The sequence below is a fragment of the Streptomyces sp. NPDC030995 genome (assembly GCF_055571215.1).
Window position 1 is genome coordinate 1 of the sequence record NZ_JBVIFS010000038.1, and the last position, 55,194, is coordinate 55,194.

Here is a 55,194-nt window from a genome sequence, read left to right on the forward strand (position 1 = left end):
CCCAGGATGTAGGAGACGGCGCCGACGTGCGGGGCCGAGCCGTTGAGCGGGGCCAGGCCGTGGCGTCCGGCTTCGGGGACCACCTGTTCCCAGCGGACCCCGGCTTCCAGCCACGCGGTCCTGGCCTCGGGATCGATGCGTACCCCGGACATCCGCCGGGTGGAGATCAGCACCCCGCCGTCCATCGCGACCGACAGACCGTGTCCGGTGGCCTGCACGGCCACCGGCAGACCCCTGGCCCCCGCGAACTCCACCGCCGCGGCCACGTCCCGCGCCGAGACCGCACCCACGATCACATCGGGCCGGTGCACCACCGCACGCTGGAAACCCGTCCGTTCCTCGTCGAAACCCTCCTGCCCGGGCAGGAACACCTCACCCTCGACCCGCGACACCAGCGAAGAGAACTCACTCATAAGGCAACCTCTAGACTCGGCGCTCATGGAACTGCGCCAGTTGGAATATTTCGTCGCCGTTGCCGAGGAGGCGAGCTTCACCAGGGGCGCCGCGCGCGTACACGTGGCACAGCCGGGTGTGAGTGCTCAAATCCGCCGGCTGGAGCGCGAATTGGGACAGGAACTGCTCGACCGCAGTGGCCGTCAGGTGCAGTTGACCGACGTGGGCGTCGCCGTACTGCCGTACGCCCGGGCCGCGCTGGCCGCCGTGGCCGGCGCCCGCGTCGCCGTGGACGAGCTCACCGGCCTCCTGCGGGGCCAGGTCTCCATCGGGACGGTCGCTTCGTCCTCCCACCTGTCGTTGCCGAAACTGCTGGCCGAGTTCCACGCGTTGCATCCGTCCATCGACATGGCCCTGTCGGAGGGGAATTCGGACCACCTCGCCGAGGGCGTCCGCACGGGGCGGATCGACGTCGCGGTGATCGGCATGGCCACCGAGCCGCCGCCCGGCCTGGCCGTCCAGGTCATCGCCGACGAACTGCTCGTCGGCGCGGTCAGCGCCGGCCATCCCCTGGCCCACCGCGAGCGGGTGTCCGTCGAGGAGATACGCGATCACACGCTGATCTGCCTGCCGCCGGGCACCGGGCTGCGGACGTCCGTCGAGGCGGCCTGGTCCGCCGTGGCCGCCACGCCGCGCATAGCCTTCGAGGCCAGCGATCCGTTGGTGCTCGCGCAGTTGGCCGCCCGGGGGCTGGGGCTCGCCGTCCTTCCCCAGCCCTTCGCCCGCGCACACGCCCGGCAGCTGCGCATCGTACGGATCGACAGTGAGCACCTGCGCGGGCGGCTGGCGCTGGCGTGGCGCGCGGAGGGCCCGGTCAGCCCGGCGGCCCGCGCCTTCCTCACGCACGCCCGCCGGGAGCTCGCGCAGTCGCCCGGAAGCTGAGACGCCGGTCAGCGGGCCGCCACGGCGTCCAGGTCGAAGCTGGTCCGCCGGAACGGGTGTCCGGGCAGCGGGACCCGTCGGCGGCCGCCCGGATGCAGGGCCGCCCAGTCCAGCTCCGTACCCGCCAGCCAGAGCCGGCCCAGGGCCGTCAGCAGAATGCTCAGCTCCGGGGTCTCGTCGGCCGGGTGCGGCAGTGTCTGGAGCATGAGGCGGTCCGGGCCGGCGAGTGCGGGATGGCGGCGGGCCAGTGACGTCAGCGTCAGGCCCGGACCGACTTCGAGCAGGATGCCTTCGGGGTCCTGCGCGAGCGTGGAGAGCGCGTCGTCGAACCGTACGGCGTGGCGCAGGTGCCGGCGCCAGTAGCCGGGGGTGGCGATGTCGTCGGGGTCGGCCCAGCCTCCGGTGGTGTCCGAGACGACGGGCACCACGGGCCTGGCCGGGCGCAGGGTGGCCACGTACGCCTCGAACTCGTCGAGGATCGGCTCGACGAGGGCCGAGTGGCCCGCTGTGGCGATCTTCAGCAGCTTGACCTCGACGTCCGGGCGCGGGAATTCCCTCACGAAGCGCTGCACCAGCCCGGTCGGCCCCGATACCGCGACCTGTCCGGGCCCGTTGACGGCGCCGATGCCCAGCCCGTCCGGGAGCAGCGGGAGCACCTCCGACTCGGGCAGCCCGACGGCGGCCATGGATCCCGACGGCAGGCTCTGGAGCAGTCTGCCCCGCGCCACGACCAGGGCGAGCGCGTCGGGAAGGGAGAAGACCCCGGCCAGGCACGCGGCGGCGTACGCCCCGAGACTGTGCCCGACGACCGCGGCCGGGCGCACTCCCCAGCGGCCCAGGGCCTGGGCCAGCGCGTACTCGACCATGAAGACGGCCGGCTGGCCGACCTCGATGGTCGACAGGGCGCGGCGCGCCTGCTCCTCCTCGGCCGCGTCGCGCGGGTCGACGAGGGAGCGCAGGTCGAATCCGAGCGCGGGCCGGGCCAGTTCGGCGCAGGCGTCGATGTCGGCCCGGAACCCGGGGTCGGAGCGGTAGAGCATGCGGGTCATGCCCACGTGCTGGCCGCCCTGGCCGGGGAAGGTGAAGACGACGGGGCGCGCGGTCCGCGGGGCCGTGCCGGACGGGGTCAGCCGGCGCTTGCCGCTGTTCAGCGCAGCCGCGGCCGCGGCCGTACCGGGAGCGACGACGAACCTGCGCGCGGGCCGTGCGGTGCGCCCGGTCTGCAGCGTCCAGGCCACGTCCGCCACCGGTTCCTGCGGATGCCCGGCCAGGTGCTCTCCGAGCCGTGCGGTCAGTTCGTCGAGGGTGCTCCCGTCGCGCGCCGACAGGGGCAGCAGCTGCCAGCCTCCGTCCTCTTCGGGCCCGGCTTCCGGGTGGTCCGGGCGCGGCGGCCGTGCCACGACGACGTGCGCGTGGAGGCCGTACGGGCCTTCGGCCGGGACACCGGTCAGGGCCGGGCCGCCGGGCGCGTGCTGCGAGACGGCGAGCACGGCGTCGAGGAAGGCCGCGATCCCGGGCATGGTGTCGGTGACCGCTGTCCCGGGCGCCTTCGAGCGGCCGGCCCGGAGCGGGACCACCGCCTCGGCCGCGAGTCCGGCGGCCGCGCGGGCCTGCCGCGCGACGCCACCGGCGTCGTCACCGTTGGCCACGGCCGTGCCGCGGACCACGGCGTGGATGCGGTCGCCCGCCTCGCGGGCCGCCCGCAGCGGTTTGAGGACGACGATCCCGCAGCCGCCCACCGACCCCACCGACCCGTCGCTGTCCGGGCCCGCGGGGCGGACGGTGACCGCACCCGCCAGCGCGAGGTCGCAGTCGCCGGCGAGGAGCCCCTGCACCGCGGTGTGGACGGCCAGGAGCATGGTGGCGTCCCCGCCCTGCACCGTCACCGCGGGCCCGGCCAGTCCCAGCTTGTACGCGGGGCGGGCGGCGAGGAAGTCCACGCCCGTGGCGATCCTGATCTGCCAGTCGTCCGCGAAGGGCAGCCGGTGCAGCTCGCGCCGCAGCCGTGCGGCGTAGGGCGTGCTGCCGCAACCGGCGTAGACGCCGATGACCCCTTCCTCGCGGGCGGGATCGCAGGCGGCGTCTTCCAGCGCGTGCTGGGCGCACTCGAGCAGGACGCGCTGCTGCGGATCGGTGATGAGGGCCTCGCCGGGCGAAAGGCCGAAGAACGTGTGGTCAAAGGCGTCGGCGTCCTCCAACAGGGGTCCGGGGTCGGCTCCGTGCGCCCACCGGTCCCGGTAGGCGGCGATGCCGTCCGCACCGGGGAACCGGGCCGCCATGCCGATGACGGCGACGGCGGATCCGTCGTATGCCTGGTCGTATGCCTGGTCGTGTGCCTGGTCGTGTGCCGGGTCGTGTGCCGGGTCGTCGGCCGGGTCGATCGTGCTCATGTCGTCCTCCTCCTTCGTTCGCTCACGCCACCGGTACGGGCGGTCGTGCGACACGGCCTGCCCCTCCGCCGAGCACCAGGTCGAGCGTGTTCGCCACCAGTTCGTGGGGCGTGCCCGGTCGTACGGCGCTGACGTCGTCGAGCCGCCGCAGGGACGCGGTGTCGAGGGTCACGTCCAGCGCGGACAGGTAGCCCTCCAGCTGCGCGGCGCTGCGCGGGCCGATGACGGGCACCACGGCGGTGGCCGCCGTCGCGGCCCGGGCGCGCAGCCAGGCCACGGCCACCTGGACGGGCGTGTGCCCGCCCTCCCGCGCGACGGCGAGCACGGTGTCGAGTACGTCGGTGCGTTGCGCGCTGTCCTCCGTACGGATGCCGCGGCCGTCCCAGTCGCTGAGCCTGCCGCCCCGGCTCTCGCGGTACTTGCCGGTCAGCAGCCCGCCTCCGAGCGGGGCCCAGAGCGCGGTGCCGAGGCCGAGCGCCTCGGCCATGGGCAGCAGTTCCCGGTCGGCACTGCGCTCGGCGAGGCTGTACTCGAACTGGACGCCCACCAGCGGTGTCCAGCCGCGCAGTTCGGCCAGCGTCACGGCGCGCGAGACCTGCCAGGCGGGGAAGTTGGACAGCCCGATGTAGCCGATCTTGCCGGTGCGGACCAACTGGTCGAGGGTGGTCAGGATCTCCTCGACCGGGGTGACGGTGTCGGGCAGATGGGCCCAGTAGAGGTCGATGTGGTCGGTGTCCAGGCGCTTCAGGCTCGCGTCCACCGACCGGATGATGTTCTTCCGGCTGTTGCCGGTGGTGGAGACGTGGGGGCGTGCGTTGCCCAGGGAGAACTTGGTGGCCAGTACGAAGCGGTCCCGATCGCTGCCGATGAGCTCGCCGAGGAACTGTTCCGACTGGCCCAGCTGGTAGCTGTCGGCGGTGTCGATGAACGTTCCGCCGGCCTCGGCGAAGCGCTCGAACATCTTCCGGGCCTCTTCCCGGCTGGCCCCGCCGCCCCAGGCGGCGCCGAAGTTGGCGGTTCCCAGGGCGAGCTCCGAGACCCGCAGGCCGTTGTTGCGTCCGAAGGTCGTATAGCGCATGGTGCGGCTCCTCTGTCGCTTCAGTGCTCGGCGCGGAGCGCTTGGTGGACGTGGCGCAGCAGCTCTCGCCGCTGCTCGGGGTCGCGGAAGTAGAAGTGGCCGCCGCGCAGGGTGTGGTGGGCGAAGGGGCCCGCGGTGTGGGCGCCCCAGCCGGTCAGGTCGCCGTCCTCCTGGTCTCCCACGAACGCGGTGACCGGGATGGCAAGCGGGGGCCCGGGGACGAACGCGTAGGTCTCGGCGATCTCCATGTCGGCCCGGAAGTAGCCGAGGACGATGTCGCGCAGCTCTTCGTCCTCGTGGACGGCGGCGGGCAGCGCGCCCCAGCGCCGCTCGATCTCGGTGAGCAGATCGGCTTGGGGCAGGCGGTGCACCGGCTGCCGGGTGGTGACCGGCGGGGGCTGGACGGAGGAGACGAAGAGGCGCTGCGGTCCCGGCCGGCCGGCAGCGCGCAGCCTACGGGCGACCTCGTGGGCGACCAGCCCGCCGAGGCTGTGTCCGAAGAACGCGAACGGTGCGGGCCCGAAGCCGACCTGCTCCATGAGGGCATCGACCAGGTCCGGCATGCGGGTGAAGGGCGGTTCCTTCTCGCGCGGCGCCCGGCCGGGCAGCTTCAGGGCCAGGACCCGTACCCCCGGCAGGTCGTCGGTCCAGCGCAGGAACTCGCCCGCGGAGCCGCCGGCGTGCGCGAAGCAGTACAACTGGACGGTGGCGTCGGGCTTGCGGTCCCGGCACGCGAGCCAGCGGGTCGCGGTGGGCCCGGCGGACCGGGCCGCCGCTGCGGTGGGGTGCGCCGGGCTCATGCCTGCCTCTCGTGGGTCCGTACGTCGTCGCCGGCCAGCCTCTCGTCGAGGAACTCGGCGAACTCGACTGCGGTGGGGGCCGCGAAGAGCGACTTCGCGGTGATCTCGACGGGCAGGCCCTCGCGGATCTCGGCCAGTACCCGGGCGGCGATCAGCGAGTCGCCGCCGAGGTCGAAGAAGCTGTCCTCGGGGTCGACCTCCGGCATGCCCAGGACCTGGCGGAACAGCTCCAGGACGAGGGCGAGGGTGCCCCCCTCGGTGCTGTCGTGGCCGGCTTCCCGGCGGGCTGTGGCGTCGGCGGGCCCGGCGGCCGGTCGGTCCCGTCCCGGGTGCGGGCCGGTGGAGGCGGCGTCGGCTTCCGGCCGGTCCTGCGGGGGCAGCAGCAGGTAGGGACGACGTTCGAACGGATAGCCGGGCAGCGGGACTTTGGCGCGGCGGACACCGTCGTGCGCGGCGCGCCAGTCGACGGGGACCCCGGCGGCCCAGAGCCTGCCGAGCACATCGAGTACCGAGGCCAGCGCGTCGCTCTCGCTCTTCGGCTCGCCCAGCGGCCGGAGCAGGACCGGGTCGGCCCCGCCGGAGGGGGCCGGCACGGTGGTGAGATCGGCGGCCGGCAGATCGGACGGCACCTCACCCGTCCACTCGCGCGCCCACCAGGCGGCGTCGGGGGCCGGGCCGGACCCGTCGTACCACCGCCCGTCCCAGCTGGAGAACAGCGGGATGCGGGGCGGCAGGGGGCCGGTCGTGCGGACGGGGGAAAGGAGCGCGTCCCGGCGCGCGGAACCCGTGGCGCGAGCGCGGGCGATCACCAGGCGCAGGGCGCCGGGCAGGTCGAGGACCTCCGCCACGGCGGCGGCGACGAGGGCCCCTTCCCCGGTCCCGGCGACGCCGGCCGGCCGCACCCCCCACCGGATCCACAGCCGGGCGAGGGCGTACTCCCGGGCGAACGCGCAGACGTCGTCGACGGCCGGGTCCGGGGAGCCGCCGCGGTCGTCCGGGCCGTTCCCGGGCAGGGCGGCGCGCACGGCCGCCGACAGGTCGGGGTCGAGGGCGTCGAGGGCGTCGAGGCAGGCGGCGAAGGCCCGCTCGTACTCCGGCTCGGCGAGCGGGTACCGGCCGGGGCCGGGGCGTCCATCGGTGCCGGGGAGCACCAGGACCACGGGGCGGTTGCCGGGCCCCCCGCCCCCGGTGTGCCCGGTACGGGCCGCCCCTTCGGCCAGGGTGACGAGTGCGGCGGCCGCCTCTTCGGCGCCCTCCGCGACGACGTAGCCGCGGCAGGGATGCTCACGGCGGCCGGTCTGGAGGGTCCAGGCGACGTCGGCCAGGACCGGCTCGGGCTCGGTCCTCAGGTGAGCGGCGAGCCGGGCGGCGGCGGCGCCCAGGGCGGCCGGGGTCCGGGCGGAGAGGACGAGCAGCTGCGTGCTCCTGGCCGGGCCCGTGGGCGGTGGCGCGGGAGCCTCCTCCAGGACGACGTGGGAGTTGGCCCCGCCGACGCCGATCGCGCTCACTCCGGCCCGGCGGACGCCGCCGCGGGGCTGCCAGGGCTCGTAGCGGGTGGCCACCCGGAACGGTCCGGACGCGAAGTCGATCTGCGGGTTGGGTTCCTGGAAGTGGAGGGTGGGCGGTATCGCGGCGTGCTCCAGCGCCAGGATCGTCTTGATGAGCCCGGCGGCTCCCGCGGCGGCGTCGGTGTGGCCGATGTTGCTCTTGACCGATCCGATGGCGCAGTAGCCCCGCTCGTCCGTGTCCTCCCGGAACGCCCGGGTCAGTCCGGTGACTTCGATGGGGTCGCCGATCGGGGTCGCCGTGCCGTGGGCCTCCACGTAGGTGATGGTCCCGGCGTCCACTTCGGCGGTGAGCCGGGCCGCGCGGACCGCGGCCGACTGCCCCTCGACGCTGGGCGCGGTGAAGCCGACCCGCGCGGAACCGTCGTTGGTGACGGCGGAGCCGCGGACCACGGCGAGGATCCTGTCGCCGTCGGCGAGCGCGTGGCGCAGGCGTTTGAGGACCACGATGCCCACGCCGTTGCTCGCCACGGTCCCGTCTCCGCGGGCATCGAAGGTACGGGTGACACCGTCGGCGGAGAGGATGCCGTCCTCGCTGTATCCGGACGGCTTCGGCGGGACGTGCACGGCGACGCCCCCGGCGAGGGCGAGGTCGCAGTCGCCGCCCAGCAGCCCCTGGACGGCGAGGTGGACGGCCACGAGGGCGGTGGCGCAGGCGGACTGCACGGTGGTCGCGGGTCCGCGCAGGCCCAGCCGCTCGGCGGTGCGCGAGGCCAGGAACTCCGGTGCCGCGCCGAGCAGCAGGTCGTCGTCGGTCAGGTGGGGGAAGCGCTCCCGGTGGGCCAGCACGGTCTGGAGGTGGGCGGTCTCGGTCGATCCGCCGTACACGCCCACGGGCCCCGCGCAGCGGTCGGGATCCTGCCCGGCGTGTTCGAGGGCAGCGACGGCGCATTCGAGGAAGACCCGGGCTTGCGGGTCGAGGAGGAGGGCCTCCTCCTCGGAGTAGCCGAAGTAACCCGCATCGAACCATTCGGCGTGCTCCAGCAGGCCGCGGGCAGGGACGAACAGCGGGCCGCCCTCCGCGCCGCCCTCACCGGTGCCGGCGCCGGTGCCGCTGCCGGTGCGGAGCGGCCGGGCCTCGTCCCGCGTGATGGTGTCGAGTCCCCCGGCGAGGTTCTGCCAGAACTCGTCGGTGTCCCGGGCGCCGGGAAAGCGGCCTGCCATGCCGATGACGGCCACGTGGCCGTCGTCGTCCGGGGACCGGTCGGCGTCAGTCACCGGTGCCTCCCCGCAGGGCGGCGCGCCGGCTGCCGAGCCGGGCGCGGTCGAGGGCCCGGGGCCGGGCCGCCGAGGGCCGGCCGCCGTCGTCGAGGTACCGGGCGAGCGCGCCGACGGTGGGGTGGGCGAACAGCTCGACCAGCGGCACGTCCCTGCCCAGCCGCCGGGCGATGCCCTCGCGGACCATGGCCAGCAGGAGGGAATGTCCGCCGAGATCGAAGAAGTTGTCCTGCGGACCCACCTGCGGCAGTTCGAGGACCTCGCTCCAGATTTCGGCGACGACCTGCTCGGTCCGCTGCTGCGGTGGGGGGGACTGGGATGTCACGGTGCCACTCCAATGCGTCATTCGCGGGAAATCACGGGGCGGTCGGCCATTCGATGGTCCAAGTGCCGGACCCGGATGTCCAATAGCTGCATTCCCTCGGGGTCAGAACAATTCGTTATGGGAATTGCGGGCGGGCATGCGTGAAGGCGCCGGCGGACCGTGGGGAAACGGGTCGCCGGCGCCGTGCGGGTGAACGCCTTTCAGCCGCGCAGCACCGTCTTGCTGCGCATCAGGAAATCGGCCAGATAACCGTCGTGGGGCATACCCGTGTCGGTCCAATGGGTGGGGTGGTCGCCGATGTGGAGGTTGCTGATGGTCGGCTCGTGCAGGAGGGCGTCGATGAGCCGTTCGTCTGCCGTGAAGGCGCCGAGGACCAGGGTGTCGCGCAGCGGCGCGGTCCACGCCTCGCGGTTCCAGGGGCACACCCAGACGCAGGGGAAGGGCACTTCGGTGCCGGCGGCGGGGTCGTCCGGCCGGCCGAGCTCGAAGACGGCCGGGCGCAGTACGGCACTGCCGTCGCCGAGCTCGTCGGCGATGCCGTCCCCGCCGAGCCAGGGCCTGGCGCCCGCGGCCCGGCCGAGGACGTACTTCTCCAGGATCCTGGCGGATGCGGCGCTCTGCACGGGCAGCACGGCGTTCTCGTCCTGCGGCGGCAGGCTCGGCAGCGCGCCCAGGCGCTCGGCGAGGGCCTCGGCCACCGGCGCCGGGTCTCCCTCGACGAACACCGCGGTCGCGTTCACGCAGCCGGTGCCGCCGTGGTGCGCGATCGAGTCGACCACGGTGTCGAGGTGGCGGCGCCAGTCGTGGTCCGCGGTCAGCAGGACCTTGCTGCGTCCGGGGGTCAGCGGCAGCACGCTCCGGTCGTCCGCGAACTCCCGGATGACCTCGTCACTGCCGTACGCGAGGTCGGCGTCGCGCAGCATGGCCCCGGCCGCCTCGTGCTCGGCGGGCAGCAGGACCACGTGGTCGTCGGGGAAGCCGGCGGCGCGCAGGGCCATGACGAGCCGGTGCGGGGTGAGGGGTTCGCGCCGGGAGGGGCGTACCGCCACCCGGTAGCCCAGGGCCAGCGCTTCGGGCCACATGCTGTGCGTGCCGGGGTGGTTGCCGGCGGCGTGGACGGCGAGGACCTCGCCGCGCCGGGCCCACACCGGCCGTCCGGTACGGGTGAGCGGGTCGCGCCAGTCGTCGACGGCGCCGGCGGGGCGGGCGAAGCGCAGTCCTCGGTAGAGGTCGGCGGTGCGGCGGGCCAGTGTCCGGGTGGCCGTACGGACCACGGGGAGCGGGATGCCGGCGATGCGGCTGACGGCGTGCTCGTAGGCCGCCGGGGTGAGTCCGCCGAGCTCCGCCGTGGCGAACAGCTCGCCGGCGCGGGCGATCGCCGCCACCCGAGCGTCCGGCGGCAGCGGGCTGGCGGCGCGCAGGCCGCTCATGGCCCGGCTGACGAACAGCCGTGGCGCGAGACCGAGTTCGACGGCCGGGGCGCCGGTCAGATCGGGTACGGACTGGCGGTTGCGTGCCCGGTACGCCCCGGTGGGCCCGAGCACGTCCAGTACGAGCGGACCGCCGGCCGTGGCCGCACTGCCGTCCGCCTCGGCCGCGGTGGGCGCGGTGGGTGCGGTGGGCGCGGCAGGGGCCGCGGTGGGCCGCGTCATCAGTAGACCCCCTCGATGACGGCCTCGTCGTCGAAGCGGGCCACCGGCGCGATGTCCTGGACCGAGTCGCCGGCCTGCCCCGCCGGCGCCTCGACGCGGGTCGCGAGATCGCGTTCGAGGTTGTTGGGCAGCAGCAGCCCCTTGCTGACGTGGTTCATCACGACCTGCCCGCGGGCGCCGTGCGGCACCGGGTCCCCCGTGGCCGGGTCGACGACCCGGAAGGTCACGTACGGCGAGAGGGTGTCGAAGACGCATGCGTCCGCGTCGTCCGCGTCGAACCGCTGCCCGGCGATGCCCAGGATCATGGTGCTGCCGTAGTGGCCGTAGAGCCTCACCCCGGGGAAGACCTCGGTGCGGTACAGGTGGCGGGTGTCGGCGTCCATCTGGGTGCCGCCCCAGCGGATCGCCTTCACCTTCTCGTTGACCAGGTCGACGAGTTCGTCGCGGTGCGCGAGCCGCTCCAGCAGGGGCGGGGTGATGGTCATGACCCCGATGTCCTGGGTCCGCAGGATGAACGCGGCCTGGTCGATGACGTGTTCGGCGTAGTCGTCGGCCAGGTCGTGGCGCCCGGAGGCGATCAGCTTCTTCACCCAGCGCGGGTCGAGGTCGACGTGGAAGCCCAGGCTGCCGTGCTTGGTGGCCGATTCCTCGAAGATCCGCCCGACGATGTGGGGTCCGGAGGGGGTGACCCCGAGCCACTGGGCCCCGCGCGGGAAGCCGTGCAGGTCCAGGTTGGCGGTGCTCCAGGCGAGCATGCGGTCCATCCAGTCGCGCAGGCAGAGCACGCGCTTGGGCGCACCGGTCGTGCCACCGCTCTCGAAGGTGCCCACGATGTCCGCCGTACCGCCGTAGCCCCGGGGCAGGAGGTCGGTCACCGGGACGTCGCGCAGCTCGCTCACCACGTTGGGGAACAGCCGGAGGTCGGCGTGGCCCTTGACGTCGCGGCGCGGGTCGAAGGCGAGCGAGGCGGCCCGGCGCAGCCAGTAGGGCGACCCGGTCCGCGGGTTGAAGTGCCACTCCATGGCGGCGCGGATGAACTCGTCGGGATCCGGGGCCACATCGAACGGCAGGTCCAGCACGGATCGTTCTACCGGTGACACTGTGCCTCCTGGGGCAGCTGAAGCGAGGAAACGGTGACCGCGCCCGGCGGGCTCACCGCAGGGTGTGGAAGGCCCGCCGGTACCAGAGCAGCGGACTGTCGGCATGGCCGGTCCGGACCCCGGCGAGCGCCCCGAGCAGCAGGTCGTGGTCGCCGGCGGGCACGACCTCGTGGCGCAGACAGCGGTAGGCGGCTCGCGCGTCGGGCAACACGGGCAGGTCGTCCGTCCCCGGCCAGGGCGTGAACTCCTCCCCGGCGAAGCGGTCGACGCCGTGGGCGGCGAACTTCGCGGCCAGGTCGCGGTGTTGCTCGCCGAGTACGTTGACGACGAACTCCGGTGCGTTCACGAGCGCGTCGTGGCAGCTCGAGGTCCGGCCGACGCCGACCATCAGCAGCGGCGGGCCGAGCGAGACGGGGGTGACGGAGCTGGCGGTGAACCCCCAGGGGCGGCCGAGACCGTCGACGGTGGTGACCACCGTGAGGGCGGCCGGCAGCAGCGCCATGGCGTCACGGAACTGCCCCGCCTCGGTCAGGGTGGTGGCCGGGACCGGTGTCCTCACAGTGCACGCTCCATCGGGGAGGCCGTCGCGGCGGTCCGGCCGAAACGGTGGGGGGAAAGGAAGCCGAGGGGAACCTCGGGGGTGCGGCCGGTGGCCAGGTCGGCCAGGGCCTCACCGATGCCGGTGGCGTGTTTGAAGCCGTGGGCGTTGCACCCGCCGGCGACCACGATCCGTCCGTCGTCGTCCAGCGGACCGAGCACGAACTGGCCGTCGGGCGTGCGGGTGAACAGCGATACGGCCACCTGGGCCGGCAGGCCCTCCAGGCCGGCAAGCCGGCCCGGGAGCATCCGGGCCACATCGGTCCAGTCCTCGGGGCGGACCGACCGCTCGCCGTCGTCCTCGGGGTCGAGGGTGCGGGCCCCGGGTCCGTACCCCTCCAAGCCCAGCTTGACCTCGTACCCGCCCTCCCGGCCGTTGCCCCACAGGACGGGACCGGCCTCGGTCTCCCGCATGAAGACGGGGAAGCGCTCGATGTCGAAGCTCCCGTCCGCGGCCACCGGCCGGAACCAGGTCAGCGGCATCCTCAGGGTCCGCAGCGGCAGTCCCGCCACCAGGGCGGGCAGCCACGACCCGGCCGTGATCACCACGCGGCGCACCCGGGTCTCGCCCTCGGCGCTCCGCAGCACGACGCCGCCGGGCACCTCTTCGACCGCGCGGACGCGGGTGTCGGTGTACACGCGGGCGCCGGCCGCACGGGCGAGCCCGGTCGCGGCCCGTACGGAGTCCTCCGCCCGCAGCAGACCGGCGGACGGCTCCCAGACGGCGAGGTGTTGCTCCGGTACGCCGGTGTGGCGCGGGAACCGCTCGCGCAGTTCGGCCGCGCCCATCGTGCGCACCTCTATGCCGTGCGTACGGGCCGCGCGCAGCGTCCCGCCGACGATGACGCCGTCCTCGGGCCCGATCAGCAGGCCTCCGCGGGGGAAGAACAGCCGCCGGCCGGCCTCCTCCTCCAGCCTGTGCCACAGCTCGCCGGACCGCCTCGCGAGCGGCACCAGCCCCGGGTGCTCCAGACACGTGGTGCGGAACATCCGCGAGCCGCCGTACGACGAGCTCAGCGCGTGCCCGGGCCGGCGGCTCTCGAAGCCGATCGCGTCGACGCCGCGGGATGCCAGCTGCCACAGCGTCGCGGACCCCCACGCCCCCAGCCCGATCACGGCCACGTCCGCGTCCCACCGACTCATCTGCTCCTCTTCCCGTTGCTCCGTCTGCGACCGGACCGGCCGGAACGACCGCGACCACCAGACCACGCGGTCGCGGTCCGGCGCCTGAGTGGTCGGTACTCATTTCCGGTACTCGGACACCCCCGGCCCGGGGCGGCCCGGCCGGTGTTCCGCCCCCGGGTGCGCGACGCGGTTGAGTACCGCTCACTCAGGACCCGGTCGCCCCACCCGTGGTCCTCTGGGACCACGAGAGGTACGAAGGGGGAACGGATGCTCATCAGGATCCTTGGCGTGCCCGAGGTGCACGACGAGCGGCAGGGGCGCCGGGTGCGCCTGGCCAGCCCGATGCAAGGAGCCCTGCTCGGTGCGCTGCTGGCGCGGCCGGGCGTCGTGGTGCAGGCCGGGCGGCTGACCCGCGAGCTGTGGGGCGACCGCCCGCCCGCCAAGGCGGCCAACGCCCTGCAGGCGCACGTCTCCCGGCTGCGGGGGCGGCTGGCGCTGGTGGAGCCCGAGCGCGCCAACGCTCCGCGCCTGATCCGGCACAGCACGGGGTACGAGCTCGCCGCCGGGGAGCTCGATACCGACGCCGGCCGGTTCCGGCTGGCCGTGGCCAGGGCCCGGGGGACGGCCGAGCAGGAACCGCAGGCCGCGTACGAGGCCTTGCGGCAGGCCCTCGCGCTGTGGCGGGGCGAGGTGCTCGAGGGCATCGCCATGGGTCCCATCTGCGCCGGACTCGCGGCCGAGTACGAGCGGATCCGGCAGGATGCGCTGGAGACGCTCTTCGACACCGCCCTGCGCACGGGGCGCCATGAGGAGGTGCTCGGCGAGCTGCGGGCGGCGGTGGCGAAGCACCCGGGACGGACCCGGTTCCAGGAGCAGTTGGCGCTCGCGCTGGGCCGCGGCCGGCCGGCCCCGGTGGGGGTACGGGGCCGCCGGCCGGGCCCGGACTCCGGGCGGCCCGACGAGATCGAGCGGCTGCACGGGCTCGTCCGGTTGCTCGCCTCCGAGCAGCGCTCCCTGCGCACCCGGCTGGAGCGGCTGACGGCGCTGGTCAGCTGTCCGGAGTAGACGGCCGGACGATCATGTAGCCATGGCCCGGTGCGACGCGGAAGGTCGAGTCCGGCTGCACGAGATGGGTGCTGATCGGGGTGTCCGTGTGGTAACAGACCATGGATGAGGGCACGTTGAAGACGGTGGGCGCATCGACGAAGAGCGGTGCCTCGGCCTGGACGTAGCCCATGCCGGCCTCCAGGTGCGCCGCGGTGACGGGAGCCCCTCGGCCCGTGCGGTGCTCCAGCACCTGGCGCACCATCTCCTCGCAGGTGGCGGCGAAACCGGGATCCTCGCGCATGGCGCGGTCCGTGCGCCGCCGCACTTCCCGGTACTCCGGGGTGTGGAGCAGTTCGCTGAGCGCGCGCACCCGGATCCGCAGTCCGTCCGGGTAGGTCCGCTCCACCGCGCGGCGGATCCGCCGGCGGACGTCCTTGACGGTGCTGCGGGCCGAGCGCGCCGCGTATTCGGGGGCGCGGCCGTCGGCGACGAGCATGGTGTCGATGTGCGTGTCGACGTACACCACGTCGACGGCGGAGAATGTACGGCGGGTCCATTCCAGCAGCCCGGTCAGGCGCTCCTGGTCGAAATAGCTGTTGCCCGCGCTCACTCCGACGAGAGCGTGCTCGCCGCGTTCGAGAATGCGCCGGCACGATTCACTGAGCGGCTCGCTGTACATTCCGTGGCGTAATTCGGCGAGCTGATTGCCTCGCATGTACGGTCTCTCCCTTACCTTTTGTCGGACGCGGGCTCTCGCAAGGCATCGATCATCTGACCGCAGAGGCCGTCCAGGATTTCCGCCATGTCGACGTCACCCCCCATGGGGGCGAACATGATCTCGTCGAGGCGCCGCCGGACGGCGTGCAGCCCGGGGTTGTGCCCACCGGTCCGCTCCAGGAGGTCCAGGACCCGGCGGGCCGCGTCGGTGCAGCGGTACGCGCCGTAGTCCGCGGGCTCCTCCAGCAGTCCGCGCCCGCTGCTCAGCAGGTACGCGGCCAGCAGGGCGAGTTCCTCATGCAGCCGGGCCTGCGGCAGGACCCTGTCCCCAGATTTCATGGCTGATCACCTCGTTCTTGTCGCGCCGGTCGGACGGTACGGGGGGCTCGGCCGGGTGTCCCAGGGGGACCACCAGCAGCGGCTCGATGTGGTCGGGGATCCCGAGGAGGGTGCGCACGGCGGCCTCCCGGAAGCTGCTCACCGGGCAGCCGCCCAGCCCGCGTGCGTGGGCCGCGAGCAGCAGGTTCTCCACCGCCATGGCCACGCACAGGCGGCTGGTCTCGTAGATCTTCCGCGAGATGTGCCCGGGCAGCCGGTCGGTGCGGGAGCGGTCGACGCAGGCCACAACGACGAGCGCGGGGGTGCCGATGATGCCGGGCGAGAAGGCCCGCAGCCGGCCGACCCGTTCCGGCTCCCGTACCACGACGAACGACCAGGCCTGCTTGTTGGAGGCGGTCGGGGCACTGACCATGGCGGTCAGCAGGTCGTCGACCACGATGTCGTCGACCGGCTTGCCGGAGTAGTTGCGCAGGACCGTGCGGCTGCGCAGGACGTCGAGGAGGTCGTTCATGCGGCCGCGTCCTGTCCGGGGAAGGCGGGCATGACGTGTGCGGCGAAGAGTTCCATGGCCGTGGCGGCGCGGGCGAAGGCCGTGGCGCCCGGGTTGAACTGGAGGCTGAAGGACAGGTCGGTGCCGAACCGGGCACGCACCGCGGCGATCTGTTCGCGCACGTCGTCCGGGTCCCCGGCGAGCACCTTGCCCGCCTCGAGAGCCGCCTTGAACTCGTAGTTCTTCGCCTTGTCCAGGAACTTCTCGTAGCCGGGGTAGTCGGCGGAGCCTTCGGTGGCCAGGGGAGCCACCGCACGCGCCATGTGCTCGACGTACTGCCGTTCGTGGAACTCGGCCTGCCGGTGGGCCTCCGCGCGGTCCTCGGAGAGGTAGCAGGTGAACTTGATCTGGATGCGGCGCTCACCGGGGCGGTGTCCGGCGCCGTCCCAGGCGCCTCGGTAGGCGTCGAGCATCGCGGCGAGCTGCTGCGCCGAGGTCACCGAGGGCACCACCTGGAGGTGGTGCCCTGCGGCGCCGGCGGCCTCGCAGGACTCCGCGCTGGTCGCGGATGCGATGTAAAGGGGCGGATGCGGCTGCTGGTAGGGGCGGGGCAGCAGCGTCACCGGGCCGAAGCGGTGGAAGCGGCCTTCCCAGACCAGCTCTTCCGTGGTCCACAGCTGCCGGACGGCTTCGACGCCCTCCGCGAACCGGGCCCGGCTCTCGTCCATCGGGATGCCGAACGCGGCGAACTCGGTGGGCAGGAAAGCCCGGCCGAAGCCGACGTCCAGCCGCCCGTGGGAGAGGTGGTCGAGCATCGCCAGCTTGCCGGCCAGCTTCACCGGGTGGGTGAAGGCGGGGACGACGGCGCCGGTGCCGATGCGGATCCGGCTGGTCCGGGCCGCCGCCGCGGTGAGCAGCGTCACCGGGTCGGGGCTGTAGCCGCCGTACGCCGTGAAATAGTGCTCGACCGTCTGCGCCTGGGTGAATCCCAGCGCCTCGGCCAATTCGATGAGCCGCAAGGTCTCGTCGTAGTACGCGGTGGCGGATTTGACCGCTGGATCGACCACCGGGAAGAAGTTGACACCGAATTCCGTCATTCCCGCACCTCCTGGTAACCGGGTTGGTGTGCCGGACCAAGGGAAAGCGGGTGCGCCGCGGCCCGTCAACCGGAAGACGCATTTCCCCGTCAGGCTGTCAGCCCGGTGTCAGGAATGCTGTTTTCCCTTGCCCGGGGCGGGGCGGGAATGCTTGATTTCCGGCATGCCTGCCGTGGGATGCGGCAGCCCCCCACCCCCCCCCCGACCTCAACGCCGGAGGACCCGTCATGCGCGGAACCTACGCCGTGCCGTACGTGAGCCGTGGCAGCATCCTCGGTGCAGCCGAGGCCAAGGCGCTCGAGCAACTGATCGCCTCGGACGGCTCCCTGTCCACGGGATCGTTCCGGGACCGCTTCGAGCAGCGGTTCCGCGAACACATCGGCACGCGGCACGCCCTGTCGGTCACCAGCGGCACGGTCGCGCTGGAACTGGCCATCCACCTGCTGGACCTGAAGGAGGGCGACGAGGTCATCGTCACCCCCCAGACGTTCCAGGCGACCGTCCAGCCCCTGCTCGGGCTGCCGGCCGCCGTCCGGTTCTGCGATGTCGACCCCGACTCGCTGAACATCGACCCGGCGGCGCTGAAGTCGCTGATCACCGACCGCACCCGGGCCGTGCTGCTGGTCCATTACGGTGGCTGGAGCGCGGAGATGGACGAGATCACGGCGGTGACCCGGGACCGGGGCATCACGGTGATCGAGGACTGCGCGCACGCCCTGGGCGCGGTGTACGACGGCCGCCGCCCCGGCTCCCTGGGCGACATCGGCTGCTTCAGCTTCCACGCGTCAAAGAACATCACCACCCTCGGCGAGGGCGGCATGATCACCCTGGACCGGGACGACTGGGCCGAGCGGCTGGACCGGCTCCGCTCCAACGAGGTGGACGGGGATTTCACGTCGGCCCGCCACGAGGGCCTCGCGCCCGGCCGGGAGTTGCTGCCCTGGATGAAGTACGCGTCACCCGCGTACGAGCAGGTGTGCTCCGAGGTCCGCCGCCCGGGCACCAACGCCACCCTGTCCGAGGCGGCGGCCGCCGTGGGCCTGGCCCAGATGGAACGGCTGGACGAACTGGTGGGCCGCAGGCGGGAAATCGCCCGCCGGCTGGACGAGGTGATCGCCCGCCACCCCTACACCCGCCTCCAGCAGCCCCGGCCCGGGGTGCGGCACGCCCAGCACCTCTACACCTTCTTCGTGGACGGCCCGCCCGGCCTGCGCGAGGCGGTGGTCCGCGGTCTCGACGAACGCGGTGTGGAGGTCCAGCTGCGCTACCTGCCGCTCCATCTGCTGCCGGAGTGGCGCGAGCGCGGTCACGGCCTCGGGCAGTGCCCGGTCGCCGAGGAACTGTGGTTCGACCAGCACGTCAACCTGCCGTGCCAGCCCGGGCTTTCCGACCGCCAGGTCGACCATCTGGTGGCCGCTCTCGAAGACGTTCTCAGCTCCGAAGTGAAAGGACTGTCATGCCTCTCATCGATGTGAAGCTCTACCAGGACCGGCTCGACGAGCGCACCCGCGCCGAGCTGATCGGCCGCCTCACGGACGCCGCGGCCGGTGTGCTGGGCGAGGAAGTGCGCGAGGCCGTGTGGGTGGTACTCACCCCCGTGCCCCGGGAGAGCTGGGGGATCGCGGGGAAGCCCGGCGCATGAACTTCGAGAACATCCACCTCGCGGGGGTCGGCACGTACCTCCCGCCCACCGTCACGACGGAACACGCGGTCCGCACCGGCCTGTACGACGAGAAGGCCCGCGAGGCCTCCGGCCTGGAGTCGGTCGCCGTCGAGGAGTCCCTGTCCGCCGTCGACATGGCCGTACGCGCCGCACGGACCGCGATCGGGCGGTCCGGCCACCGGCCGGAGGACTTCCGGGGCCTGCTCCACAGCAGCACGTACTACCAGGGCCCCGAAGGCTGGTCGCCGGCCCACTACGTACTGCACCACACTCTGGACCGGCCGGTGTCCGCCTTCCACGTCCAGCACGGCTGTCTGGGTCTGCTCGCCGGCCTCCAGACGGCGGCGCTGCACCTGGGCGCCTCGGACGATCCCGACGCGGCGATGCTGCTGACGGCCGCCGACAACTTCGCGACACCGCTGGTGGACCGCTGGCGGTCCTCGTCGATGTTCGTGCTCGCCGACGCCGGCTCCTCGCTGGTGGTCTCGCGGCGCGGCGGCTTCGCCCGGCTGCTCGCCATGGACTTCGTCTCGCAGCCCGACATGGAGGCCATGCACCGCGGGAACGAGCCGCTGCTGCCCCCGCAGGCGCCGGTGCACCGGGTGATGGACTTCGAGACCCGCCTGGAGCACTGGCGGCTGAAGTGGGCGGAGGGCGGCGCCATCCCGCTCGGGGACTTCGGCGAGCTGATCGCCGACAGCGTGCAGCGCACGCTGTCGTCCGCCGGCAGTTCGCTCGACAAGGTCGCCCGGATCGTGCACAACGGCTTCAACCGGGATCCGCTGAGCGTGTTCCTCCTCGACCCCCTGGACCTGCCGGCCGAGCGCGGTACGTGGGAGTTCAACCGCCGCATCGGCCACGCGAGCGTGTCCGACTTCGCCCTCGGTCTCGAACACCTGTGGAGCAGCGGCCAGGTACGGCCCGGCGACCAGGTGCTGATGCTCGGCTTCACCACCGGCATGGAGGCCGCCTGCGCCCTGCTGGAGATCACCGCCGAGCCCGGCGGGACCGACTGACCCCGATCAGAGACCCGAGAGGAGTCCTTCCGATGCTCGAAGGATGCACCCCCTGGCCGCCCGAGGTGGCCGCCCGCCATCGTGCCGAGGGCCACTGGCGCGGCGAGAGCCTGGTGGACCTGCTGGACGCCGCCGTCGCCGCGCACGGCGACAAGGCCGCGCTCGTCCAGGACGACGTACGGATCTCGTACACCGAACTGGGCCTGCGCACCCGGCGGATGGCCGCCGGCTTCCGCGCCCGCGGTATCGAAGCGGGCGACCGGATCGTGGTCCAGCTGCCCAACGGACCGGACTTCGTCGTCGTGTGCTTCGCGCTGTTCCGCCTCGGCGCCCTGCCGGTCTTCGCGCTGCCCGCCCACCGCGCCCAGGAGATCCGCCATCTGAGCGACCACTCCGGTGCGGTCGGATACGTCTTCCCGCACAGCCACCACGGCTTCGACCACCTCGGGCTGGCCCGGCAGGTCCGCGCGGAGGTCGGCGGGCTCACGCACCTCTTCGTCTCCGGCGCCCCGCAGACCGGGGACGAGGAAGGGCATGGGGACGGAGACGGGGACGGGGAGGTCGTCCCGCTGGCGGAGGTGGACGCCGAGCCCGTGCCGCTGCCCGCCCCCGACCCCTCGGACGTGGCGTTCTTCCTGCTGTCCGGGGGCACCACCGCACTTCCCAAGCTGATCCCGCGCACCCACGACGACTACGTCTGCCAGGCCCGGGCCGCCCGCGCGGCGGGCCCGGTCGCCGGCGACGACGTGTACCTCGCCGTCCTGCCCGTCGAGTTCAACTTCACCTGGGGCTGCCCCGGGGTGATCGGGATGCTCGGCGCCGGCGGCACCGTGGTGCTGGCCCAGGACCCCACCCCCGAGCGGTGCTTCCCGCTCATCGAACGGGAGGGCGTGACCTTCACCTCCGTCGTGCCGAGCGTCCTGCAGCTGTGGCTGGAGGCTGCGGAGTGGCACGAGGCGGACCTCGGCAGCCTCCGCCTCCTCCAGGTGGGCAGCGCCAAGCTGTACCCGGAGGTGGCCGCGCGCGTCGAGCCCACCTTCGGCTGCCGGCTCCAGCAGGTCTTCGGGATGGCCGAGGGACTGCTGACCTTCACCCGCGAGGACGACCCGGCCGCCACCGTACTGGGCACCCAGGGGCGGCCGGTCTCCGCGGCCGACGAGATCCGCATCGTCGACGAGCAGGACCGGGAGCTGCCGCCGGGCGGCATCGGTGAGCTGCTCGCGCGGGGCCCGTACACGCTCCGGGGCTACTACCGGGCCCCGGAGCACAACAGCCGGGCCTTCACCGACGACGGCTTCTACCGCAGCGGCGACCTGGCACGGCTGACGCCCGAGGGAAACCTCGTGATCGAGGGACGCATCAAGGACGTCATCATCCGCGGCGGCGACAAGGTCTCCGCCGCCGAGGTCGAAGGCCATCTCCTGGCCCTCGGATCGGTCTCCCGCGCGGCCGTCGTGCCCTGTCCCGACGAGTTCCTGGGCGAGCGCACCTGTGCCTTCCTCGTCCCCGTGGACCGGGCCCCGACGCTGGCCGAGATCAAGACGGCCCTGGAGCAGCGCGGCCTGGCCGCGTACAAGCTGCCGGACCGCGTCGAGATCGTCACCGAACTGCCCCTGACCGGTCTCGGAAAGACCGACAAGAAGGTGCTCGCCGCGCTCGCCCGCGGCGAGGCCGTCCCCGCCGCGGCGGCGTTCCTCCCCGCCCGCACGCCCCGTGCGGCGGCGCCGCACGCGGGCTGAACCGACCGCCACAGAAAGGCCGACACCACGATGGACACCGACGCGCCCCGCTCGGCGGACGAGATCCGGGCGGCGGTCGCCGCGCTGATCGGCACGGCGCCGGACGACATTCCCGACCAGGCGAACCTCGTTCTCCTGGGCCTGACCTCGCTGGACCTGATGCGGCTCAGCGGCCGCTGGCGGCGCAGCGGCGTACCCGTGAAATTCGAGTCCCTGGTGGCGGATCCGACCATCGGGGGCTGGGTCCGCCACCTCGCCTCCGTCACCACAGAGGCCTGAGGCCGACCGTTCCGGCCGCCTCCCCGGCCCCCCTTTCCGCACCGGCCCCGAAAGGAGCCAGAACCTTGGCGCTCTCCGCCATTCCCGCCATCCGCCCGTACCCCCTGCCCGCGCCCGCCGGCCTGCCGGAGAACACGGCCGCCTGGGAGGCCGACCCCGCCCGCGCGCTGCTGCTGATCCACGACATGCAGCACTACTTCCTGCAGTTCCTGCCGGCCGGGCAGGAGCCGCGGACGGGGCTGGAGGACCGCGTGACCGCGCTGCGGCAGGCCGCCGCCGAGGCCGGCGTGCCGGTCGCGTACACCGCGCAGCCCGGCGACATGACCCCGCGCCAGCGCGGCCTGCTGGCGGACTTCTGGGGACCCGGAATGAGCGCGGCGCCCGAGCACCGGGGCTTCCCCGAGCTGTTCGGGCCGGCGGCCGGGGACCACGTGCTCACCAAGTGGCGGCCCAGCGCCTTCTTCCGCACCCGGCTGGCGGAGCTGATGCGCACGCTGGGCCGCGACCAGCTGGTGCTGTGCGGGGTGTACGCGCACATCGGTGTGCTCCAGACCGCCTGCGACGCCCTGGCCCGCGACATCGAATCGTTCATCGTGGCGGATGCCGTGGCGGACTTCGGCGAGGCCGACCACCGGATGGCGCTGGAGTACGCGGCGGCCCGGTGTTCCATGGTGGTGCCCACCGAGACGGTGCTGACCGCCTTCCGGGGCGGCCCCGCGCCGCAGGGCCCGGGCGCCGCCCGATGACCGGCCCGATCACCGGCCCGATGGAGGGCGCCGGTGACGTGGCCGCCTTGCTGGACCGGCTGGGCGGTGCGGGCGGGCCGGCCTCGTTCGCCCTGCTGCACCGGCCGGAGGCGGGCGACCGGGCCTCGGTGGACGTGCTCATCGGTGAGATGACGTCCGTCTCCGCCCTGGCGGACATCCCGCTGCCCCCGGCGTGCCCGGGCGAGCGTCACGAGCAGCTGGTCCTGCTGCCGTACCGGCAGATCGCCGAGCGCGGATACGCCTGCCCGGACGACGGCGAGGAGCTGCTCGTCATGCACGTACGCGAGCAGGGCGCCGTGCCGCTGGACGCCCTCCTCGGCGCGCTGCCGCAGTCCGCCATGACCGTCCGCGGCGGCGCGTTCGACGTGGACGACGCGGCCTACGCGCAGACGGTGCGGCGGATCGTCGAGGACGAGATCGGATCGGGCGCCGGGGCCAACTTCGTCCTCAAGCGCACCTACACCGCGTGGATCGACGACTGGTCGGCCCGGTCTGCGCTGGCTCTGTACGGGCGGCTGCTGCGCGACTCCCCCGGGGCGTACTGGACGTTCCTGATCCGCACCGGCGGGCGCACCCTCATCGGCGCCAGTCCCGAGCGGCACATCACGCTGGACGGGGGCACGGCCGTGATGAACCCCATCAGCGGCACGTACCGCTACCCGCGGGGCGGCGCCACCCCCGCCGGCGTCCTGGAGTTCCTGGCGGACGGCAAGGAGCGCAACGAGCTGTACATGGTGCTCGACGAGGAGCTCAAGATGATGAGCCGGCTGTGCCCGCAGGGCGGCCGGGTCGTCGGGCCGCAGCTGCGGGAGATGAGCCACCTCGCGCACACCGAGTACTTCATCGAAGGACGCTGCGACCGGGATCCGCGCGAGGTGCTGCGCGAGACCCTCTTCGCGCCGACCGTCACCGGCAGTCCGCTGGAGAGCGCCTGCCGCGTCATCGCCGAGTACGAGCCGGACGGCCGTGGTTACTACGCCGGTGTCGCGGCTCTGCTCGGCCGCGACGCCGACGGGGAACGCCGGCTGGACTCCGCGATCATGATCCGTACCGCGGACGTGGACCGCGGCGGCCGGCTGCGGCTGGCCGTCGGCGCCACCCTCGTACGCGACTCCGACCCGGTGTCCGAGGCCGAGGAGACCCGGGCCAAGGCCGCCGGGCTGCTCGCCGCCCTGGACATCGGGGCACCGCCCGGACGGGCACCGCACGAGCCTGCGGCCGGCCGGCTCGGGGCCGATCCCGGGGTCTCGCGCGCGCTGCGCGCGCGCAACGACCCGCTGGCGGGCTTCTGGCGGGCCTCCCCCGGTGACCGCTCGCCGCGCCCGCCCCACCTGGCGGGCCGCCGGGCCCTGCTGATCGACGCCGAGGACACCTTCACGGCCATGGGCGCGACGCTGATGCGCGGGCTCGGGCTCGAGGTGACGGTGCGGCGGTTCGACGAGCCGTACTCGGTGGCCGGGCAGGACCTGGTGGTCGTGGGGCCCGGTCCCGGGGACCCGCGCGAGACCGGCCACGTCAAGATCGCTCATCTGCGGGACCGGACGCGGCAGTTGCTGGCGTCCGGCACTCCGTTCCTGTCGGTCTGCCTGGGCCACCAGGCCCTGTGCGGCGTGCTCGGTCTGCCCCTGGTCCGCAAGCGGGTGCCGCACCAGGGCGTCCAGCGCACCGTCGACCTCTTCGGGCAGCGCGAGGACGTGTACTTCTACAACACCTTCGCGGCCCTCTCCCCTGCCGATCGCCTTGAGGGGCCCCGGCTGCGCCCGGGGTGGGTGGAGGTGTCCCGGGACGCGGCGACGGGAGAGGTCCACGCGCTGCGCGGCCCCGGCTTCGCCTCCGTGCAGTTCCACCCGGCGTCGGTGATGACCCGCAACGGCATCGGCATCCTCGAACGGCTCATCGGCACCGTGCTGGCGCCTTCGCCCGTGCCCGCATCGGCGCCTTCGCCCGTGCCCGAACCGGCGCGTTCCCCCGAATCTCCCCGAGATCGCGAGGCCATCGCATGAGTTCCTCCCTGATCACCGGCGGTGCGCTCCCGGCCGTGCCGGCGGCCCCACCCACCGCACAGCACCCGGGCTGGCAGGACCAAGAGGCCGTCGACGACGTCACCCGGCGGCTGGCCGGCTACCTGCCGCTGGTCCTGCCCGCCGAGTGCGACCGGCTCCGGGCCCACCTGGCGGCGGTGGCCCGCGGCGAGGCGTTCCTGCTCCAGGGCGGCGACTGCGCCGAGACGTTCGACGCGCTGAGCGCCGAGTCGGTGGCGGCCAAGCTGACCACGCTGTTCTCCATGGCGGGCTCGCTGACGGCCGGTGCGCGGCTGCCGGTGGTGGTGCTGGGCCGGATCGCCGGCCAGTTCGCCAAGCCGCGGTCGCAGCCGACCGAGGCGCGCGGGGGCGTGACGCTGCCCGCCTACCGGGGCGACGCGGTGAACGGGCTGGAGTTCTCCGCCGCGCTGCGCACCCCGAACCCGTACCGGATGCTGCGGATGTACGGGGCGTCGGCAGCCGTCCTCAACAACATCAGGGCCCTGTCGGCCGCCGGGGAGGATCCACAGGAGTTCTTCGTCTCCCACGAGGCGCTCCTGCTCGACTACGAGCGGCCCCTGACCCGGCTCGATCCGCGCACCGGCGCCCGGTACGCGGGCTCCGGCCACCTGCTGTGGGCGGGCGAGCGGACCCGGCAGCTCGACGGCGCCCACATCGGCTACCTCGCCGGTATCGCGAACCCCATCGCGGTGAAGCTCGGACCGAGGGCCACCGCGGATCAGGCCGTGGAGCTGGTGCGGCGGCTCGACCCGGAGCGGGTGCCGGGCCGGCTCACCTTCGTCGTCCGCATGGGCGCGCAGCGGGTGCGCGAGCTGCTGCCGGACCTGGTGGACCGGGTCACCGCCAGCGGCGCGCGGGCGGGCTGGGTGTGCGATCCGATGCACGGCAACACCTACACCGCCCCCTCGGGACACAAGACGCGGGCGTTCGGCGACATCGTCGACGAGGTGTCCGGCTTCTTCGAGGTGCACCGCTCGCTCGGGACGCACGCGGGGGGCATCCACGTGGAGATGACCGGGGAGGACGTGACGGAGTGCGTGGGCGGCAGCGGCGGCACGGACGTGCGCGACCTGCCGCTGCGCTACGCCTCCGCGTGCGACCCGCGGCTCAACCGGGACCAGTCCCTCGAACTCGCCGTGCTCACCGCACGGATCGCGGGGCGCGGCCCGATCGCTGCGCACCCGGGTCGAGTCGGCGGGCCAGCTCCGAACGGGCGGTGATCCCCAGTTTCCCGTACGTGCGGTGCAGATGGTTCTCGACCGTGCGCACCGACACGTACAGCCGGTCGGCGACCTCCTGGTTGGTCAGGCCGGCCGCCACCAGCGCGGCGACCTCCCGTTCCCGCAGGGTCAGGGCGGCGGGGAGGTCCTCGCGCCGGCGCTCCGGTGCGCCTGCCCACGGCGGCAGCCCTGCCCCGGTGGAGGCCGTGAGCTCCTGGCACAGCAGCCGGGCCGTGCGGCCCCTGCGGTGCCGGCCGCCGGCCTGATGGGCCTGGGCGGCCTGCGCCGCGGTCTCGGCGGCCAGCGGCAGCAGCCCGAGGGCCGCGAAGCGTCTGGCCAGCTCCTCCAGCGCATCGCCGTCGTGCAGTGCCAGTGCCTGGACGTGCCGGGCCAGGAGAGCCGTCGTACCGGTCAGCACGGACAGCTCGGGCAGCGGTCCGACGGCCTCGTCGGCGGCGCCGAGCCGGGCGGCGAGGTGGAGGGCCGAGACCTCCTGGGCCCGGCGGCCGGCGGCGCCGGCGGACCTGGCGACCGACAGGGCCAGCCGCACGGCCTGATTCCGGTCGCCGACATGGGCGTACACCAGGGCGGATTCGAGCGCCGTCCCGTCCTGCGCGAGCGGATAGCGGACCCCGCGGCCCTCCAGGGAACGCACCTCGACGAGGGTGCGTACGGCCTCCGCGTGCGCCCCCGCCTCGGCGAGGGCGGCGGCGAGCTGGGCCAGCGTCCAGGCGGGGGCCGTGAGCCAGTCGGCGGGCGCGTCCACGGCGGCGGCCCGGCGCAGTTCGTCGACGGCCGCGCTCCAGTGTCCGCGCGCGCGGTGCAGCCGGACGCGCAGCAGTGCCACGCGTACCCGGTCCCGCGGATCGCCTTCGTCCCACCAGCGCATGCCCCCGAGGAGGGCGTCGGCCGCGGCGACGCCCGCCGTGTGGAGGGCGGCGTAGGTGCGCATCCACTGGGCGGCGGTATCGACGGGCGTGCCCTCCTCCTGGTCCGGCGGCAGCCCGGCGAGCAGACGGGCGGCGGACACCGGATCGCCGCGCTCGACCAGGGCGAAGGCCGCGGGGACGGTGACCAGGCCGGCGAGTGCGGCCTCGCGCGGCGGCGGTGCGCCCTCGCGCCCGGCGTCCGCCGCCGACACGTCCGCGAACCGGTCCTCCAGCAGCCCGAGCAGGGCGCGCGCGCCGCGGAACCGCAGCCGGCCGGTGCCCTGCGCCCCGCTCAGGCCGCGCTCGGCGACGGCGACGGCCTCTCCCAGGCGGCCCAGGCCGAAGGCCATGTTCACGGCGCGGACGGCGATGGCCTCGTCGGTTCGGCCCGCGGGCAGGCCCGGCGCTTCGGCGAGCGCCCGTTCGGCTTCACGGTGCAGGCCCTGGCCCTCCAGGGCCTGCACCAGCACGAGCCGTACGCCGGCGGCCACGGCCTCGTCGGCCGGACCGTCCGGGTGCGACAGGGCGGTGCGGGCCAGCGTCTCGGCCTTGCCGAAGTCGTGCCGGTGCAGGGCCCGTTCGGCCGCTGCCCGCAGCTGACCCGTGGGGGGCAGCTGGCCTGCGGCGAGCCGGAGGTCGACCACCCGCCGGACGTCGTCGTGGCGGCGCATGCCCACCGCCTCGATGCCGTCGGCGAGCTGGCGGCGCAGCCGGCGCCCTTCGAGTTCGGGCATGGCGCGCAGCACCACGGCGGAGTACAGCGGGTAGGCCAGCCGCAGGCGCAGCCGCCGGCCGGAGCGTTCGGTGACGAGGAGGCCGCTGCGGTTGAGCGACTCGGCGGCGTGGGCCAGCCCGGCGGCGGCCGGCAGGTCGGCTTCCAGGGGCTCGGCCAGTGCGACGAGCTGGACGAGTTCGCGTTCGTCCGGCCGCAGGTCGTTCAGGCGCAGCTGGACGAGGGCGGCCGGACGTCCCTCGGGGGCGGCCGGCAGCTCTCCGCGCCACTGCCAGAGCGCGCCTTCCCGGCGCAGGGCGCCGTCGGCGAGGGCGGCGTCGGTGAGTTCGCGCAGGAGCAGGGCGTTCCCGCGGGTGGCGGTCCACAGCCGTTCCGCGCAGTCGGCGGACAGCTGACCGCCGAGCCGGGCCTGCAGCACCTTGGCGGCCGTGGTCCGGTCGAAGTGGGGTACTTCGACGCGCTCGACGAGGCGCTCGACCCACAGGGCGCTGATGTCGCCCGGCATGGCCACGCCGGACAGGGCCGTCGCGATCAGCCGGATCCGGCCGTCGCGGACCAGGGCGTACAGGCAGGCGGCGACGGCGGGGTCGATGAGGTGCGCGTCGTCGAGACCCAGCACGAGGCCCGCTCCGGACGGGGTGGCGGGCGGCGGCCCCTGCGGCTCTCCGGGGATCTGCTTGAGGGCGTCGGCCAGCGAGCCGCTCGCGCCGGTGGGGACGGCGCCGCCGGCCCAGAGGGTGGGGGCGCCGCCGGCCGCGGCCCGTTCCAGCGCGGCGTGCAGGAGCCGGCTCTTGCCCACCCCCCATTCACCGCTGAGCAGCACCCCCCGCGGTACGGCGAGCACCCCTTCCACGTGGTCGAGTTCGGATTCCCGGCCCGCTGTCGGCCAGTCTGCGGAGGTGGCGATCCCCCAAGGCATGGCTGTGTGCCTTCCGTTCCCCCGGTGTGTCCGGGCCGTCAGAGGAGGAGGGTGCCGCGGGCGACGGTCACCGCGCTGCCGCTCATCTCGACCGACGTGACGCGGTCGCCTTCGCGGGTGGCCCGCGCGTACATGGTGGAGGGCCGGCCCATCCAGGCGCCCTGGGTGATCTCGATCTCCGTACCGTCCTCGATCAGTGCGTGCCGGGCCAGATGGATGGCCAGCGGGCCGGAGGCGGAACCGGTGGCGGCGTCCTCGACCACGCCGTACGCGGGCGAGAACATGCGCGTGTGCCAGGTGCGGCCGCCACCGGCGAAGCAGTTGGCGGCCATGTCCGGAAAGGCGGAAAGGGCGCGGTGGTCGGGGCGCAGTGCCGCCAGGGCCGCGACGTCCGGCAGGCCGACGAGGACGTGGTGGGGGCCGTTGCGGTAGACCTCGACCGGGAGGGTGGAGTCGGGCAGGCCCAGGGCGGCGAGGAGTTCGGGGGTCTTCTCGTACGGCTCCCAGACGGGTATCGGCTGGCGCATGCGGATACGGGTGATCCGCTCCCCGGCACGCTCCAGCTCCACGGGGACGGCGCCCATCGCGGTCTCCAGCAGCAGGCGGCCGGCGCACCGCTCCTCGCCGAGGACCTGGGCGGTGCCGAGCAGCGGATGGCCCGCGAAGGGCAGTTCGTTGACGGGGGTGAAGATCCGGATGCGGGCGTCGCCGCCGTTCTCGGGCGGCAGGACGAAGGTGGTCTCCGAGAGGTTCATCTCGCGGGCGATGCGCTGCATCTGGTGGGGGGTGAGACCGGCGGCGTCCAGGTAGACGGCGACCGGGTTCCCTTCGAGGGGGGTGTCGGTGAAGGCGTCGGCGACGACGTACTGGTACATGGTCAGTTCGTTCCTTCGCTCCGGGCCGGGCGGGCAACATCAAGGCATGGGTGCGGCCGGCGTGCGGGCGAGGCCCGCCCCGGGCCGGTGGCCGCCGGACGGACGCCGGCGGCCACCTCCTGTACTCCGGTCACGGCTGGAGCCTGAGGACCGACCAGGATCCGTCCTGGTGGTCGTAGCGCAGCCGGCGGTGCAGCCGGTCCGGGCTCGACTCCCAGAACTCCAGGCAGTGCGGGACCAGCTGGTAGCCGACGAACGGCTCGGGCCGGGGCAGCGGCCCGAGCGCGGCCAGCCGCGCGGCGTGGGCGCGCAGGGCCTCCACGTCCGCCAGCACCTCGCTCTGCCGCGACGCCACCGACATGGCGTGGGTGGTGGCGGGCCGGGCAGCCCACAGGGCGTCGCAGTCGGCGTCGGGCAGCTGCTCGACCGGGCCGGCGACGGTGATCTGACGGCCGCTCTCGCGCCAGTAGAGCACCCCGGACGCCCAGGGCAGGGCGGCGAGTTCACGGTCCTTGCGACTGCCGCGGTGGCTGGTGAAGACCAGGCCCGTCTCCGAGAGCGAGTTGAGCTGCACGATCCGGCTGGAGGCGCGGCCGTCCGCGCCGGTGGTCGCCAGGGCGATCGCACCCGGTTCGCGCACCTCCTCCTTGGCCCGGTCGAGCCAGGTGCGCAGCAGGGCCAGGGGTTCGGCCGGGGGATTGCGGAACTCCTCGGGTTCACGGACGGGAGCCGCCCCGGCGCCCTGGTCGGACGGCGTCGTCATCGTCCCGGCACCTCCAGCGCCCGTCCCAGGCCGACGAGGGAGGCCAGTGCGTGCCGTCCTTCGACGGTCGCCTCGATGTCGAACCAGGTCCGGTGGGTGGGCGGATAGCCGATCAGCTCGGCGGCGCTGCGCGGATGCGGCGGTGTGGCCGCCTCCGCGGACTCCCAGACCAGGACCGCGCCCCAGCGGTCGTTCTCGTCGTCGGCGATCCACAGCTTCAGTACCAGGCCGGGCTGGTCGGACCAGGCGGCGACGGCCTCGTCACACAGGAACCCCCGGAGCGATTCGATGGTCTGCGCGGACTCCGCGAGCGCCCACCACGCGATCATCGCCTTCACGTGGGGATGCCTTCCCGGCGCACCACGGGCACGTCGATACCGAGCGCCCGGAGCTGGTTGAAGGGGTTCATGAACTCCCGGTTCTGCACGATCTTCCCGCCGTCCAGCAGGAAGGAGTGGAGGAAGTGGTTCTTGTAGTGGCCGTCCTCGTAGCCGGGGAAGCGGATCGCCCCCTCGCCGTCGCACTCCACCCAGAACCGGTTGGGGTCCTGGGTCTCGAAGATCTGGATGTTGAACCACACCCAGTCGGGGAAGCACTGCAGGGACCAGACGGCATGCTCCGCCAGCCGGTCACGGCCGCGGATGGCGATGGGTCCGGGGGTGTCGGCGGTCCACAGGCCGCCCTCGCCGTCCTCCACGAAGAGGAGATGGCGCTTGAGACGGTCCTGACCGGTGGTGTGCATGTACGTCTCGACCGTGGCCCGGTTGATGCGCCGGAGTTCGGCATGGTCGGTGAAGCCTGGGCTGAGCGTGGCGTCGGACACGACGTGACCTCCCGTGGATGGGGACACAGATCAACTGCTCGGAATATCCTGCAAAAGGTGGCTATATCCGGGCTGCCGGTCGCTATACAGCCGCTATAGGCCGCGCCCGGCACGGCGCGCCGCCGCGCCGGATGACCTCGGCCCGCACGAACTCCGAACCCTCCGTGGTCTGCACGTTCTGCCTGTTCGCGGCGTTCTCGCTGTTCCCGCCGTTCTCGGCGTTCCCGGCGTTCGCCGTGTTCTCGGCAGCGCTGTCGGCCGTCAGTACGCACATCAGCAGGCCGGGCAGCTCGAAGACGAAGCCGCCGTCTCCCGCGGGTCCGGCCACGCCCAGCATGTGGGCGTCCACCAGCAGTTCGAGGAGGTCCTCGGTCGCCCCGGTCGGCAGCTCCAGCGCGGCGGCGGCCGCGCCCACCGTGATGTGCCGCATCCGCAGGCCGGCGAGCCGCCGCAGCGCGCGCCGCGGACGGTCGGGAAGCCCGGCGACGCTGCACAGCAGCGCCCCGCCGACATCGAGTTCACCGACGCGCAGCAGGCCGAGGGTGTCGCGGCCGGGGTCGGCCAGCCGGTCGGCGAGATGCCCCGGCGTCCAGTGCGGCCGCGCGGTCAGCTGCGCGGCCACCGCGCGGATGGCGGCGGGATGCAGGTCGCACAGGCGCAGCAGCCGCTCGGCCGCCTCCGGGTGGCCCCCCGCGACCGCCGAACCGCAGGTGATCCCGTTGAACAGGTCCAGTGCCTCGCGCGGCTCCAGACCGCCCAGGGCCAGGACACGGACACCGGGCAGGGCGGCGAACCGCGGCCGCCCGGTGAGCAGGAACTGGGACCGGCCGCCACCGGAGACCAGGGGGTGCACCTGCGCCTCGTCGGCGCCGTCGAGGACGACGAGGCAGCGCAGCCTGTCGAGGAGGGTGCGTAACAACCACGTCCGCTCCTGCGCCCCCATCGCCGGGTCAGGGCGTTCGCCGAGGCCGCGCAGGAGGTCGTCGACGAGTTCGGCCGGCGGTCGATGACGGCCCGCGGCGTCGTGGCAGCGGACGAACAGCCGGCCATCGGGATAGGCGGGCGCGCTGTCGTACGCGGCGCGCACCGCCAGGACGGTCTTGCCGCTGCCGGCCATTCCGGTGATCACGACGGGCCCGGTGCAGCCCGCGTCGTCCGGTGCGGGGGTCAGCCACTGCCGGAGCCGGCGCAGTTCGGCGTGCCGGCCGGTGAAGTCCACGAGGTCCGGGGGCAGCGCGGTGTACGCCCCGTCGCCGCGATAGGGAGCCTCGCCCGTGGGGCCGGGGACCCGCAGGATCGGCCGACGGGCGTTCAGGGTGCCGGCGAGCAGGGACTGGAAGGTGTTGCTGAGCTCCTCCCCCGGGTCCACGCCGAGGTGTTCGGCGAGGACGGCCCGGCCCTCGTAGTAGACGGTGAGGGCTTCGGCCTGCCGGCCGCAGTGGGAGAGCGCGCTCATCAGCAGGGACCGGAGCCGCTCACGGAAGGGGAACTGCGCGACGGACGCGGTGAGCTCGTCGACGACGTGGCGGGCCCGGCCGAGGGCGAGGTCGGCGGCCGTCTTCTCCTCCAGTACGGACATCCGCAGTTCCTCCAGCCGGGGAGCCTGCGAGGCGTCCAGAAACTCTGTGGCACCGGCGAGGGCGGGACCCCGCCACTGCGCCAGCGCCCCCGCGAACAGGGCGGATGCCTGTTCCAGCCGCCCGGCCGCCTGTGCGTCGCGGCCGTCGGCGGCCAGGCGTTCGAACTCCAGGTAGTCCACGGTCGCGCCGCCCGCCCGCAGCCCGTACCCGCGGGGCAGCCGGACGAACTCGACCGCGCCCCCCAGCGCCTTGCGCAGCCGGGAGACGTGCGTGTGCACCTGGGCGCGTACGGTCGCGGGCGGGGCCGATCCCCACAACGCCTGCTGGATCTCGTACTGGGACAGCCCGTGCTCCCCCGCCAGGACCAGTGCCGCGAGGAGGGTTCTGGGCCGCATCCCGCCCAGCGAGCGGGGGCGGCCGCCGTCGAAGGCTTCTATCGGTCCGAGTATGCGAAGTTCCATGCCGTCCCTCGTCCGAGCTCTCCGGGCTCGGGCGCCGTGACGAGCTCGTTTTCAAGACGAGTCACGGCAACTCAGGTACGCCCGAGTCGAGTTTGCATCCAATATGAGTCGAAGATCGACCCGGATGGGGACGCTAGTCTCGGCTCCGACGGGTGTCAACACGCCACCGGGCGTCGACGCACCCGGTTCCGTGCCACTAGATTGCCCGCGACACAGGGAGGTGCAACCTTGGCCAGCTCGGACGGCGGCGCGGGACTCACCCTCGCCGACAAGATCAATCACCTGTTCGAAACAGTGGTGCCGGCCGGCCGTCAGCCGTACAACACCGAGGAAGTGGCCCGGGCCATCACGGAGACCGGAATACCCATCTCCGGAAGCTACATCTGGCTGTTGCGCAAGGGCCAGCGCGACAACCCGACGCTCAAACACCTCGAAGGCATAGCCCAGTTCTTCGGCGTCCCTCCGGCCTACTTCTTCAACGACCAGGTCGCCTCCGACGTCCACGCGCAGCTCGCCCTCCTCTCGGCACTTCGCGACTCCAACGTCCAGCACGTCGCCCTGCGGGCCGCCGGCCTCTCCTCCGCGAGCCTGAACTCGATCAGCGAACTCATCGAGCACGTACGGGCCCTGGAGGGACTGCCCCAGAACGCTCCGGACGAGGACGGCGAGGACGCGCCGGGCGAGGCCCAGGATTCATGACCTGATTCCCCCTGTCTGTCCGAACCCGACTCATGTTGCATGGGGTCGTGTGTGGCCGGTGTGGCACGGGGGAGGAAGATTGCTGAAAGAGCGCGAGTTACGGCGGCGCTGCAGGCGTGAACTCCGGTCGCTGGGGGTCCAGCCGCCGTTGGACGTCGCCGTCCTGTGCAGACTCCTCGGGGAGCGCCGGGGCCGGCCCATCCACCTGGTCCCCTACCGGCTCCCGGCGAACGGCCCGTACGGGCTGTGGATCGCCACGGACACCACCGACTACATCTTCTACCAGCAGGAAACCAGCAAGGCGCACCAGGACCACATCATCGTGCACGAGATCGGGCACATCCTGGCCGATCACCACAGCGGTGAGCTCGACGACGCGCTGCTCGGCGCGATCATGCCGAACATCTCCCTCGACGTGGTCAAGCGGCTCCTGGGGCGCAGTTCGTACGACGAAGACCGCGAACGCGAGGCGGAGATGATGGCCACGATCATCCTCGAATGGGCCTGCCTCCTCGATCAGGTCGCCCAGCCCGCCCCACGGGACTCCTCGGCCGGGCGCATCCAGAGGGCGCTGACCGAGCGGCGCGGGTGGCTGTGACGTGCTGACGATCCTGCTCGGCGCGGTCCTGCTGGTCGCCCTCGTCCGGATGATCCACCAGATCGCCAAGGCCCCGTACGACCGGCCCCTCAAGGCCGTGACGTACTGCATCCTCTGCGCCTGCCTGTCCTTCCCCATGGGCCTGCGCAGCGTCGCCGGCGACGTCGACGCGATGGCCGGCGCCGGAACCACGAAGCTGGTGCAGAACGTCCTGCTGCTCGGCACCGCCTACTGGCTCATGTGCTTCTATCTGCAATCGGCTTCGGACCCGCGCAGCGGCCGCCGGCGTGCCCGGATCGAGCTGATCCCGCTCGTGACCACCGCGGTCGTCATCACGGCGGCCACGCTCGCGACCCCGCGCGCCGCGCGCGCCCACGTCTACGCGACGGCGGACATGAGGGTGGCCGGAATCGCCGTGTTCTACCTGGCGGCCGGGATCTACCTGACGTACGCGCTCGCGATGGCACTGTGGTGGACGCTGCGGTACGTCAGGACCGCGCGCGGCTCGCTCGCCGTCGGACTGCGGCTGGTCGCCGTCTCCCTGGGGTGCATGGTGGGCGCGGGCGCCCTGCGCGCCGTGCTGGCCCTCGTCCGCGCCGGCGGTGGCACCGTTCCCCCAGCCGTGATCACGAGCGTCAAACTGCTGCTGGACCTGGCGATTCCGCTCTTCGTCGTCGGCGTGCTCTACCCCGGGGTGGCCGACCGGCTGACGGCGCTGCGCCTGCGGGGCCGGCACCGGCGCACCTACCGCCGGCTCACTCCGCTGTGGACGGCGCTGCACACGGTGTTCCCCGAGAACGCCCTGCACCCGGCGCCCTCCGGCGGCTGGCGCGACTGGCCCGCCCGGTTCAACCCCCGGGGTGCACACCGGCGTTATTACCGGCGCGTGGTGGAGTGCCGGGACGGGCTCGTACGGCTCAGTCCGTATCTCGCGCCCCTGACCGAGGCCGGGCCGGTCGGCGAGCTGCCGCCCGGCGTCGTGGCCGGACACCTGCGCCGGGCGCTGCGGGAGTACTCGGCCGGGGCGCCCGCCCCGTCCGGGGCGGTGGCGATCGCCCTCCCCCGGGGCGACAGCCTCGACGACGACGTGCACCAGCTCCTGCTGCTCTCGGACGCACTTGGGGCCGCATGACCGCCGCGCCGGACCCGGCGGGGCGACCGACACGAAGGTGTGAGTCCATGGAGTACCTGATCACGGCCGGGCAGCTCGTCACGGGTCCCGGCGGCCGGCGGCTGCGCGACGGCGCCGTACTGGTCCGCGGCACGACGATCGCAGGCGTGGGTCCGCGGGCCGAGATCGCCCCCCTGGCCGCGCCGGGGGCAACGGTCCTCTCGTTCCCCGACGGCACGGTGCTGCCCGGACTGATCGACTGCCACGTCCACCTGGCCCTCGACGCCGGGCCGGACCCCGTCACCGCCCTCCTCGACAGCGATGACACCGGGCTGCTGGCCGGGATGACCGAGCGGGCCCGGCTCCTGCTCGACAGCGGCGTGACGACCGTACGGGACCTGGGGGACCGGGGCGGCCTCGCCCTGCGCCTGCGGCACTCGATCGAGCAGGAGGCCGCGCCCGGCCCGCGCATCCTCAGCGCCGGGACCCCGCTGACCCGCCCCGGCGGCCATTGCTGGTTCTTCGGCGGCGAGGTGAGCGACGAGGAGGCCCTGCGCGACCTGGTCCGGCGCAACGTGCAGGACGGCGTCGACGTGATCAAGGTGATGGCCACCGGCGGTGGCATCACCAAGGGCGGCCCGCCGGTCTGGCAGGCCCAGTTCACCGCCGGGGAACTGGCCCTGGTGGTGGCCGAGGCCCGCCGGGCCGGGCTGCCGGTGGCCGCGCACGCGCACGGCACCGAGGGCATCGCGGCGGCGGTGGCGGCGGGCGTCGACACGATCGAGCACTGCACCTGGATGGCGCGGGACGGCTTCGACGTACGGGAGGACCTGGTCGCCGAGATCGCGGCGAAGGGGATCCGGGTCTGTCCCGCGGCGAGCCCGGACTGGCGCGGCTTCGCGCGGCGCTTCGGCCCGGAGCGGGCCGAGGAGATGTTCGACCGCCTGCGCTGGATGGCCGGTCAGGGGGTACGGCTCATCGCGGGCACGGACGCGGGCGTGGCGCACGCCGTCTTCGACGGCTTCGTGTCGAGCCTGGAGTTCTTCCGCCACATCGGCTTCTCCCCCGCCGAGGCCATCGACGCGGCCACGGGCGAGGCCGCCCTCGCCCTGGGCATCGCCTCCGACACCGGACGCCTCGCCCCCGGCTACCGCGCCGACCTGATCGCCGTCACCGGCGACCCGCTGGCCGATCTGGCCGCCCTGCGCGACGTCCGCCTGACGATGTCCGCCGGCCGCCCCCACGTCCCGGCCGGCTCCCCGGCGCCGGCCCCGCGCTGAGGAACGGGGGCCGGCGCCGCGTCGGGCGGATGGCTGAGCGGCCTCGGGGAGACCGCTTAAGGACCGGTGGCGTCAGCTGCCCAGCACGGGGATGACGTGCCGGCCGTACGCGTCGATGGTGGCCTCCCGCGCGTCGTGCATGTCGTAGACGGCGAACTGGTCCACGCCGAGGTCGCGCAGGGCCCGTAGCTTCTCGATGTGGGCCTCGACCGGGCCCAGCAGGCAGAAGCGGTCGACGATCTCGTCGGGGACGAAGTCCGTGGACGGGTTCCCGGCCCGCCCGTGGTGGCTGTAGTCGTAGCCCTCGCGGGACTTGATGTACTCGGTGAGCTCGTCCGGGACCATCGAGGAGTGCTCGCCGTAGCGGGAGACCAGGTCGGCGACGTGGTTGCCGACCATGCCGCCGAACCACCGGCACTGGTCCCGGGCGTGCGCGAGGTCCTCGCTCACGTACGCGGGCGCCGCCACGCAGATGGTGATCGAAGCCGGGTCGCGGCCGGCCTCCGCGGCGGCCTCCCGGACCGACTTGACCATCCACTCGGTGAGGTAGGGGTCGGCGAGCTGGAGGATGAACCCGTCCGCCTTCTGCCCGGCCAGGGCCAGGGCCTTGGGCCCGTAGGCGGCCATCCACACCGGGAGCTTCCCGTCCCGGATCCACGGGATGCGGACCGGATTCCCGTCGACGACGGCCTCGCGGCCCTCCGCCAGGTCGCGGATGACGTCGATGGCCTCGCCGAGCCGGGCCAGGGTGTTGGGCTTGCGCCCGGCGACCCGCATCGCCGAGTCCCCGCGCCCGATCCCGCAGACGGTGCGGTTGCCGAACATGTCGTTGAGGGTGGCGAAGGTGGAGGCGGTCACCTCCCAGGTGCGGGTGCCGGGGTTGGTGACCATGGGGCCGATGTGCAGCTTGCGGGTGTGCTCCAGGATCTGGCTGTAGATGACGAACGGCTCCTGCCACAGCACGGCGGAGTCGAAGGTCCAGCCGTAGCGGAAGCCGTTGCGCTCGGCACGGCGCATGAGGCTGACCACCTGCGAGGCGGGCGGGTCGGTTTGCAGGACGAGGCCGAAGTCCATGGCTGGCTGCTCCTTGCGTGCGCTTACAGGTACTGGCAGGTGGAGCGGGGGATGTAGACCCCGTGTCCGGCCCGTCCGGTGAATTCGCGCTGGTCGATGACGAGTTCGCCGCGCGAGAGCACGGTGTCGACGCGTCCGGTGATCCGCTTGCCCTCGTACGCCGAGTAGTCCACGTTCATGTGGTGGGTCTCGGCGGAGATGACCTGCTCGGCGTGCGGATCGTAGAGGACGATGTCGGCGTCGGAGCCCGGCGCGATCGTTCCCTTCTGGGGGTAGAGGCCGAACATCCGCGCCGGGGTCGCGCAGGCGATCTCGATCCAGCGGCGGCGGCTGATGTGCCCGTCCAGGACGGCCTGGTGGAGGAGGTCCATCCGGTTCTCCACCCCCGGCAGCCCGTTCGGGATCTTGGAGAAGTCCCCCCGGCCCAGCTCCTTCTGGCCCCGGAAGCAGAACGGGCAGTGGTCGGTGGAGACCACCTGGAGGTCGTTGGTCCGCAGCCCCCGCCACAGCGCCGCCTGGTGCTCGCGCGGCCTCAGCGGGGTGGAGCAGACGTACTTGGCACCCTGGAAGTCGGGTTCCGCCAGGTTGTCCGTGGACAGGAACAGGTACTGCGGACAGGTCTCCCCGAAGACGGGCAGGCCCTTGTCACGGGCCGCGGCCAGCTCGGCCACCGCCTCCTCCGCCGAGACGTGCACGACGTAGAGCGGGGAACCGGCCACCCGCGCGAGCTGGATCGCCCGGTGGGTGGCCTCGGCTTCGAGGAGCACCTTGCGCACCTCGCCGTGGTGACGGGGATCGGTCTCCCCGCGCGCCAGGGCCTGTTCGACGAGGACGTCGATCGCGATGCCGTTCTCGGCGTGCATCATGATCAGCCCGCCGTTGCCGGAGGCCCGCTGCATGGCGCGCAGGATCTGGCCGTCGTCGCTGTAGAAGACCCCCGGATAGGCCATGAACAGCTTGAAGGAGGTGACTCCCTCCCCGATGAGGAGGTCCATCTCCTTCAGGGTCCCCTCGTTGACGTCCGAGAGGATCATGTGGAAGGCGTAGTCGATCGCGCACTGCCCGTCGGCCTTGGCGTACCAGGCGTCGAGCCCCTCGTGCAGAGCCTGGCCCATGCTCTGCACGGCGAAGTCGACGATGGTGGTGGTGCCGCCCCAGGCGGCGGCCCTGGTCCCGGTCTCGAAGGTGTCCGAGGCGGAGGTGCCGCCGAAGGGCAGCTCCATGTGGGTGTGCGCGTCGACCCCGCCCGGGATGACGTACTTCCCGGTCGCGTCGATCGTGCGGTCGGCCGTCCAGGCCCCGGCGGCGTCCGAGCCGTGCGCGGCGAGGGCGGCCACGCGGCCGTCCTCGATCAGGACGTCCGCGTGCAGTTCGTCGGCGGCGGTGACGACGAGGCCGCCGCGGATCAGGGTGCGGATGCTCATGGGTGAGTCCCCCTACTGGATGCTGCGCAAAGCCTGTTCGAGGATCTCGGCGCCCTCTTCCGCCTCGGCGACGGTGAGGGAGAGCGGCGGCGCGATGCGCAGCACGCTGGTGTTGTGGCCGCCGCCCTTGCCGATCAGCAGGCCGCCTTCGCGGGCCGCCTCCTGTACGGCGGTGGCCGCGTCCGGGTCGGCCTCGTCGGTACCGGGCTTCGTCAGCTCCAGGCCGGCCATCAGGCCCCGGCCGCGGACCTCCCGTACGGCGGGCACGTGCGCGGCGATGGCGCGCAGCCGCTCCAGGAGCAAGCCGCCGACGCGGCGGGCGTTGCCCTGGAGGTCGTGTTCCAGCAGGTACGCGAGGTTGGCGACGCCGGCGGCCATGGTGACGGGGGAACCGCCGAAGGTAGAGATGGAGTTGGAGTCGACGCAGTTCATGACCTCGGCGCGGGCCACGACACCGCCGATGGACATGCCGTTGCCGATGCCCTTGGCGAAGGTGAGGATGTCCGGCGGGCCGTTCTGGGCGTGCGCCTGCCAGCCCCAGAAGTGGTCGCCGGTGCGGCCCCAGCCGGTCTGCACCTCGTCGCTGATCCACAGGATGCCGTGGCGGTCCAGGACCTCGCGGAAGGCCCCGTACAGGCCGTCGGGCGGGGAGGTGAACCCGCCGACGCCCTGGATGGGTTCGGCGATGAGGGCGGCCACTCCCCCGCGGGCCTGGCCCAGTACGTCTTCCAGGTCGGCGACGGCGGCCGCGGTGAAGGCCGTGTCGTCGAGGTGGGCGAGGGGGCCGCGGGAGCGGACCGCGCCCTGCACGTAGTACGTCTGGAGCGGCGAGAGGCTGGTCGGGGACCAGCCTCGGTTGCCGGTGATCGAGACGGTGGAGAAGGAGCGGCCGTGGTAGCTGTTGCGCATCGCCAGGACCTGGTTGGAGCGGCGGTACGTCGTCGCGAGCAGCAGGGCGGTGTCGTTGGCCTCGGTGCCGGAGGTGGTGAAGAAGACCCGGGCGTCGGGGATGCCGGACAGGGCGGCGACCCGCTCGGCCAGCTCGATCATCGGCCGGTTGAGGTACAGGGTGGAGGAGTGGATGATCCGCCCGGCCTGTTCGGAGACGGCCTTGGTGACCTCGGGCAGGGCGTGCGCGGTCATCGTGGTGAGGATGCCGCCGAAGAAGTCGAGGTAGCGGTTGCCGTCGGCGTCCCAGACGTGGCGGCCCTCGCCGTGGGTGAGCTCGATGGGGTGCCTGTAGTAGAGCGCGAGCCAGTCGGGCAGGACGGTGCGGTGGCGACTGTGGAGCGGGGTCGGGTTGGTCACGGCTGTACGAGCCCTCCGTAGGCGTCGGGGCGGCGGTCGCGGTAGAAGGCCCATTGCTTGCGGACCTCTTCGATGAGGCCGAAGTCAAGGTCGCGGATGAGGAGTTCCTCCTCCTTGTCGCTGGCGACCTCGCCGACGAACTGGCCGCGCGGGTCGACGAAGTAGCTGGTGCCGTAGAAGTCGTTGTCGCCGTACTCCTCCTGGCCGACGCGGTTGATGGCGGCGATGAAGTACTCGTTGGCGACGGCGGAGGCGGGCTGTTCCAGCTGCCACAGGTGGGACGAGAGGCCGCGGTGGGTCGCGGACGGGTTGTAGACCAACTGGGCACCGGCCAGGCCCAGTTGGCGCCAGCCCTCGGGGAAGTGGCGGTCATAGCAGATGTAGACGCCGACCTTCCCGACGGCGGTGTCGAAGACCGGCCAGCCGAGGTTGCCCGGGCGGAAGTAGTACTTCTCCCAGAAACCCTTGACCTGGGGGATGTGGTGCTTGCGGTACTTGCCGAGGTAGCTGCCGTCGGCGTCGATGACGGCGGCGGTGTTGTAGTAGAAGCCCGCGCTCTCCAGCTCGAAGACCGGTACGACGATCACCATGCCGGTCTCGCGGGCGAGGTCCTGCATGCGGCGGACGGTCGGGCCGTCGGGGACGGCCTCGGCCCAGCGGTAGTGCTCGGGCTCCTGGACCTGGCAGAAGTAGGGGGCGTTGAACACTTCCTGGAAGCCGATGATCTGCGCGCCCTGGGCGGCGGCCCGGCGGGCGTGCGCCTCGTGTTTGGCGATCATCGATTCGGTGTCTCCGGTCCAGGTGGCCTGGACCAGCGCGGCGCGGACGACTTGGGCCATGAGCTGCTCCTCGCGACGGGAACGCCGGGTTCTACGCACGTAGACGGAGTACGTAGGGAGTAGAACGTAGGCCTCGTCACAGCCCGGGGCAAGACCGCCTTGCACAGTTGGAGTAGTCGATCAGGTTACGTCGCCCCTCGGTCGAATGCGGTCAGCAGGCGGGCGGGTTAGGTCCGGCAAGCGCTCTCTCAGGGGGTGGCCAGGCCTGCTACTCGTAAGGCGTGGACGAGGTCGCGGTGGTGGGTTCCGGGCAGGGCGCGGGCCGCCTGGAGCAGGCGCGGGGCGAACCACTGCGGGTCGCGCCGGGCCAGGCCGGCCGCCTCCTCGGCGGTGCGGACCCGGACGAAGGCGCCGAGCAGGGCGTCTGCCTCGCGGATCCGGCCGGCCCCGTCGAGGGCGAGCGCCGCGTCCGCGACCTCGGCGGCCGGACGGGCCACGCCCTGGCGCAGCAGGCGGTCGCAGTCGGCCTCCCGGCCGGCGTCGCCGAGGGCGGCGGCGGCCGCCGCGAGTTGGCCGGGCGGGAGCGAGGCCGCCTCCCACAGCAGGGTGTCCCAGTCGGCCGCGAGCCCGGCGCGGGCCAGTTCGGCGGCCAGTGCGGGCAACCGCCCGGCGGGCCAGGCCGCGGCCTCGCACAGCAGCACGTGGGCCTCCCCGCTCCGCCCTTGCGCGCGCAGCGCCAGCAGCTCGGCGGCGACGGCCCCTGCGGGGGGCTCGGCAGGAAGGGGGGCTTTGGCGTCCCCGGGCCCGCCCGGGGCCCCCTCGGGGCCTCGGGTCTGCGGGTCCGGCGGGGCCTCGCCGGGCGTCGGCTCCGGCCGGGGAGCGTACGCGTCCTGGACGGCGGACTCGGGGGCCCGGCCCCCGCGCCGACCGAAGCGGGCGCGGGGGGCTGGATCCTGCGGGGCCGGGAGTCCGGGGTCCGGGCTGCCGAAGCGGGCTCCGCGCGGCGCGGGGAGGCCGGTCCCGGAACCGGGATCCGGGCTGCCGCCGTCGGGGTGGCCGGGCGGAGGGGTGAACGCCGGGGCCGCGGGGGCGGCCGAGCCCGCGTACCGGGCACCCCCGGCTCGCCGCCCACCACGCAGCCACCGCCCCTCGGCCCGCCCGACCGGCGCCTCGGCCGCCACGGGAGCGTCGGCCAACACCGCGGATTCACCCTGCCCTGCCGGCGACTCGGCCGCCCCCACCGCGACTTCGGGCAGCACCGGGGCCTCGACCCACCCCACCCACGGCCCGGACGTCACCGGTGCTTCGCCCGTCACCGGGCCTCCGGCCCACCCCGCTCGCAACTCAGGCGCCACCCAAATTTCGGCCCGCCCGGCCCGCAACTCGGCTGCCAGCGGGGCTCCAGCCCACCCCACCTGCGGCTCCGGCGCCACCGCGGCTCCGCCCCACCCGGCCCGCGACTCGGTCGTCGCCGCCGCTTCGCCCGTCACCGGGCCTCCGGCCCACCCGGCTCGCAACTCAGGCGCCACCCACACTTCGGCCCGCCCGGCCCGCAACTCGGCCGCCAGCGGGGCTCCAGCCCACCCCACCTGCGGCTCCGGCGCCACCTCGTCTTCGGCCCACCCGGACCGGGGCTCGGGCTGGGGCGGTCGCCGGCCCGTGCCCGCCGCGTGACCAGCCGTCGGCGCCGGTCGTTGGCGGGGGACTCCGGGCAGGGGCTCCGTCGGTGTCGGCGGCTCCGGTCGCAGCGCCTCGGCCCGCAGGGCCGTCAGGCGGAGCGCCAGGTCCTCGTGCCGGGCCGCCGCGCGGGCCAGGTCGTCCTGGGTCCAGGAGAGCTCCCGGGCCAGGGCGTCGGCCTCCGCCCGGTCGGTGGCTCCGCCGAGCCGCGCCGTCAGGCTGCGCAGGGCCGCCTCCGACTCCGCCCGCTGGGCGGCGCACGCCGCGAGCAGGGTCCGTAGCTCCGCCTCGCCGCCCGGCAGCCGGTCCCACGCGGTGACGGCCGCGGCCCGCAGCCGGGCCGCGTATACGGTCTCCCGCGCCGCGAACTCCGCGCCCCGCGCCACCGCCAGGTCCCGCAGCAGCGATTCCACCACGTCCCACGGGGGCATCGCGGCCCCGTCGAGACAGGCCCGCATCCCCTCCGGATCCCGGCGCAGGAACTCCCCGTACCAGCCCGCCCCGGGATCCAGCCTCTGCGTCAACCCATGCAAATATCCAGAGAGTTGACTGATCGCCAGCGAAGTCGCGGTCTCCATGACCGCATTGGATCCCACCTGTGTTACGGGCGGGCTACGGGAGTCTCAAAGCTTGACGGCGATCGCGGTGTGCGGACGCTTCCCCCGCCGCGCCAGCGCGGCGGGCACGTCCACCATCCAGAACTGCCAGGTGTACTTGCGCGACAGCAGCTTCCGCACCCGCCGCAGCCCCGCCTCGTCGAGCAGCCGGGCCTCGCCCTCCCGCACGGGCGCCCCTTCCGCGACACGCCCGCGCGCGTCGCACGCGGTGACGGTGACGCGCCCGCTGTTCCGTATGCGCTTGACCTTCCACGAATCGCTGCGCGTCCACACGTACAGCTCACCCCCGTCGGCCGCCGCCCACACCGGCGTGACCACGGGCGTGCCGTCCTTCCGGAAGGTGGTGAGACTGACGTACCGCGCCCTGCCGAGCTCTTCGAGATCCATACCGAGACCCTAAGCGGGCGGGCCCTCCCCGTGCGTGACCGTCTCCCAGGCCACGAACAGCTCGTCCGTCCCGGCCGGCCTCGTCTTCTCGACCAGTTCGCGGGTGTACGGGAGTTTCGCGCCGGTCCGCGTCTCGTAGTGGTGCAGGGCCACCTCCAGGTCGGGCCCCATCGTGCGCTCCACCCGGCCCCCGCACAGCCACGGCGGGGCCTCGGCGCCGAGCTGGTACTTGGAGTGGAACTCCAGCGCGGTGCGCAGCCGGGCGGACTGCTCCCCGTACAGGTTGACGCCCTGCTGCCAGGCGGTCTCGGCGATGTGCGCGGAGGCGGCGAGCGCGTAGCCGACGTGCATGAGGTTGCGGCAGGTCTCCTGGGCGATGCCGTCGACGTAGGTGCCCTGGTCGAACCAGTACGCCTTGACCTTGTCGGCCGTGTCGATGGCGGCGTAGGGCGGGGCCACCGGGCGCGGGCCGTCCTCCTTCAGGTAGAAGTACGCCGGCACGCGCGCCCGGAACCGCTCCAGGGACTCCCGGAAGATCTCCTGGTCCTCCAGGAAGACCGCGATGGCGATGGAGGCGTCGGTCATGGCCAGTTCCCAGTTGCCGTTGTAGCCGGGCACCTGGGTGCGGACGGCGGGCAGGTAGGCCTCGCGCAGCATCTCCTTGAAGCGGGTGACCCGCGGCTCCTCCCAGTTCGGGTAGCCGGCGTGCACGATCTCGGCGGCCCGCGCCCAGCTGGAGCCGGACCAGGCGGCCTGGAGTCCGGCGTTGTCCTCGCGGTGCTTCTTCATGACGGCCGACCAGGCGTCCATGATCTGCACGGCCTTGCGGGCGTGGGCGGTCCGGCCGTTCACCGACCACAGCAGGGCGTGGGTGTAGGCGGCGACCGCGTCCTGGCGTTCGTCGAGGCAGGACTGCGGCCCGCGGTTGAAGGGGCAGGGCACGACGTCGGCCGGGTGCGGGGTGTAGTCGAGCGAGGCGTAGCGGCTCTTCAGGAGTGTCCGGTAGGCCGTGTTCCACGGTTCCTTGCCGGCCGCGACCATGTTCTTCGCGCGCTGGAGCTCGGTGTGGCCGACGACGACGCCCGGGTGGTGGAAGACCACGTCACCGGCGCGCGGCCGGTCGTCCGGGACGGCGCAGGCCGCGAGCAGCAGGCCGCCCGCGAGGAGGGCGCCGACGAGGCCGAAACCGAGTCGCTGGGATGCGTTCGTGGCTGACACGCATTCACGCTTGCCCCGCGCTCCGGCGATCCCACCGCCGATTGGGCCGTTCGGCCTCCGGGCCCGCCCGAACGGCAGGCCCGACGGTCGGGCCCCGCCGTCAGACGGGAACCGCGGCGCTGCGCCTCAGCAGATCGTCCAGCGAGAGCCCGAGCGCCTCGGCGAGAGCGGCCACCGTGAAGAAGGCGGGGGTGGGCGCCCGGCCCGTCTCGATCTTGCGGAGGGTCTCGGCGGAGAGCCCGGCGCCGGCCGCGACCTCGACCATGCTGCGGCCGCCCCGGGCCTCGCGCAACAGGGCGCCCAGCCGCTCGCCGCGCTCGCGCTCTTCGGGGGTGAGAGGGGTACGAACCATGCCCTCATCCTACCCCGCGCACCAATAACTATCCCGTTATAGTTATACCGGTATAGTTATTGGCATGGTGGAACTGAAGACGGACCAAGAAATCGACAAGATGCGCGCCGCGGGCCGGGTGGTGGCGGACGCGCTGGCCGCCGTACGGGGGGCCGCCCGCGTCGGGGTGTCCCTGCTGGACCTGGACCTGGTGGCCCGGAAGGTGCTCCACGAGGCCGGCGCGACCTCACCCTTCCTGGGCTACCGGCCGCAGTTCGCGCCGGTGCCCTTCCCCGCCGTGGTGTGCGCCTCGGTCAACGACGCGATCGTGCACGGCATCCCCGACGGGTACCGGCTGCGCGACGGCGACCTGGTCAGCATCGACTGCGGGGCGAAGCTCGACGGCTGGGTCGGGGACGCGGCGGTCAGCTTCACCGTCGGCCGGGCGCGCCCCGCCGACCTCCTGCTGATCGAGGCCGCCGAGGCGGCCCTCGCCGCCGGGATCGCCGCCGCCGTGCCGGGCAACAGGATCGGGGACATCGCCCACGCCGTCGGCACGGTCTGCCGCGCCGCCGGGTACGGCGTCCCCGACGGCTTCGGCGGCCACGGCATCGGCCGTGGCATGCACGAGGACCCGGGCGTGCCCAACGAGGGCCCGCCGGGACGCGGCATGAAGCTGCGCCCCGGCATGGTCCTCGCCATCGAGCCGATGCTGATCGCGGGCGGTACGGACGACTACCGGTGCGACGGCGACGGCTGGACCCTGCGGACCGTCGACGGCAGCCGTGCCGCGCACGCGGAGCACACGGTCGCGATCACCGCCGAGGGCCCGCGGATCCTCACCGCCGTATAGGGCCTGGCCTTCGCATCGGGCCGGGCCGTCCTACGGCTTGCCGTGCGGGTGGACGACCATCGCCGAGCCGCCGCCCCGCCGGGTGGTCTCGGCCGCCGCCAGCCAGCGCCCGTCCGGCAGCCGCTGCACCCCGGTGGCGGCGCCGATCTCCGGGTTCTGCCGGAAGCCCTGGCCGAGTGCCTCCAGCGAGGCGCGGAGCGGGCTGTTCCACAGGCCCGGCTCCAGCTCGGTGGTGGCCTGGTTGCGCTGGCTGGCCCGCGGCGCGGCGATCGCGTCGACCAGCGGCAGGCCCCGGTCCAGGTGGCCGGTCAGGGTCTGCAGGACGGTGGTGATGATCGTGGCGCCGCCCGGGGAGCCGACGGCCAGGACCGGGCGGCCGTCCTCCAGCACGATGGTCGGGGACATGGACGAGCGCGGCCGCTTGCCGGGACCGGGCAGGTTCGGGTCCGGGACGCCGGGCGCGGCCGGGGCGAAGGAGAAGTCGGTGAGCTCGTTGTTCAGCAGGAAGCCGCGGCCCGGGACGGTGATCGCGCTGCCGCCGGTGGACTCGATGGTCAGGGTGTAGGAGACCACGTTGCCCCAGCGGTCGGCGACCGTCAGGTGGGTGGTGTTCTCCCCCTCGTACGTGGTCGGGGCGGCCTGCCCGGTGGTGGCGCACGGCACCGGATCGCGCGGGTCACCGGGGGCGAGCGGGCTGGTCAGTGCCCGGTCCGGCTTGATCAGGCAGGCGCGCGAGTCGGCGTACCGCTGGGAGAGCAGTTCCCGGGTCGGCACGTTTTCGGCGGCCGGGTCGCCGACCCAGCGGCCCCGGTCGGCGAAGGAGATCCGGGAGGCCTCGATGAACCGGTGCAGGTACTGCTCCTCGGAGAGCTTCGAGAGGTCGGTCCGCTCCAGGATGTTCAGCGCCTCGCCGACGGTGGTTCCGCCGGAGGAGGAGGGCGCCATGCTGTAGACGTCCAGGCCCCGGTAGCTCACCTGGGTCGGGGCCTGCCGCTTGGTCTCGTACGCGCGCAGGTCGCCGGTGGTCAGGTCGCCGGGGCGGACGGTGCGGGTGGCCGCCGGGTCCACCGGGGGCTTGCGGACGGCGTCGACGATGTCCTCGGCGAGGGGGCCCCGGTAGAGCGCGCCGGTCCCCTTGCGGCCGATCTCCGCGTAGGTGGCGGCCAGGTCGGGGTTCTTGAAGGTGGAGCCGACCACCGGCAGGGCGCCGCCCGGCAGGAAGAGTTTCGAGGTGTCCGGGAAGTCCTTGAACCGGGCCTGGTTGGCCTCGGTCTGGGCCCGGAAGGTGGTGTCCACGGTGAAGCCGTCCCGGGCCAGTTTCTCGGCGGGCTTCAGCAGTTGGCGCAGCGGCCGGGTGCCCCAGGCGTCGAGGGCGCTCTTCCAGGTGGCGGGGGTGCCGGGGACGCCGACGCCGAGGCCGCTGGTCTGGCCCTCGGCGAAGGGGATGGGGAGGCCGTTCTCCTGGAACAGCTCGGCGGTGGCCGTGGCGGGGGCGGTCTCGCGGCCGTCGATGGTCTGAACCCGGCGCGCACGGGCGTCGTAGTAGACGAAGTAGCCGCCGCCGCCGATGCCCGCCGAGTAGGGCTCGGTGACCCCCAGCGCCGCGGCGGTGGCGACGGCCGCGTCCACGGCGTTGCCGCCGGAGCGCAGGACCGCGATGCCGGCCGCGGAGGCGTCGGCGTCGACGCTGGCGACGGCCCCGCCGTAGCCGGCGGCGACGGGCACCTTGGCCGGAACGGACTCCTGCGGCGGGGCCGCGGCCCCCGTGGACACGAGCGCCCCTGCGAGGGCGACGAGAGCTAACTGACGTGCGGCGGGACGGTGCATCCGGACCTCCAGTGGCAGCGTCCGCCGAGCCTATCGGCCGCCCTGGCGTCCCGTCAGGCCGTCGCGCCGGTACCGGCAGGTGAACCCCCGCGCGCGATGCCTTAGCATCCCGCGCATGAACGACGACGTGCGCAACATCGTGCTCGGGGTGATAGCCACCGCGCTCAGCGGCGGTTTCGGCTGGTTCACCCGGACCTATCAGTGGCGGCGCGCACTCCGCCGCAAGCAGGCCTTCTTCGGCCTGCCCGCCGGGTCCGACTGTCTGTTCGTGGTCAACCGCCAGATGGGCGGCACTCCTTCGTCGCTGCACCGCAACGACGCCTTCGCGCTGCTGGAGATCTCCGCCCTGATCAAGGACTGCGGGGCGAACCTCCAGATCGTCACCCACGACGGGGCCCGCCAGGGCTTCGGCGACCGGGCCGAGTTCTGCGTCGGCGGGCCGGTGTCCAACGCCCGTACCACCGCGCACCTGACGTCCATGCTGCCGGGGGTACGCGTCGACATCACGAGCGGGACCGGACCCGACCGGGGGGCGATCGCCGTCGGCGGGGAGATGTACCGGTGGGAGAAGGGCCTGGTCGAGCACGTGCTGCTGGCGCGGCTGACGACGGGGCGGGACTCCCGGCCGGTGTTCCTGCTGTCGGGGCAGACCGCCAACAGCAATCAGGCCGCGGCCCGTTACCTGGCCAGGAACCACCAGCGACTCGCCCGCAAGTACAACGGGGACTCCTTCTGCCTCGTGCTGAAGGTGATCAACTCGGATGCCTACGGGCCGGACGTGTCGGAGCTGGTCGCCGACGTCACCGCGGCGGCCCGGACACCCGCAGCGGCAGCCGTGTGATCCCGTTGATGAAGTTGGAGACCAACCTGCGGGGCACGCCCGCCAGTTCGGGCGGAGGCATGGCCGCGCACCACTCCTCGTAGAGGACGCGCAACTGGAGCCGGGCGAAGTGGGCGCCGAGGCAGACGTGCGGGCCGTCCCCGAAGGAGACGTGCGGGTTGGGCGTCCGGCCGAGGTCCAGGCGGCCGGGGTCGGTGAAGACGCGCTCGTCGTGGTTGGCGGAGGCGTGGAAGACCACCACCTTGTCCCCGGCCCGGATCGGCTGCCCGGCGAGCTCGGTGTCCACGGCGGCGGTGCGGCGGAAGCTGAGCACCGGCGGGTGGACGCGCAGGAGTTCCTCGGCGGCCCGCTCCACCGGGACCCGGCCTTCGGCGAGCCGGCGGTAGGCGTCCGGGTCGCGGGCGAGCGCGAGCAGGCCGCCGGGGGCCGCGCTCCGAACGGTGTCGTTGCCCGCGACGGTGAGCAGGAAGAAGAACATCTCCAGCTCGGCCGGGTCGAGCCCGGCCCCGGCGAGGGCGGTCATCACGTCGTCGCCGGGGTGCGCGCGCTTGTGGGCGGCCAGGTCGCGGGCGTACGCGAACATCTCGCCGAGCAGCGCCGGGGAGCGCGGGTTGAGGGGCTTGCCGTCCGGGCCGAGCAGCGGCGCGGGCGCGTCCTCGGGATCCTGGTAGCCGATGATCCGTACGGTCCACTCCAGCAGCAGCGCCCGGTCGGCGGGCGGGACGCCCAGCAGGTCGGTGAGGTTCAGCAGGGCGTACTCGTCGGTGACGGTGCGCACGAGGTCGGCGGCGTCGTCCTCGGCGCCCTCCCGCGCGGCGGCGAGCAGGGTCCGGGCGCGGTCCCGCACCCGTCCGGCGAAGGCGTCGACGCGGGCGGGGGTGAAGGCCCGGGCCACCAGCCGCCGCAGCCGGCCGTGGTCCCCGGAGGCCTTGGCCGGGTCCTGGTTGAGCATGGTGCGGCGCAGGAACGGCAGGTCGGCCGGGTCGGGGTCGCGGATCTGGGTGGCACCCAGCCAGGAGGAGTAGGTGCGGTGGTCGCGCAGCACCTGTACGACATCGGCGTGCCGGGTGACCGCCCAGAAACCGGGGCCTGCGGGCCAGCCCTGGATCTCCGGCTCCGCCTGCCAGGCCACCGGGTGCCGCTCGCGCAGCAGCCGGTAGCGCTCGTGGGGGACGCCCTCGGCGTAGAGGCGGGGGTCGAAGACGTCGGGGACGTCCGCGGGGTGATCCATGGGGCCACCGTGACGGGTGCGCGGCCCCGCCCGCAAGGGCGTGGCCGGCCGCGGCCCGTCCGCACACGTCAGCGCGGCTGGACGCACTCGGCGGAGGGGAGGGCGGTGTCGGTGCCCTGCAGGGTGACCGGGCTGAGAATGTCCCGCACGGCGGAGACGCCGACGGTGCACACCAGCTGGCTGCGGGCCATCTCCGACAGGTCGCCCACGGCGAACGGGACACGGACCGTCAGCCCCGCCTTCGGCGAGTACTCGCCCACCGACACCAAGCCCGCCTGCCCGGCGGCCAGCCGGGGCAGGGCCGTGGTGAGCCCGGCCTCCCGGGCCGTACCGCGGGGGCCGTCCAGCAGCACCCGCAGGAGCGCCGCGGGCTCGACGGTGTCGAGCATGAACGTGACCGGGACGAGCCGGTCGCCCTCCTTGGAGACGAAGTAGGCGACACTGTCGCCGGTGGGGACCTTGACCTTGGCGGGATGGCCGCTCTCGATCACCCCGGTGGTCTTGATCCCGCATGCGGCGAGCAGCAGGGCGCAGCCCGCCAGCCCCGCGGTGGCCTTCGCGGCCCGCGATCTCGTCCTCCGCCGTGTCATACGCGTGCCTCCAGCGGCATGTCGAGCGTGAAGACGGCTCCCCCGAAGGGCCCGTTGGCCGCCCGGAGGGTGCCGCCGTGCAGGCGGACGTTCTCCAGGGTGATGGCGAGTCCGAGGCCGCTGCCGGCCGAACGGGTCCTGGCCGCGTCGGCCTTGAAGAAGCGGTCGAAGATGTGCGGCAGCACCTCCGGGGCGATGCCGGGGCCGCTGTCGGCGACCTCGATCAGCAGCCGTCCGCCGTCTTCGCCCGGTGCGGTCCGCACGGTGACGCGCACGGGGGCGCCGCCGTGCCGCAGGGCGTTGCCGACGAGGTTGGCGAGGACCACGTCGAAGCGGCGCGGGTCGAGCCGGGCGCGTACCCCGTGGGGCAGCTCGGTGACGAGGCGGTCGTCGACCCAGTGGCGCCGTTCGAGGGTCTTGCGCACCGCTTCGGCGATGTCCACGTCGTCGAGGTTGAGCTCGGCGGCACGGGCGTCGAAACGGGAGATCTCCATCAGGTCCTCGACGAGGACGGCGAGTTTGCCGGTCTCGGCGCTCACCAGGCGCAGGGCCTTGGCGGTGTCGGCGTCGAGCTGCGCGGCGTCCTCGTCGAGGACCTCGGTCACGGCGAGCATCCCGGCGAGGGGGGTGCGCAGTTCGTGGGAGACGTCGGCGGCGAAGCGGCGGGCGCGGGTCTCCGCGTCCCGGAGCTCGCTCACCGACTGCTCCAGGGCGCGGGCGGTCTCGTTGAAGGTGCGGGCGAGTCCGGCGAGTTCGTCCGCTCCCCTGACCTCGATGCGGGTGTCGAGGCGGCCGCGGCCCAGCCGTTGGGCGGCCCGGCGCATGTCGCGGACCGGCCGCAGCACGCTGCGGGCGGCCAGCAGCGCGGGGATGATCGCGATCGCCAGCCCCGGGACCGCGCCCTGCTGGGCGGCGTCGACCATGGCCTCGACGGTCTGCTTCTCGGTGGCGAGCGGGACGCAGGCGAAGAAGACGAGCCCGGTGGGTTCGGTGTAGCCGTTGTGCTCGAAGAGGACGGGGACGCCGACCGTGAGGTACGGGTTGCCGCGCTGGTCCTCGACGCGCTGGAAGGCTGTGTACGGGCTGTTGCGGACTTTCTCACGCAGGCCGGCGGTGACCACGGTGGAGGTGGCCGAGGCGGGGTTGGTGGAGGCGCGCAGGCTGCCGTACTCGGCGAACAGGATCCACGGGTGGGGTTTGCCGCGCTTGCCGAGCTCGATGACGATGCGCTGGAGCTCCTCCTGGTTCAGGGGAAGGGGGATCTCCTGCTGCTCGACCTGGTCCCGCAGGCTGTTGACGGCGGTGTCCTGGGTCTGCTTGAGGATGGCGTTGCGTGCCTGCTGGTAGGTCAGGGCCGCCGTGCTCACCGCGCTGATCGCGGCGACCAGCAGGAAGGCCGCCATCAGCCGGGTGCGCAGCCCGAAGGGGGCTATCCGTAGCACCTCGCGCCCCCTACAGGGGACCGAAGCGGTAGCCGAAGCCGCGCACGGTCTGTATGTAGCGGGGGCCGGCGGCGGGGTCCTCGACCTTGGTGCGCAGTCGGCGCACGCAGGCGTCCACGAGCCGGGCGTCGGCGTGGTAGCTGTGCTCCCAGACGTACTCCAGGAGCTGCTGGCGGGAGAACACCTGCTCGGGCGAGGCCGAAAGGTGCAGCAGGAGCTTGATCTCGCTGGGGGCGAGGGAGAGCCGCTCGCCGTTCTTGGTGACGGTCAGCCCGGAGCGGTCGATGGCCAGTTCGCCGTGGAACTCGACCTCGGGGCGGGCGCCCACCGGGTCGATGAGGCGGCGCAGGACGGCTTTGATGCGGGCCTCGATGACCTCGGTGCGGGCGGGCTTGACGATGTAGTCGTCGGCACCGGCCTCCAGGCCGATGACTATGTCGAAGTCGTCGCCGCGCGCGGTGAGCATGATGATCGGCACCTCGCTGGTCTCGCGGATGCGGTGGCAGACCTGCACACCGTTGATCCCGGGCAGCATCAGGTCGAGCAGGACGAGTTCGGGGCGGAAGGCCCCCATCAGGGCGAGGCCTTCCTCACCGGTCTCGGCCGGTTTCACCTCGTGGCCGCGGCGGCGCAGGCCGAGGGCCACTCCTTCCCGGATGGAAGGGTCGTCCTCGATCAACAGTACGCGTGGCATCCGGTCAGTATCCAGGGTGTTCGGGCCCGTCCTCCCGCTAGCGGCCGATCTTGCGCCGCAGGGAGTCCAGCAGGTCGGTGATCTCCGTCAGGCGCAGCGGCCCGGCAAGGAGGACGACGACGAGCGCGAGGGCCCCGGTTCCCGCCCCGACGGCGGCGAAGTTCCCGAAGGGGTCGGCGGCGCGGGCCGCCGCGTACCCGGCGGCGGCCGCCGGCCCGCAGGCGATCAGCAGCCGCACGTGGGTCCGTACGGCGTTCGCCCGCCTTTCGGTACGGGTGCCCGCGCGCGGGCCGAGCCGGCGGGCGAGCGTGTACCCGGTGAGCGCGGCGCCCGCGAACAGGGCGACGGAGTACGCCGCGGCCATGCCGGTGACCGCCCAGCGCGGCGGCAGCAGGGCGTAGGCGGCGGCCGACAGCGCGGCGTTGAGGGCGGCGATGGAGAGGTTGAGGAAGAAGGGGGTCCGGGTGTCGGAGAGGGCGTAGAAGCCGCGCGAGAGCACGTACTGGGCGGAGAAGGCGATCAGGCCGGGCGCGAAGGCGATCAGCATGCCGGCCATCACCTCGATGTCGGCGGCGCCGGTGCGCCCGTACTCGAAGACGCTGCCCATCACCCACGGCGCGAGGGCGGCGAAGAGCACGGCGGCGGGTACGACGAAGGCGGCGCTGGAGCGCAGCGCGTAGGAGATGTCCGCCCGCACCCGGCCCAGGTCGCCGTCGGAGGCGGCGGCGCTCATCCGGGGCATCAGTGCGGTGACGAGGGAGACGGTGACGATGCCCTGCGGGACGATCCACAGCTGGTAGGCGTTGCTGTAAGCGGTGTAGCCGGCGCCGCCCGCGAGGCCCGCTTCGACGGCGTGCTGGCCGGTGGCGGTGGAGAGCCGGGTGACGACCCAGTAGGCGATCTGGTTGGTGAGGACGAGCATGACCAGCCAGCCCGCGTTGCGCAGCGGACGGCCGAGGCCGCTGCCGCGCCAGTCGAAACGGGGGCGCCAGCGGAAGCGGGCGGCGCGCAGCGAGGGGATCAGGGCGAGGGCCTGGACGACGATGCCGGCGGTGGTGCCGAGGCCGAGGAGACGGGTCTCGGCGGCGGTCAGCCCGGCCGTCGCGTCATGGGAGACGTAGAGGAAGAGCCCGAAGACACCGATGATCACGAGGTTGTTGAGGACCGGGGTCCACATCATCGCGCCGAACCGGCCGCGGGCGTTCAGCACCTGGCCGAGCAGGGTGAAGAGCCCGTAGAAGAGGATCTGCGGCAGGCAGTACCGGGCCAGGGCCGCGGTGGTGCTCGCCTGGGCCCCGTCGTAGTCGGTGTACGCCGAGACGATCAGCGGGGCGGCGAGGACCGCCAGGGCGGTCAGCGCCACGAGCGCCACCGTGCAGGCGGTGAGCAGCCGGTCGGTGTAGGCGGAGCCGCCGTCCTCGTGCTCCCTGGCGGCCCGGACCAGCTCCGGGACGAAGACGGCGTTGAGCGCGCCGCCTATGAGCAGCATGTAGATGATGTTCGGGACGGTGTTGGCGACGGCGTAGCCGTCGCCGAGCAGTCCGGTGCCGAGCGCCGCCACGACGACGGCGGAGCGGATGAAGCCGGTGGCGCGGGAGACGATCGACCCGGCCGCCATCAGCGCGCCGCTGCGCAGCACCGAGGTCTTCGCCGGTGCGGGGGCGGCGGCCGGGGCGGCCGCGGGCTCGGTGGTGGTGCCGTGGCTCACCGGCGGGCCAGGTACGCCTGGAAAGCCTTGTAGAGCGCCGTGTTGGCGTATCCGTCCATCGCTGTCTCCCACTCGCCGAGCGTCTCGACGACCTGTCCGCCGGTGCCGAGCTTCCAGCGCAGCAGCCCGAAGGAGCGTTCGTCGGGGTCGAGGGTGGAGGGTACCCCGCGCATGTCGTATTCGTCCGCTCCGAGGGCATGCGCATCACACATCATGCGCCACTGCAGGGCGTTGCTGGGACGCACCTCACGCCGGTGGTCGGCGGAGGCGCCGGTCTGGTACCAGACCCGGCTGCCGGCGACGATCATCGTGTGGGCGGCAAGGATCTCGCCGCGGTGCAGGCCCAGGTAGAGCCGCATCCGGCCGGGCTCCTCCTCGTTCAGGACCCGGTACTGCTGCTCGTAGTACGCGAGGGAGCGGCCGAGCCGGAAGCCGTCGCGCTCCTCGGTGATCCGCAGCAGCCGGTAGAACTCGGGCAGGTCGGCCGCGGTGCCGAGGACCGTCTCCACGCCCGCCTTCGTGGCCTTGCGCACATTGCGCCGCCACTCCTGGTTCAGCCCCGCCCACAGGTCGTCGAGGGAGCGGCCGGCGAGCGGCACGCGGAAGACGTGGCGGGGCTGGGCGTCGCCGTCGTTCTCGCCGCCGCACCGCGTCCAGCCGCGGGTGCGCAGCCGGTCGGCGAGGGCGGCGCCCACCGGGTCGACCTCGGTGGCGAGCACGTCGGATATCTGCCGGCCGGGCCCGGTGGCGGACTTGGCGGTGGCGGCGTCCCAGCGGCGGTAGGCGGGGGTGGGGCCGATGCGGACGGCGAAGGCGCCGGC

The 55,194-nt window shown here is 73.4% G+C and carries 51 protein-coding genes (1 of these 51 only partly in view); 16 read left to right on the plus strand and 35 right to left on the minus strand.

Features of this window, described 5'->3' with window-relative positions; genetic code table 11:
* A partial coding sequence (locus tag ACZ45T_RS34035) for an FAD-binding oxidoreductase (RefSeq protein ID WP_468447993.1) occupies positions 1 to 413 on the minus strand: 413 nt, incomplete at its 3' end.
* A gap of 25 nt (positions 414 to 438) precedes the next feature.
* On the opposite strand from ACZ45T_RS34035, the gene ACZ45T_RS34040 reads away from it, so the two are divergent.
* Positions 439 to 1,335, plus strand: coding sequence for a LysR family transcriptional regulator (locus tag ACZ45T_RS34040; protein WP_468447994.1), 897 nt, complete (start codon positions 439 to 441; stop codon positions 1,333 to 1,335).
* Positions 1,336 to 1,343: 8 nt separating this feature from the next.
* On the opposite strand, the gene ACZ45T_RS34045 is transcribed toward ACZ45T_RS34040, so the two are convergent.
* From ACZ45T_RS34045 to solA, 9 genes are all read right to left on the minus strand, one after another.
* Complete coding sequence (locus tag ACZ45T_RS34045; protein WP_468447995.1) at positions 1,344 to 3,725, minus strand: acyltransferase domain-containing protein; 2,382 nt, start codon at positions 3,723 to 3,725, stop codon at positions 1,344 to 1,346.
* Positions 3,726 to 3,747: 22 nt separating this feature from the next.
* Positions 3,748 to 4,803 (minus strand): aldo/keto reductase, encoded by a 1,056-nt coding sequence (locus ACZ45T_RS34050; RefSeq protein WP_468447996.1) that lies wholly within the window; start codon positions 4,801 to 4,803, stop codon positions 3,748 to 3,750.
* 20 nt (positions 4,804 to 4,823) lie between these two features.
* Entirely contained in the window at positions 4,824 to 5,603 is a 780-nt protein-coding gene (locus tag ACZ45T_RS34055) for a thioesterase II family protein (RefSeq protein WP_468447997.1), read from the minus strand.
* Positions 5,600 to 8,386 (minus strand): type I polyketide synthase, encoded by a 2,787-nt coding sequence (locus ACZ45T_RS34060; RefSeq protein ID WP_468447998.1) that lies wholly within the window; start codon positions 8,384 to 8,386, stop codon positions 5,600 to 5,602. Before ACZ45T_RS34060 ends, ACZ45T_RS34055 begins: the two co-directional genes overlap by 4 nt.
* Positions 8,379 to 8,711, minus strand: coding sequence for an acyl carrier protein (locus ACZ45T_RS34065; protein WP_468447999.1), 333 nt, complete (start codon positions 8,709 to 8,711; stop codon positions 8,379 to 8,381). Before ACZ45T_RS34065 ends, ACZ45T_RS34060 begins: the two co-directional genes overlap by 8 nt.
* A gap of 200 nt (positions 8,712 to 8,911) precedes the next feature.
* Positions 8,912 to 10,363: an aldehyde dehydrogenase family protein gene (locus ACZ45T_RS34070; RefSeq protein ID WP_468448000.1), complete on the minus strand. Its 1,452-nt coding sequence runs from the start codon at positions 10,361 to 10,363 to the stop codon at positions 8,912 to 8,914.
* Positions 10,363 to 11,463, minus strand: a complete 1,101-nt coding sequence (locus ACZ45T_RS34075; protein ID WP_468448001.1) for an AMP-binding protein — start codon at positions 11,461 to 11,463, stop codon at positions 10,363 to 10,365. The genes ACZ45T_RS34070 and ACZ45T_RS34075 overlap by 1 nt, the downstream gene beginning before the upstream one ends.
* A 52-nt stretch (positions 11,464 to 11,515) precedes the next feature.
* Positions 11,516 to 12,022, minus strand: a complete 507-nt coding sequence (locus tag ACZ45T_RS34080) for a flavin reductase family protein (RefSeq protein WP_468448002.1) — start codon at positions 12,020 to 12,022, stop codon at positions 11,516 to 11,518.
* The gene (gene solA, locus ACZ45T_RS34085; RefSeq protein ID WP_468448003.1) at positions 12,019 to 13,203 is read right to left on the minus strand and encodes an N-methyl-L-tryptophan oxidase; all 1,185 of its coding nucleotides are present in this window, start codon (positions 13,201 to 13,203) and stop codon (positions 12,019 to 12,021) included. Before solA ends, ACZ45T_RS34080 begins: the two co-directional genes overlap by 4 nt.
* A gap of 249 nt (positions 13,204 to 13,452) precedes the next feature.
* Between solA and ACZ45T_RS34090 the strand changes: the two genes are divergently transcribed.
* A complete protein-coding gene (locus tag ACZ45T_RS34090; protein ID WP_468448004.1) occupies positions 13,453 to 14,250 on the plus strand; it encodes an AfsR/SARP family transcriptional regulator in 798 nt (265 codons plus the stop codon).
* Here the strand turns inward: ACZ45T_RS34090 and ACZ45T_RS34095 are convergent.
* From ACZ45T_RS34095 to ACZ45T_RS34110, 4 genes are read right to left on the minus strand one after another with little or no spacing between them, the layout of a single operon-like run.
* Positions 14,234 to 14,947 carry a tRNA-dependent cyclodipeptide synthase gene (locus tag ACZ45T_RS34095; protein ID WP_468448005.1) on the minus strand — a complete coding sequence of 238 codons (714 nt, stop codon included), beginning with the start codon at positions 14,945 to 14,947 and terminating at the stop codon, positions 14,234 to 14,236. The two genes, ACZ45T_RS34090 and ACZ45T_RS34095, sit on opposite strands and share 17 nt — an antisense overlap.
* Before the next feature lie 14 nt (positions 14,948 to 14,961).
* On the minus strand, positions 14,962 to 15,288 hold the full coding sequence (locus tag ACZ45T_RS34100; protein WP_468448006.1) for a DUF6092 family protein: 327 nt from the start codon (positions 15,286 to 15,288) through the stop codon (positions 14,962 to 14,964).
* Positions 15,245 to 15,799: a nitroreductase family protein gene (locus ACZ45T_RS34105; protein ID WP_468448007.1), complete on the minus strand. Its 555-nt coding sequence runs from the start codon at positions 15,797 to 15,799 to the stop codon at positions 15,245 to 15,247. Before ACZ45T_RS34105 ends, ACZ45T_RS34100 begins: the two co-directional genes overlap by 44 nt.
* Positions 15,796 to 16,875 carry an LLM class flavin-dependent oxidoreductase gene (locus tag ACZ45T_RS34110; protein WP_468448008.1) on the minus strand — a complete coding sequence of 360 codons (1,080 nt, stop codon included), beginning with the start codon at positions 16,873 to 16,875 and terminating at the stop codon, positions 15,796 to 15,798. Before ACZ45T_RS34110 ends, ACZ45T_RS34105 begins: the two co-directional genes overlap by 4 nt.
* Before the next feature lie 227 nt (positions 16,876 to 17,102).
* Here ACZ45T_RS34110 and ACZ45T_RS34115 point away from each other — a divergent pair, with 227 nt between their 5' ends.
* From ACZ45T_RS34115 to ACZ45T_RS34150, 8 genes are all read left to right on the plus strand, one after another.
* Positions 17,103 to 18,350: a DegT/DnrJ/EryC1/StrS family aminotransferase gene (locus ACZ45T_RS34115; RefSeq protein WP_468448009.1), complete on the plus strand. Its 1,248-nt coding sequence runs from the start codon at positions 17,103 to 17,105 to the stop codon at positions 18,348 to 18,350.
* Positions 18,332 to 18,517, plus strand: a complete 186-nt coding sequence (locus tag ACZ45T_RS34120; protein WP_468448010.1) for a tautomerase family protein — start codon at positions 18,332 to 18,334, stop codon at positions 18,515 to 18,517. Before ACZ45T_RS34115 ends, ACZ45T_RS34120 begins: the two co-directional genes overlap by 19 nt.
* Positions 18,514 to 19,554 (plus strand): ketoacyl-ACP synthase III family protein, encoded by a 1,041-nt coding sequence (locus tag ACZ45T_RS34125; protein ID WP_468448011.1) that lies wholly within the window; start codon positions 18,514 to 18,516, stop codon positions 19,552 to 19,554. Before ACZ45T_RS34120 ends, ACZ45T_RS34125 begins: the two co-directional genes overlap by 4 nt.
* Before the next feature lie 32 nt (positions 19,555 to 19,586).
* Positions 19,587 to 21,293: a (2,3-dihydroxybenzoyl)adenylate synthase gene (locus ACZ45T_RS34130; RefSeq protein WP_468448012.1), complete on the plus strand. Its 1,707-nt coding sequence runs from the start codon at positions 19,587 to 19,589 to the stop codon at positions 21,291 to 21,293.
* A 30-nt stretch (positions 21,294 to 21,323) separates the two neighbouring features.
* Entirely contained in the window at positions 21,324 to 21,572 is a 249-nt protein-coding gene (locus ACZ45T_RS34135) for a phosphopantetheine-binding protein (RefSeq protein WP_468448013.1), read from the plus strand.
* Between the two features lie 65 nt (positions 21,573 to 21,637).
* The gene (locus ACZ45T_RS34140) at positions 21,638 to 22,318 is read left to right on the plus strand and encodes an isochorismatase family protein (RefSeq protein ID WP_468448014.1); all 681 of its coding nucleotides are present in this window, start codon (positions 21,638 to 21,640) and stop codon (positions 22,316 to 22,318) included.
* Positions 22,315 to 24,342 carry an anthranilate synthase family protein gene (locus tag ACZ45T_RS34145; RefSeq protein WP_468448015.1) on the plus strand — a complete coding sequence of 676 codons (2,028 nt, stop codon included), beginning with the start codon at positions 22,315 to 22,317 and terminating at the stop codon, positions 24,340 to 24,342. Before ACZ45T_RS34140 ends, ACZ45T_RS34145 begins: the two co-directional genes overlap by 4 nt.
* Positions 24,339 to 25,601 carry a 3-deoxy-7-phosphoheptulonate synthase class II gene (locus ACZ45T_RS34150; RefSeq protein ID WP_468448016.1) on the plus strand — a complete coding sequence of 421 codons (1,263 nt, stop codon included), beginning with the start codon at positions 24,339 to 24,341 and terminating at the stop codon, positions 25,599 to 25,601. The genes ACZ45T_RS34145 and ACZ45T_RS34150 overlap by 4 nt, the downstream gene beginning before the upstream one ends.
* On the opposite strand, the gene ACZ45T_RS34155 is transcribed toward ACZ45T_RS34150, so the two are convergent.
* From ACZ45T_RS34155 to ACZ45T_RS34180, 6 genes are all read right to left on the minus strand, one after another.
* Entirely contained in the window at positions 25,522 to 28,182 is a 2,661-nt protein-coding gene (locus ACZ45T_RS34155; RefSeq protein WP_468448017.1) for a helix-turn-helix transcriptional regulator, read from the minus strand. The genes ACZ45T_RS34150 and ACZ45T_RS34155 overlap by 80 nt on opposite strands.
* A 38-nt stretch (positions 28,183 to 28,220) precedes the next feature.
* A complete protein-coding gene (locus tag ACZ45T_RS34160; protein WP_468448018.1) occupies positions 28,221 to 29,057 on the minus strand; it encodes a PhzF family phenazine biosynthesis protein in 837 nt (278 codons plus the stop codon).
* Positions 29,058 to 29,187: 130 nt separating this feature from the next.
* Entirely contained in the window at positions 29,188 to 29,820 is a 633-nt protein-coding gene (gene phzG, locus ACZ45T_RS34165; protein ID WP_468448019.1) for a phenazine biosynthesis FMN-dependent oxidase PhzG, read from the minus strand.
* Positions 29,817 to 30,149, minus strand: a complete 333-nt coding sequence (locus ACZ45T_RS34170; RefSeq protein WP_468448044.1) for a hypothetical protein — start codon at positions 30,147 to 30,149, stop codon at positions 29,817 to 29,819. Before ACZ45T_RS34170 ends, phzG begins: the two co-directional genes overlap by 4 nt.
* Before the next feature lie 5 nt (positions 30,150 to 30,154).
* Positions 30,155 to 30,643, minus strand: coding sequence for a PhzA/PhzB family protein (locus tag ACZ45T_RS34175; RefSeq protein ID WP_468448020.1), 489 nt, complete (start codon positions 30,641 to 30,643; stop codon positions 30,155 to 30,157).
* A gap of 82 nt (positions 30,644 to 30,725) precedes the next feature.
* Positions 30,726 to 32,684, minus strand: coding sequence for an AfsR/SARP family transcriptional regulator (locus tag ACZ45T_RS34180; RefSeq protein WP_468448021.1), 1,959 nt, complete (start codon positions 32,682 to 32,684; stop codon positions 30,726 to 30,728).
* Positions 32,685 to 32,912: 228 nt separating this feature from the next.
* Here ACZ45T_RS34180 and ACZ45T_RS34185 point away from each other — a divergent pair, with 228 nt between their 5' ends.
* The 4 genes from ACZ45T_RS34185 to ACZ45T_RS34200 all read left to right on the plus strand — a co-directional run bounded on the left by ACZ45T_RS34185 (position 32,913) and on the right by ACZ45T_RS34200 (position 36,372).
* Positions 32,913 to 33,383 carry a helix-turn-helix domain-containing protein gene (locus tag ACZ45T_RS34185; protein ID WP_468448022.1) on the plus strand — a complete coding sequence of 157 codons (471 nt, stop codon included), beginning with the start codon at positions 32,913 to 32,915 and terminating at the stop codon, positions 33,381 to 33,383.
* A gap of 148 nt (positions 33,384 to 33,531) precedes the next feature.
* On the plus strand, positions 33,532 to 33,981 hold the full coding sequence (locus ACZ45T_RS34190; RefSeq protein WP_468448023.1) for a hypothetical protein: 450 nt from the start codon (positions 33,532 to 33,534) through the stop codon (positions 33,979 to 33,981).
* Between the two features lies 1 nt (position 33,982).
* Positions 33,983 to 35,113 (plus strand): MAB_1171c family putative transporter, encoded by a 1,131-nt coding sequence (locus ACZ45T_RS34195; RefSeq protein WP_468448024.1) that lies wholly within the window; start codon positions 33,983 to 33,985, stop codon positions 35,111 to 35,113.
* 47 nt (positions 35,114 to 35,160) lie between these two features.
* Complete coding sequence (locus tag ACZ45T_RS34200) at positions 35,161 to 36,372, plus strand: amidohydrolase family protein (RefSeq protein ID WP_468448025.1); 1,212 nt, start codon at positions 35,161 to 35,163, stop codon at positions 36,370 to 36,372.
* Positions 36,373 to 36,444: 72 nt separating this feature from the next.
* Here ACZ45T_RS34200 and ACZ45T_RS34205 read toward each other — a convergent pair whose 3' ends face one another.
* From ACZ45T_RS34205 to ACZ45T_RS34240, 8 genes are all read right to left on the minus strand, one after another.
* The gene (locus tag ACZ45T_RS34205; RefSeq protein WP_468448026.1) at positions 36,445 to 37,446 is read right to left on the minus strand and encodes a TIGR03842 family LLM class F420-dependent oxidoreductase; all 1,002 of its coding nucleotides are present in this window, start codon (positions 37,444 to 37,446) and stop codon (positions 36,445 to 36,447) included.
* A gap of 23 nt (positions 37,447 to 37,469) precedes the next feature.
* Positions 37,470 to 38,870, minus strand: coding sequence for a dihydropyrimidinase (gene hydA, locus ACZ45T_RS34210; RefSeq protein WP_468448027.1), 1,401 nt, complete (start codon positions 38,868 to 38,870; stop codon positions 37,470 to 37,472).
* A gap of 12 nt (positions 38,871 to 38,882) precedes the next feature.
* Complete coding sequence (locus tag ACZ45T_RS34215) at positions 38,883 to 40,178, minus strand: aspartate aminotransferase family protein (protein WP_468448028.1); 1,296 nt, start codon at positions 40,176 to 40,178, stop codon at positions 38,883 to 38,885.
* Entirely contained in the window at positions 40,175 to 41,017 is an 843-nt protein-coding gene (locus ACZ45T_RS34220; RefSeq protein ID WP_468448029.1) for a nitrilase-related carbon-nitrogen hydrolase, read from the minus strand. Before ACZ45T_RS34220 ends, ACZ45T_RS34215 begins: the two co-directional genes overlap by 4 nt.
* 188 nt (positions 41,018 to 41,205) lie before the next feature.
* Positions 41,206 to 43,158: a hypothetical protein gene (locus ACZ45T_RS34225; protein ID WP_468448030.1), complete on the minus strand. Its 1,953-nt coding sequence runs from the start codon at positions 43,156 to 43,158 to the stop codon at positions 41,206 to 41,208.
* 99 nt (positions 43,159 to 43,257) lie between these two features.
* Positions 43,258 to 43,638, minus strand: coding sequence for a PPOX class F420-dependent oxidoreductase (locus ACZ45T_RS34230; RefSeq protein WP_468448031.1), 381 nt, complete (start codon positions 43,636 to 43,638; stop codon positions 43,258 to 43,260).
* 9 nt (positions 43,639 to 43,647) lie between these two features.
* Positions 43,648 to 44,856: an alginate lyase family protein gene (locus ACZ45T_RS34235; RefSeq protein ID WP_468448032.1), complete on the minus strand. Its 1,209-nt coding sequence runs from the start codon at positions 44,854 to 44,856 to the stop codon at positions 43,648 to 43,650.
* Between the two features lie 100 nt (positions 44,857 to 44,956).
* Positions 44,957 to 45,208 (minus strand): helix-turn-helix domain-containing protein, encoded by a 252-nt coding sequence (locus ACZ45T_RS34240; protein ID WP_366864124.1) that lies wholly within the window; start codon positions 45,206 to 45,208, stop codon positions 44,957 to 44,959.
* Positions 45,209 to 45,272: 64 nt separating this feature from the next.
* Here ACZ45T_RS34240 and map point away from each other — a divergent pair, with 64 nt between their 5' ends.
* Positions 45,273 to 46,040, plus strand: a complete 768-nt coding sequence (gene map / locus ACZ45T_RS34245; RefSeq protein WP_468448033.1) for a type I methionyl aminopeptidase — start codon at positions 45,273 to 45,275, stop codon at positions 46,038 to 46,040.
* A 30-nt stretch (positions 46,041 to 46,070) separates the two neighbouring features.
* On the opposite strand, the gene ggt is transcribed toward map, so the two are convergent.
* Complete coding sequence (ggt, locus tag ACZ45T_RS34250) at positions 46,071 to 47,867, minus strand: gamma-glutamyltransferase (RefSeq protein ID WP_468448034.1); 1,797 nt, start codon at positions 47,865 to 47,867, stop codon at positions 46,071 to 46,073.
* Positions 47,868 to 47,982: 115 nt separating this feature from the next.
* On the opposite strand from ggt, the gene ACZ45T_RS34255 reads away from it, so the two are divergent.
* Complete coding sequence (locus ACZ45T_RS34255; protein ID WP_468448035.1) at positions 47,983 to 48,708, plus strand: hypothetical protein; 726 nt, start codon at positions 47,983 to 47,985, stop codon at positions 48,706 to 48,708.
* Here ACZ45T_RS34255 and ACZ45T_RS34260 read toward each other — a convergent pair.
* The 6 genes from ACZ45T_RS34260 to ACZ45T_RS34285 form a co-directional block, all read right to left on the minus strand.
* The gene (locus tag ACZ45T_RS34260) at positions 48,668 to 49,939 is read right to left on the minus strand and encodes a cytochrome P450 (protein ID WP_468448036.1); all 1,272 of its coding nucleotides are present in this window, start codon (positions 49,937 to 49,939) and stop codon (positions 48,668 to 48,670) included. The genes ACZ45T_RS34255 and ACZ45T_RS34260 overlap by 41 nt on opposite strands.
* A gap of 68 nt (positions 49,940 to 50,007) precedes the next feature.
* Entirely contained in the window at positions 50,008 to 50,529 is a 522-nt protein-coding gene (locus ACZ45T_RS34265) for a hypothetical protein (RefSeq protein WP_468448037.1), read from the minus strand.
* Positions 50,526 to 51,932 carry an ATP-binding protein gene (locus tag ACZ45T_RS34270; RefSeq protein ID WP_468448045.1) on the minus strand — a complete coding sequence of 469 codons (1,407 nt, stop codon included), beginning with the start codon at positions 51,930 to 51,932 and terminating at the stop codon, positions 50,526 to 50,528. The genes ACZ45T_RS34265 and ACZ45T_RS34270 overlap by 4 nt, the downstream gene beginning before the upstream one ends.
* A 49-nt stretch (positions 51,933 to 51,981) precedes the next feature.
* Complete coding sequence (locus ACZ45T_RS34275) at positions 51,982 to 52,665, minus strand: response regulator (RefSeq protein WP_468448038.1); 684 nt, start codon at positions 52,663 to 52,665, stop codon at positions 51,982 to 51,984.
* 37 nt (positions 52,666 to 52,702) lie between these two features.
* Positions 52,703 to 54,373, minus strand: coding sequence for a murein biosynthesis integral membrane protein MurJ (gene murJ, locus ACZ45T_RS34280; RefSeq protein ID WP_468448039.1), 1,671 nt, complete (start codon positions 54,371 to 54,373; stop codon positions 52,703 to 52,705).
* Positions 54,370 to 55,194: the 3' portion of a lipid II:glycine glycyltransferase FemX gene (locus ACZ45T_RS34285; protein WP_468448040.1), read on the minus strand. 354 nt of this gene lie beyond the right edge of the window; 825 of the gene's 1,179 nt are visible here — the last part of the coding sequence; its start codon lies beyond the right edge, outside the window; its stop codon occupies positions 54,370 to 54,372. The genes murJ and ACZ45T_RS34285 overlap by 4 nt, the downstream gene beginning before the upstream one ends.

What these genes read in the sequence shown, in the direction of transcription:
- ACZ45T_RS34040 (WP_468447994.1), top strand. Translation starts at nt 439, where the DNA reads ATGGAACTGCGCCAGTTGGAATATTTCGTCGCCGTTGCCGAGGAGGCG.
- ACZ45T_RS34045 (WP_468447995.1), bottom strand. Translation starts at nt 3,725, where the DNA reads ATGAGCACGATCGACCCGGCCGACGACCCGGCACACGACCCGGCACAC.
- ACZ45T_RS34050 (WP_468447996.1), bottom strand. Translation starts at nt 4,803, where the DNA reads ATGCGCTATACGACCTTCGGACGCAACAACGGCCTGCGGGTCTCGGAG.
- ACZ45T_RS34055 (WP_468447997.1), bottom strand. Translation starts at nt 5,603, where the DNA reads ATGAGCCCGGCGCACCCCACCGCAGCGGCGGCCCGGTCCGCCGGGCCC.
- ACZ45T_RS34070 (WP_468448000.1), bottom strand. Translation starts at nt 10,363, where the DNA reads ATGACGCGGCCCACCGCGGCCCCTGCCGCGCCCACCGCACCCACCGCG.
- solA (WP_468448003.1), bottom strand. Translation starts at nt 13,203, where the DNA reads ATGAGTCGGTGGGACGCGGACGTGGCCGTGATCGGGCTGGGGGCGTGG.
- ACZ45T_RS34090 (WP_468448004.1), top strand. Translation starts at nt 13,453, where the DNA reads ATGCTCATCAGGATCCTTGGCGTGCCCGAGGTGCACGACGAGCGGCAG.
- ACZ45T_RS34095 (WP_468448005.1), bottom strand. Translation starts at nt 14,947, where the DNA reads ATGCGAGGCAATCAGCTCGCCGAATTACGCCACGGAATGTACAGCGAG.
- ACZ45T_RS34100 (WP_468448006.1), bottom strand. Translation starts at nt 15,288, where the DNA reads ATGAAATCTGGGGACAGGGTCCTGCCGCAGGCCCGGCTGCATGAGGAA.
- ACZ45T_RS34105 (WP_468448007.1), bottom strand. Translation starts at nt 15,799, where the DNA reads ATGAACGACCTCCTCGACGTCCTGCGCAGCCGCACGGTCCTGCGCAAC.
- ACZ45T_RS34110 (WP_468448008.1), bottom strand. Translation starts at nt 16,875, where the DNA reads ATGACGGAATTCGGTGTCAACTTCTTCCCGGTGGTCGATCCAGCGGTC.
- ACZ45T_RS34115 (WP_468448009.1), top strand. Translation starts at nt 17,103, where the DNA reads ATGCGCGGAACCTACGCCGTGCCGTACGTGAGCCGTGGCAGCATCCTC.
- ACZ45T_RS34120 (WP_468448010.1), top strand. Translation starts at nt 18,332, where the DNA reads ATGCCTCTCATCGATGTGAAGCTCTACCAGGACCGGCTCGACGAGCGC.
- ACZ45T_RS34125 (WP_468448011.1), top strand. Translation starts at nt 18,514, where the DNA reads ATGAACTTCGAGAACATCCACCTCGCGGGGGTCGGCACGTACCTCCCG.
- ACZ45T_RS34130 (WP_468448012.1), top strand. Translation starts at nt 19,587, where the DNA reads ATGCTCGAAGGATGCACCCCCTGGCCGCCCGAGGTGGCCGCCCGCCAT.
- ACZ45T_RS34135 (WP_468448013.1), top strand. Translation starts at nt 21,324, where the DNA reads ATGGACACCGACGCGCCCCGCTCGGCGGACGAGATCCGGGCGGCGGTC.
- ACZ45T_RS34145 (WP_468448015.1), top strand. Translation starts at nt 22,315, where the DNA reads ATGACCGGCCCGATCACCGGCCCGATGGAGGGCGCCGGTGACGTGGCC.
- ACZ45T_RS34150 (WP_468448016.1), top strand. Translation starts at nt 24,339, where the DNA reads ATGAGTTCCTCCCTGATCACCGGCGGTGCGCTCCCGGCCGTGCCGGCG.
- ACZ45T_RS34155 (WP_468448017.1), bottom strand. Translation starts at nt 28,182, where the DNA reads ATGCCTTGGGGGATCGCCACCTCCGCAGACTGGCCGACAGCGGGCCGG.
- ACZ45T_RS34160 (WP_468448018.1), bottom strand. Translation starts at nt 29,057, where the DNA reads ATGTACCAGTACGTCGTCGCCGACGCCTTCACCGACACCCCCCTCGAA.
- phzG (WP_468448019.1), bottom strand. Translation starts at nt 29,820, where the DNA reads ATGACGACGCCGTCCGACCAGGGCGCCGGGGCGGCTCCCGTCCGTGAA.
- ACZ45T_RS34170 (WP_468448044.1), bottom strand. Translation starts at nt 30,149, where the DNA reads ATGATCGCGTGGTGGGCGCTCGCGGAGTCCGCGCAGACCATCGAATCG.
- ACZ45T_RS34180 (WP_468448021.1), bottom strand. Translation starts at nt 32,684, where the DNA reads ATGGAACTTCGCATACTCGGACCGATAGAAGCCTTCGACGGCGGCCGC.
- ACZ45T_RS34200 (WP_468448025.1), top strand. Translation starts at nt 35,161, where the DNA reads ATGGAGTACCTGATCACGGCCGGGCAGCTCGTCACGGGTCCCGGCGGC.
- ACZ45T_RS34205 (WP_468448026.1), bottom strand. Translation starts at nt 37,446, where the DNA reads ATGGACTTCGGCCTCGTCCTGCAAACCGACCCGCCCGCCTCGCAGGTG.
- hydA (WP_468448027.1), bottom strand. Translation starts at nt 38,870, where the DNA reads ATGAGCATCCGCACCCTGATCCGCGGCGGCCTCGTCGTCACCGCCGCC.
- ACZ45T_RS34220 (WP_468448029.1), bottom strand. Translation starts at nt 41,017, where the DNA reads ATGGCCCAAGTCGTCCGCGCCGCGCTGGTCCAGGCCACCTGGACCGGA.
- ACZ45T_RS34230 (WP_468448031.1), bottom strand. Translation starts at nt 43,638, where the DNA reads ATGGATCTCGAAGAGCTCGGCAGGGCGCGGTACGTCAGTCTCACCACC.
- ACZ45T_RS34240 (WP_366864124.1), bottom strand. Translation starts at nt 45,208, where the DNA reads ATGGTTCGTACCCCTCTCACCCCCGAAGAGCGCGAGCGCGGCGAGCGG.
- map (WP_468448033.1), top strand. Translation starts at nt 45,273, where the DNA reads ATGGTGGAACTGAAGACGGACCAAGAAATCGACAAGATGCGCGCCGCG.
- ggt (WP_468448034.1), bottom strand. Translation starts at nt 47,867, where the DNA reads ATGCACCGTCCCGCCGCACGTCAGTTAGCTCTCGTCGCCCTCGCAGGG.
- ACZ45T_RS34255 (WP_468448035.1), top strand. Translation starts at nt 47,983, where the DNA reads ATGAACGACGACGTGCGCAACATCGTGCTCGGGGTGATAGCCACCGCG.
- ACZ45T_RS34260 (WP_468448036.1), bottom strand. Translation starts at nt 49,939, where the DNA reads ATGGATCACCCCGCGGACGTCCCCGACGTCTTCGACCCCCGCCTCTAC.
- ACZ45T_RS34265 (WP_468448037.1), bottom strand. Translation starts at nt 50,529, where the DNA reads ATGACACGGCGGAGGACGAGATCGCGGGCCGCGAAGGCCACCGCGGGG.
- ACZ45T_RS34270 (WP_468448045.1), bottom strand. Translation starts at nt 51,932, where the DNA reads ATGGCGGCCTTCCTGCTGGTCGCCGCGATCAGCGCGGTGAGCACGGCG.
- ACZ45T_RS34275 (WP_468448038.1), bottom strand. Translation starts at nt 52,665, where the DNA reads ATGCCACGCGTACTGTTGATCGAGGACGACCCTTCCATCCGGGAAGGA.